This is a genomic window from Pedobacter sp. SYSU D00535, assembly GCF_017355855.1.
In the GTDB taxonomy this organism is placed as follows: Bacteria; Bacteroidota; Bacteroidia; order Sphingobacteriales; family Sphingobacteriaceae; genus Desertivirga.
This window is the reverse complement of the sequence record NZ_JAFEWD010000001.1, coordinates 173,015-230,685: the sequence shown is the minus strand read 5'-3', so window position 1 is coordinate 230,685 and position 57,671 is coordinate 173,015. Positions and strand designations below refer to the sequence as shown.

Annotated in this window: 41 protein-coding genes (2 of these 41 running past the window's edge); 14 read left to right on the top strand and 27 right to left on the bottom strand. The window is 46.5% G+C overall.

Annotated elements, in window-relative coordinates:
* The 15 genes from J4N23_RS00815 to J4N23_RS00745 form a co-directional block, all read right to left on the bottom strand.
* Positions 1-2,790 carry the 5' portion of a TonB-dependent receptor gene (locus J4N23_RS00815; protein ID WP_207425108.1) on the bottom strand. Its footprint begins 525 nt before the window's first position, so 2,790 of the gene's 3,315 nt are visible here — the first part of the coding sequence; its start codon is at positions 2,788-2,790; its stop codon lies beyond the left edge, outside the window.
* A gap of 143 nt (positions 2,791-2,933) precedes the next feature.
* Complete coding sequence (locus tag J4N23_RS00810; RefSeq protein WP_207425107.1) at positions 2,934-4,022, bottom strand: FecR family protein; 1,089 nt, start codon at positions 4,020-4,022, stop codon at positions 2,934-2,936.
* Between the two features lie 116 nt (positions 4,023-4,138).
* Positions 4,139-4,732, bottom strand: a complete 594-nt coding sequence (locus J4N23_RS00805) for a sigma-70 family RNA polymerase sigma factor (RefSeq protein ID WP_207425106.1) — start codon at positions 4,730-4,732, stop codon at positions 4,139-4,141.
* Between the two features lie 213 nt (positions 4,733-4,945).
* Positions 4,946-5,767, bottom strand: a complete 822-nt coding sequence (locus tag J4N23_RS00800; RefSeq protein WP_207425105.1) for a DUF1206 domain-containing protein — start codon at positions 5,765-5,767, stop codon at positions 4,946-4,948.
* Positions 5,768-5,956: 189 nt separating this feature from the next.
* Positions 5,957-6,457, bottom strand: a complete 501-nt coding sequence (locus tag J4N23_RS00795; RefSeq protein WP_207425104.1) for a hypothetical protein — start codon at positions 6,455-6,457, stop codon at positions 5,957-5,959.
* A gap of 142 nt (positions 6,458-6,599) precedes the next feature.
* The gene (locus J4N23_RS00790; protein ID WP_207425103.1) at positions 6,600-7,019 is read right to left on the bottom strand and encodes a hypothetical protein; all 420 of its coding nucleotides are present in this window, start codon (positions 7,017-7,019) and stop codon (positions 6,600-6,602) included.
* Positions 7,020-7,199: 180 nt separating this feature from the next.
* Positions 7,200-8,249: a family 43 glycosylhydrolase gene (locus J4N23_RS00785; protein ID WP_207425102.1), complete on the bottom strand. Its 1,050-nt coding sequence runs from the start codon at positions 8,247-8,249 to the stop codon at positions 7,200-7,202.
* Positions 8,250-8,350: 101 nt separating this feature from the next.
* A complete protein-coding gene (locus J4N23_RS00780) occupies positions 8,351-9,883 on the bottom strand; it encodes a RagB/SusD family nutrient uptake outer membrane protein (protein ID WP_207425101.1) in 1,533 nt (510 codons plus the stop codon).
* 20 nt (positions 9,884-9,903) lie between these two features.
* Complete coding sequence (locus J4N23_RS00775; RefSeq protein WP_207425100.1) at positions 9,904-13,107, bottom strand: TonB-dependent receptor; 3,204 nt, start codon at positions 13,105-13,107, stop codon at positions 9,904-9,906.
* Positions 13,108-13,747: 640 nt separating this feature from the next.
* Positions 13,748-15,097: a sorbosone dehydrogenase family protein gene (locus tag J4N23_RS00770; RefSeq protein ID WP_207425099.1), complete on the bottom strand. Its 1,350-nt coding sequence runs from the start codon at positions 15,095-15,097 to the stop codon at positions 13,748-13,750.
* A gap of 369 nt (positions 15,098-15,466) precedes the next feature.
* Positions 15,467-16,318, bottom strand: coding sequence for an endonuclease/exonuclease/phosphatase family protein (locus J4N23_RS00765; RefSeq protein ID WP_207425098.1), 852 nt, complete (start codon positions 16,316-16,318; stop codon positions 15,467-15,469).
* 80 nt (positions 16,319-16,398) lie between these two features.
* Complete coding sequence (locus J4N23_RS00760; protein ID WP_207425097.1) at positions 16,399-18,165, bottom strand: RagB/SusD family nutrient uptake outer membrane protein; 1,767 nt, start codon at positions 18,163-18,165, stop codon at positions 16,399-16,401.
* A 10-nt stretch (positions 18,166-18,175) separates the two neighbouring features.
* Complete coding sequence (locus tag J4N23_RS00755; protein WP_207425096.1) at positions 18,176-21,466, bottom strand: TonB-dependent receptor; 3,291 nt, start codon at positions 21,464-21,466, stop codon at positions 18,176-18,178.
* Between the two features lie 469 nt (positions 21,467-21,935).
* The gene (locus J4N23_RS00750) at positions 21,936-23,330 is read right to left on the bottom strand and encodes an FAD-binding oxidoreductase (protein ID WP_207425095.1); all 1,395 of its coding nucleotides are present in this window, start codon (positions 23,328-23,330) and stop codon (positions 21,936-21,938) included.
* Between the two features lie 153 nt (positions 23,331-23,483).
* Positions 23,484-23,909 carry a DUF1810 domain-containing protein gene (locus tag J4N23_RS00745; protein WP_207425094.1) on the bottom strand — a complete coding sequence of 142 codons (426 nt, stop codon included), beginning with the start codon at positions 23,907-23,909 and terminating at the stop codon, positions 23,484-23,486.
* A 268-nt stretch (positions 23,910-24,177) separates the two neighbouring features.
* Between J4N23_RS00745 and J4N23_RS21170 the strand changes: the two genes are divergently transcribed.
* Positions 24,178-25,680: a PAS domain-containing sensor histidine kinase gene (locus J4N23_RS21170; RefSeq protein WP_207425093.1), complete on the top strand. Its 1,503-nt coding sequence runs from the start codon at positions 24,178-24,180 to the stop codon at positions 25,678-25,680.
* A 263-nt stretch (positions 25,681-25,943) separates the two neighbouring features.
* Here J4N23_RS21170 and J4N23_RS00735 read toward each other — a convergent pair whose 3' ends face one another.
* The 3 genes from J4N23_RS00735 to J4N23_RS00725 form a co-directional block, all read right to left on the bottom strand.
* Positions 25,944-26,933 (bottom strand): EamA family transporter, encoded by a 990-nt coding sequence (locus tag J4N23_RS00735; RefSeq protein ID WP_207425092.1) that lies wholly within the window; start codon positions 26,931-26,933, stop codon positions 25,944-25,946.
* Positions 26,934-27,112: 179 nt separating this feature from the next.
* Positions 27,113-29,227: a M48 family metallopeptidase gene (locus tag J4N23_RS00730; RefSeq protein ID WP_207425091.1), complete on the bottom strand. Its 2,115-nt coding sequence runs from the start codon at positions 29,225-29,227 to the stop codon at positions 27,113-27,115.
* 403 nt (positions 29,228-29,630) lie between these two features.
* Positions 29,631-30,065, bottom strand: coding sequence for a MarR family winged helix-turn-helix transcriptional regulator (locus tag J4N23_RS00725; RefSeq protein ID WP_207425090.1), 435 nt, complete (start codon positions 30,063-30,065; stop codon positions 29,631-29,633).
* An 86-nt stretch (positions 30,066-30,151) separates the two neighbouring features.
* Here J4N23_RS00725 and J4N23_RS00720 point away from each other — a divergent pair, with 86 nt between their 5' ends.
* The 4 genes from J4N23_RS00720 (at position 30,152) to J4N23_RS00705 (ending at position 33,523) form a co-directional block, all read left to right on the top strand.
* Positions 30,152-30,625, top strand: a complete 474-nt coding sequence (locus J4N23_RS00720; RefSeq protein WP_207425089.1) for a cupin domain-containing protein — start codon at positions 30,152-30,154, stop codon at positions 30,623-30,625.
* 116 nt (positions 30,626-30,741) lie between these two features.
* The gene (locus J4N23_RS00715; RefSeq protein WP_207425088.1) at positions 30,742-31,521 is read left to right on the top strand and encodes a DUF5602 domain-containing protein; all 780 of its coding nucleotides are present in this window, start codon (positions 30,742-30,744) and stop codon (positions 31,519-31,521) included.
* A 31-nt stretch (positions 31,522-31,552) separates the two neighbouring features.
* On the top strand, positions 31,553-32,197 hold the full coding sequence (locus J4N23_RS00710; protein WP_255534769.1) for a hemerythrin domain-containing protein: 645 nt from the start codon (positions 31,553-31,555) through the stop codon (positions 32,195-32,197).
* A 303-nt stretch (positions 32,198-32,500) separates the two neighbouring features.
* Positions 32,501-33,523 carry an LLM class flavin-dependent oxidoreductase gene (locus tag J4N23_RS00705; RefSeq protein WP_207425086.1) on the top strand — a complete coding sequence of 341 codons (1,023 nt, stop codon included), beginning with the start codon at positions 32,501-32,503 and terminating at the stop codon, positions 33,521-33,523.
* Between the two features lie 322 nt (positions 33,524-33,845).
* On the opposite strand, the gene J4N23_RS00700 is transcribed toward J4N23_RS00705, so the two are convergent.
* Entirely contained in the window at positions 33,846-34,004 is a 159-nt protein-coding gene (locus J4N23_RS00700) for a hypothetical protein (protein WP_207425085.1), read from the bottom strand.
* A 200-nt stretch (positions 34,005-34,204) separates the two neighbouring features.
* On the opposite strand from J4N23_RS00700, the gene J4N23_RS00695 reads away from it, so the two are divergent.
* A complete protein-coding gene (locus J4N23_RS00695; RefSeq protein WP_207425084.1) occupies positions 34,205-34,582 on the top strand; it encodes a DoxX family protein in 378 nt (125 codons plus the stop codon).
* Positions 34,583-35,161: 579 nt separating this feature from the next.
* On the opposite strand, the gene J4N23_RS00690 is transcribed toward J4N23_RS00695, so the two are convergent.
* Positions 35,162-36,724 carry a hypothetical protein gene (locus J4N23_RS00690; protein ID WP_207425083.1) on the bottom strand — a complete coding sequence of 521 codons (1,563 nt, stop codon included), beginning with the start codon at positions 36,722-36,724 and terminating at the stop codon, positions 35,162-35,164.
* A gap of 288 nt (positions 36,725-37,012) precedes the next feature.
* Here J4N23_RS00690 and J4N23_RS00685 point away from each other — a divergent pair, with 288 nt between their 5' ends.
* Both J4N23_RS00685 and J4N23_RS00680 read left to right on the top strand, forming a co-directional pair.
* Positions 37,013-38,977 (top strand): ATP-binding protein, encoded by a 1,965-nt coding sequence (locus tag J4N23_RS00685; RefSeq protein WP_207425082.1) that lies wholly within the window; start codon positions 37,013-37,015, stop codon positions 38,975-38,977.
* Positions 38,978-39,233: 256 nt separating this feature from the next.
* The gene (locus J4N23_RS00680) at positions 39,234-40,499 is read left to right on the top strand and encodes an Hsp70 family protein (protein ID WP_207425081.1); all 1,266 of its coding nucleotides are present in this window, start codon (positions 39,234-39,236) and stop codon (positions 40,497-40,499) included.
* A gap of 74 nt (positions 40,500-40,573) precedes the next feature.
* Here the strand turns inward: J4N23_RS00680 and J4N23_RS00675 are convergent, their stop codons facing one another.
* Positions 40,574-40,735, bottom strand: a complete 162-nt coding sequence (locus tag J4N23_RS00675; RefSeq protein ID WP_207425080.1) for a hypothetical protein — start codon at positions 40,733-40,735, stop codon at positions 40,574-40,576.
* Positions 40,736-40,748: 13 nt separating this feature from the next.
* On the opposite strand from J4N23_RS00675, the gene J4N23_RS00670 reads away from it, so the two are divergent.
* Positions 40,749-41,090: a hypothetical protein gene (locus J4N23_RS00670; protein WP_207425079.1), complete on the top strand. Its 342-nt coding sequence runs from the start codon at positions 40,749-40,751 to the stop codon at positions 41,088-41,090.
* Positions 41,091-41,761: 671 nt separating this feature from the next.
* The gene (locus J4N23_RS00665; protein ID WP_207425078.1) at positions 41,762-42,931 is read left to right on the top strand and encodes a hypothetical protein; all 1,170 of its coding nucleotides are present in this window, start codon (positions 41,762-41,764) and stop codon (positions 42,929-42,931) included.
* Between the two features lie 285 nt (positions 42,932-43,216).
* On the opposite strand, the gene J4N23_RS00660 is transcribed toward J4N23_RS00665, so the two are convergent.
* Together J4N23_RS00660 and J4N23_RS00655 are read right to left on the bottom strand one after the other, a co-directional pair.
* Positions 43,217-43,963: a hypothetical protein gene (locus J4N23_RS00660; RefSeq protein ID WP_207425077.1), complete on the bottom strand. Its 747-nt coding sequence runs from the start codon at positions 43,961-43,963 to the stop codon at positions 43,217-43,219.
* Between the two features lie 51 nt (positions 43,964-44,014).
* Positions 44,015-48,841: a RecQ family ATP-dependent DNA helicase gene (locus J4N23_RS00655; RefSeq protein ID WP_207425076.1), complete on the bottom strand. Its 4,827-nt coding sequence runs from the start codon at positions 48,839-48,841 to the stop codon at positions 44,015-44,017.
* Between the two features lie 473 nt (positions 48,842-49,314).
* On the opposite strand from J4N23_RS00655, the gene J4N23_RS00650 reads away from it, so the two are divergent.
* Positions 49,315-49,461, top strand: coding sequence for a hypothetical protein (locus tag J4N23_RS00650; RefSeq protein ID WP_207425075.1), 147 nt, complete (start codon positions 49,315-49,317; stop codon positions 49,459-49,461).
* Positions 49,462-50,074: 613 nt separating this feature from the next.
* On the opposite strand, the gene J4N23_RS00645 is transcribed toward J4N23_RS00650, so the two are convergent.
* Both J4N23_RS00645 and J4N23_RS00640 read right to left on the bottom strand, forming a co-directional pair.
* Positions 50,075-50,431, bottom strand: a complete 357-nt coding sequence (locus tag J4N23_RS00645; RefSeq protein ID WP_207425074.1) for a hypothetical protein — start codon at positions 50,429-50,431, stop codon at positions 50,075-50,077.
* A gap of 387 nt (positions 50,432-50,818) precedes the next feature.
* Positions 50,819-51,805, bottom strand: a complete 987-nt coding sequence (locus tag J4N23_RS00640) for a transglutaminase domain-containing protein (RefSeq protein WP_207425073.1) — start codon at positions 51,803-51,805, stop codon at positions 50,819-50,821.
* A 424-nt stretch (positions 51,806-52,229) separates the two neighbouring features.
* Here J4N23_RS00640 and J4N23_RS00635 point away from each other — a divergent pair, with 424 nt between their 5' ends.
* The 3 genes from J4N23_RS00635 to J4N23_RS00625 all read left to right on the top strand — a co-directional run bounded on the left by J4N23_RS00635 (position 52,230) and on the right by J4N23_RS00625 (position 56,407).
* Positions 52,230-52,958, top strand: a complete 729-nt coding sequence (locus J4N23_RS00635; protein WP_207425072.1) for a response regulator transcription factor — start codon at positions 52,230-52,232, stop codon at positions 52,956-52,958.
* A gap of 134 nt (positions 52,959-53,092) precedes the next feature.
* A complete protein-coding gene (locus J4N23_RS00630; protein ID WP_207425071.1) occupies positions 53,093-54,583 on the top strand; it encodes a membrane dipeptidase in 1,491 nt (496 codons plus the stop codon).
* 18 nt (positions 54,584-54,601) lie between these two features.
* Positions 54,602-56,407, top strand: coding sequence for a patatin-like phospholipase family protein (locus J4N23_RS00625; RefSeq protein WP_207425070.1), 1,806 nt, complete (start codon positions 54,602-54,604; stop codon positions 56,405-56,407).
* 145 nt (positions 56,408-56,552) lie between these two features.
* Here J4N23_RS00625 and J4N23_RS00620 read toward each other — a convergent pair whose 3' ends face one another.
* Positions 56,553-57,182 (bottom strand): hypothetical protein, encoded by a 630-nt coding sequence (locus tag J4N23_RS00620; RefSeq protein ID WP_207425069.1) that lies wholly within the window; start codon positions 57,180-57,182, stop codon positions 56,553-56,555.
* A 105-nt stretch (positions 57,183-57,287) separates the two neighbouring features.
* A protein-coding gene (locus J4N23_RS00615) for a hypothetical protein (protein WP_207425068.1) crosses the window boundary here: on the bottom strand, positions 57,288-57,671 show its final stretch. The gene runs 651 nt beyond the window's last position; 384 of the gene's 1,035 nt are visible here — the last part of the coding sequence; its start codon lies off the right edge, out of view; its stop codon occupies positions 57,288-57,290.

Below are 57,671 nucleotides of genomic sequence, written 5' to 3'. Positions count from 1 at the left end.
ATCTTTATTGATGTCTGCCAACTTCACATCACCAGCCTTGGCGTTGGCATCCCAGTTGGTGTGCAATCCTTGATCGATTTCATCCTGTTGCCAAATACCCAGGTAAGTATAATCGTAGATTACGCCTACGGGCTGGCCTAGAAACCAGCTGTTCCCTATATCGTCCCGCCCGTCGCCATAAAGACTAACAATTTTATTTCTATTGGTAGCAAATACAGCGGTTGTCGACCAGGTAAAATCTTTCTTCGTGAAGTTTCGGCTATTTAAAGTCAAATCCACACCACTATTAGATAACTTACCAATATTCGAAATAACACGCTCATAACCAGTTATTCTTGCCAGCGCTTGATTCAGCAGCAAGTCATAGGTGTTTGTTTTATATACATCGACAGATCCGCTTATGCGGTTGTTCAGGAAGCCGAAATCTAAACCGGTATTGAAACTTCTGGCCTTTTCCCACTGGAGATTGGCATTACCCATAAGGGCTCGTGTTTCAAGAGCAGTTCTCGACTGACCTCCCATTGCCAAGCCATTCGTATTCAACAGGGCCAAGGATTCATAAATATTAATTGCTTCGTTACCTGCCAGACCATAAGACACCCGCAGCTTCAAATTGCTCACAGCATTTCCCAAAGGCTTCATAAATGATTCATTATGAATATTCCAGGCTACAGCTGCTGCCGGGAAGGTACCGTACTTGTTATTCCGCCCGAATACGGAAGAACCATCCCTGCGTACTGTAAGGGTTAGCAAATACCTGCTGTCAAAACCATAGTTTAGCCGACCCATCTGAGAAATCGTGTTATACTTATCTGCAAAAGAACGGGTTACCTGCGTAGCGGCACCGTTGATATTACCCCATTCCAAATCGTCATTTGGGAAGTTAGAACCTTCGGCCGTAACGCTCTGATAATACTTTTGTTTAGCAGCATATAAGCCCGTGAAGTCAAAGTGGTGTTTACCGATGTCTTTGTTATAGGTAAGGATGTTCTCCAGGGTGTACGTTTGAGATTCCGTGTTAATCAATCTGGCAAAACCGGTCATATTATAGACCGACTTTCCTTCGTACAAATTCTCACGTCCCGGAAAATAAGTATAACCTCCGTTGAACCGATACTTCAGCCCGTTGAGCGGCTTCACTAGCTCTCCGAGGTTTAACTCCCCATAGCCGTTCAAGGTCATATTGAAGGAGCGTCTTAGCGGATTAATGGTCGTAGGAAGCAAAGGATTGGCCCATAGCTGTTCTCCTCTCATCGGATGTTGTGTAAGCCTCCCATCAGCCTCATACATTCTCGCATAAGGACTCATGGCCATGGCATTTTGAAGATGAGCGCGACCGCCATCCCGATTATGGTAGGTCATAAAGGAAGAGGTACCGACGGTGATGTAACTGGTAGGCTTGATATCTGTATTTACGCGGAAGCCATATCGCTTATAATCATATCCCAGTATTACTCCCTTTTGGGACATGTAATCCCCCGACACATAGTATTTTGCGGTTTCGCTGCCGCCGCTGACGCTTAAATTATGATTTTGGTTCACGCCCTGTCGCATAACAGCGTCTATCCAGTCCGTAGTAACACCATTCTGATAGTTTTCAAATTCATATTCGTTTCTGACAGGACCTCCATTGTACAAAGGAAGCTGGTTAATGCGTGCATACTCTTTGTACCTGGCGAGCATTTCTTCACCCGACACACCCTCGAGGACATCCGTTGCATTTTCTACGCCTGCGTAAGTACTGTAGCGGATTACTGGTTTACCGGTTGTACCCCGTTTCGTCGTAATAAGAATCACTCCGTTCGATCCGTTCACCCCGTAGATAGCTACAGAGGATGGATCCTTCAGGATTTCGACAGATTCAATGTCATTAGGATTGATATCGTTGATAGATCCATCTGTTTTCGTCAGGGGAATCCCGTCTACTACAATGAATGGAGAAGATGAGGCAGTGATTGAATTTCTACCTCGCACCTGAACAGAGGGAGCATCACCCGGTATGGATGAAGCCTGATTGACGGTTACATTGGCAACGGCTCCCTGAATGGCCTGCATTACGTTGTTGACAGGCAATTTAGACAGGCGCTCCTTAGGTACTGAAGCTACCGATCCGGTGATGTCCGAACGTTTCTGAGTTCCATAGCCTACAACCACTACCTCATTTAACTTGGTGCCCAGCTCATCCAGTTTCATCACAATATTTAGCGTACCTTCTTTAGCTGCAACCGTCTGACTTTGAAAGCCTATATAACTAAAGGTTATTGAAGCTCCATCCGGCACGGATATCGAATAAACACCATTTATATCCGTAACGGTACCCGAATTGGTTCCCACTACCCTTACACTTACCCCCGGCAATGCTTCCCCTTTTTCGTCAGTTACCCTTCCCGTAACCCGCACGATGGACAGTGGAGCGGACGCTATTTCGGACTTGTCTTTTGATCTTCTTGTTATCAGTACTACATCTCCCGAGGCCTGGTAGCTTAGGTTCAGGGGGGGCAGTAGTTCTTTCAATACGGTCTCGAGGGACTTGTTCACGACCGATATCGAGACGCGCCGGTCTGAGTTAATAATTGCTGAACTGTATATAAACGAAATCTTGGATTGCTGCTCAAGTGAAGTTAGTACTTTACTAAACTTTTCGGACTTAACATCAATGGTCACGCTGGTTTTTAACGCCAGTTGTGCTTTACTATCTTTCGCTATAGCACTCGCCATCAGGGAGAGACTGATAGCTATCTGGAGAAAAGTAATTTGCATGATAAGTACATGTAAACGTTTTTTTTTCATAATTTAAGAGGTTGAATTATTAGTTAGTTCAATAAAGCCCATTCTAACGTTGCAAGCAGAAGATGGGCGAAGTTCTTTCCGGTAGTGTTCCAGCACTGCCGGTTTTTTTAGTTGTCTCTATCTCATATATTTTTTTTGGTTGGTTAATTACAGCCTTTTCCCTTGATTACTATATTTCCATTCTCAATACTGTAGCTGGCCTCCACCGCACGGCAGATTAAGTCAAGCTTTTCATACAATTGCTGCCTCGAGAGGGACGCCGTTAACGGACAGTTGCCTATTTTCTCTTCGTCGTATTTTATCTGGATATCGTAGGCCTTATTGATCGCAGTAATCACCTGAGAAAATGGTGTATCCACGAACTCCAGCTTCTCTTCAGCTACCTCGATGGAGAGGTCTGTCGGAATTTCAAGTCTCTTTTTAACCAGGCGGGTCTCCTGGCGATGAAATGTTACCTCCTGGTTGGGGGTGATCAGCACGCCGCCGCTTTCCAGGTTCTGCGACAGAAACTCCTTCTCTGAGCCTGTCTTTTTCGCAAAGACAGAAACTTTTCCGGTGTTCACTTTTACACTGAAGGCTTTATCGTTCTTATAGGCTTTCACGGAAAAGCTGGTACCTAGCACCTTGGTAATCAGTTCTTCGGTTCTTACAATGAAGGGTCGGCGAGCATCTTTTGTAACTTCAAAAAAGGCCTCTCCTTCCAGATATACCTCTCTTTTGGAAGAAGTGAAGCTGTCAGCGTACCTGATTTTACTTCCAGGCCTTAAAATGACCGTGCTATTATCGGGCAGACGAATGATACCCGGATTGGATACTTCCCTGTAGGGAGAAACCTTGGTTGCCACTTTCGGATGGACTGACTCGACATAGCCCCTATAGAGCATCGTCCCCACAGTTGCTATCACTAAAACGGCAGCTGCCATCTTCATCCAGCTCTTCTGATACCAGGGAAGCTGTCTGACGTTCGTTTCCTCAATACTTGCTTCATGTATTTTACGTTCAATTTGCTGAACTAGCTCCGTGATCTCTGTCTCACTCAGGGCAGTAACGGGCTTGACATGTAAGGAGGATACCAGCTCAATTGCCTGATGGTAGATGTCGGCTTTGTGCGGATACTTCAACGGCCATTGCGACCAAAAGTCATCTTGGCTGGAAGGGTCATTAGTAACCCAGTCTACAAAGGAATCATCTGATATAAAATCTATCAGTTCATAATCGGTATACTCTTTCACATTTAGGCTTTTAGGGGTTAGCTAAAAGTATTATTCAGAAAGTGCGAGAATCTACTGGTAGAAGAGAGAAAAAAAATAAAAAATATTATAAATAGCTGATTGCCAATAAATTTAATTTACATAATCAGTATAAAAAGGGCGGGTGTAACCAATTGTCCAACCCAGATATGTTTCAATTGCATGATTGCTTCGTGGAGCAGGTTATAGGAAGACTGCTTATTTAAGCCCATTACCTGGGAAATTCGTTCATGGTCCAGGCCCTCGTAAAAGCGGAGGTATAAAATTTCTTTTTGCCTTTTAGGAAGTTTATTCAAAGCATCGGCCATTCTTAATCTCATTTCTTCGGTCGTCTGACTTTCGATGAGCTTACTTTCCACGTTGAACTCAATCTCGAAACAATAGTCGTCGTCCAATGTCTCTGATGTTGTCCATTTAGCCTTTTCCCTGAAGATTCTTAATCGTAACGCCTTCAGGAGATAAGATTTGACGGAGCCGGTCGGATTAATAGCTTCTCTACGGTTCCACAGCTCAAAAAACACGTCCTGGATACAATCTTTTACGAAGTCTCTGTCAGGAACGAAGCGAATACCATAGCGGAATAATAGATTAGAATACTTCCTTATGAGCGCATTATAGGCTGTAGCATTTCCACCTCTGTAGCTACTCCACAGAGCCTGATCGTCATCACCTATTACTTTAGAGTTACGCACCTGAATATTCGTATTACAATTGGTTAATGGGGTACCTAAATATAGCAAAAATATTACAGACTAGCATCAATTATATCTTTTCTGTTTTTTGATTTTGCTCAATAAAGCTCGCACCAGACATCAATTCGCCTTAGTTCAGTGCCTGCAATCTGCACGAATGCAACGAAAGGAACCACAGGAATTACTTAGCCTTAGTAACACACTCTCCCACCCTCAGGTTCGTCCTGTATTCAGCCGCTCAAAAACTGCACGAATAAAGTTCATGACGCCATAGCAAACCAAGCCTGCGCCTAAAGCAGCAAGGAGGTATTTCCCGTAGGGACTGTCATAGACAAAGCGGAATACATTGGTTGTATCTCCGGCCTCGGCAGCATTTTGATGGATCCCTGCCTTGAAAAAGAAAAAGGCGATGATCAGCCATACGATTCCGCGGGCGATGTGCCCGATCTTGCCCGCCCTCAGTAATGATGCAGAGGCTTTCTCATCGAGCGCTCTTACGTCCAGCGATTTTTTATATTTTTCGGAATTGCCATACCATAGCTGGTGTAGCCCCAATCCTACAAAAAACAAGGCTATCAATAGTAACCACCACTGCCCCCCGGGTTGCTCCAGTACTTTTTGTGCAAGCGTTTGTCCAGAGGAACCTCCTCCCGAGCTTTTCCCTCCAGATCCAAGGACCGATGACGCAGCCAGTACTGCGAACAAAAGATAACTGAGTGCGCTGAATAAATAGGCTGCCCTGCTTCCTAGTCCCTTCATATCGTTTCCCTTCTGTTCCGTATCTAGGAAGGCCTGCAGGAGACGCCAGCCACTATAGCAGAGTAATCCGGCAGCAATCAAGCTCAGAATAACTTTCCCCAGCGGTTGGTCGAGAATAAGATTGAAAACCCCTGAACGGTCGCTGTCCTCCACCCGCTGTCCCTTAAGCCCAAACGCCGACATAAAGGCGAGCAGCCCGATCAGACAATAAACGAGCCCCTTGGTAAAAAAACCGGTGCGGGCAACCGACTGTAAAACATTCTTTCTTCCTGTCATGGGTAGTTGGTCATTCTTACTCAAGAACCCAAACCAAATAGGAATGTTTTTCAAGGGCAACCCGAGGTATTATGGCTCGTTTGCTTCGAAGTGGCTAGCCTTGCTCGCGTCCTGAGTAATAGACCTATTCTTGTTATTTTAGCTTCTGCTGATTGGTGCAGGCAAACCTGGGTGTTGTCGTCCTATCGCTCAGGCCAGGCTGTGCGTTCTACTAAAGATATGCCTGCGCAAAAACTCCTTTTCTTCTATTCGTTTAATTACAAAGCCGGAAAGAATCAATAATAGTCCGCTGAAGAGGTAAAGTAGCTGAAGGAAATTAAGCTCCCCCCGGTACAGGCTTTGTGCTAACATCGAAATCGTCAGAACGATTCCTTGAAAAATGATCAGCTTAGGCGAGTTGCGCGGCCACACGAGCATTGTTCCGAGGACAAAGAAGCTGAAAAGCCCATTAGTCGTAAATAAAAAGATACCCGGTAACAAGTAGTCTTGGAAAGGTGAGTTGCTCAACAAACTTAGTGGAAGCTGCAGCGTACTGCCGTCGGGATATAAAACCAACTCCCAGCCAATATACATCGCACAGATGCCGTTGACCAACAACAAAAAGGAGGCAAATAGTTTGAAAAGGTTTTTCATAGGTAGATAGTCAGGACGAGGTAGTGGTCGCTCCTTAATTCCTGATAAAAATACCATTAAAAACAAGGCCAGTTAACGCTGCCTGCCAATTGTAAAGCGAATTGTTAACTATAGGAAAAAACTTCCTGGAATAGGTGTCGGGAGGAAATGGTGATAGAAGAAAAACGATACCGGCTGGCGAGCAACCGGTATCGGATAGTTAGAATCTTTCCAACGTCAGGAGGTCAGTGCCGTTGCTGCGACTGTGTTCAAAGCGAACTCTCGAACTTGTTCTTTCGACCACTTTCCAGTCTTCATTCAACCCATTAAAGCCCGTAGTGGAACCAAAGTTGAAGATTACCTCGATCTCGTCATCATCCTCGTCGTTGACGATCCAGCTTCCGGTTACAGTGCTTGCGCCCGATTTGCTGGCTGTCACTACACCATTATCGCCGAAGCGAAACTCATAGTCGTTGAAAAAGGCTGCCTTGTCAACTCCCCCCTGAGCGAATAAAGCTACCCGCCATCTGCCTTGTTCCAGCAGGTTACTGGTAGCGGGGCCATCATCATCTTTTTTACAAGACGTTAAAGCGAATACTGATACAAATAATAAAATGAGAGTTTTTCGTAAATAGAGCATGATTCAAATAAATTACCAGCTTTATTAATCGCTCTAGAGGGATAATGTTTTTATTTTGTGTATTTCAGACTGAAAGAGAACACCTCGCGACAGTCGCCAAGTTCAAAATGGGAGGCAGGAGTTCAGGTCTTGGCAAACCCTACTACCTTCACACAACACCCCATCGCTTAGGTGGTGATGTTACTCTCCCGATGGTTTGGCAATTTTCAACCCCGTGGCAACCGGTTCTCCGAAATTGGGAGTTCCATCGGCATGGAAGCTGAACTTTTGTATCCGGATATTTCGTTGATTGCCGCAGCCCTCTCCTGTGTTTGAATTAGCGTGATAGATGAGCCAGTTCTCTCTCCCATCCGGCGACTTGAAGAATGAATTATGGCCAGGACCATAGGCATTGTTTTGTGGCTTTTTGACAAATACCGGCGCACTTTTCTTTATCCAGTCGGTTCGTTGCAAAGGATCACCTCCGGGCTTCAGGCTCAGCATCCCCATGACGTAGTCGTCTGTAGCACAGTAGCTGGCGGAGTAGGTCAAAAAATATGTGTTCTGCGGCCCTTTTAATACTTGCGGCCCTTCATTTACTCCAAACCCGTTCCTTTCCCAATCGAATTCTGGCTGGCTGATCATTATAGTCTCCCCTTTAAGCGACCAGGGATTGACCATTTCAGATATATAGATATTCTGTGTAAGATCGATAGCAGCTCGTGGGCGGCCGCTCCAAATAAAATACCGTCTCCCCTGGTACTCCATGACCGTTCCATCTATAGCCCAAAAATCGGCACTTGCATTATAGATGCGACCTTTGTCTATCCAGTTTCCCAAGGTCGGGTCAACGCTACTGTTTTCAAGTACCCAGGTACGTTGAGTGGTGTCCTGACCATCGCCCGCAGTATAATAGATATACCACTTATTGTCGAGGTGGTGTAATTCAGGTGCCCAGAGGTTGCGCGAATTAGGAGCGCCGTCCAGCGGACTAAATACTACTGTTGAGGGCGCAGAAGCCAGTTCTGAGATGGCGTCCGTCTTCCATATCCTCACAGAATTTCCGGTAGTCTGCAAATAGTAATAGGTGTCACCGTGTTGATATACCCAGGGATCTGCACCGTTCTGCAAGGGATTGGTAAACTGCTCGATCACCGGTGCAGGTGCTTCCCCTTCTGCACCACCTGATTTTCCGCAATGGATTTCTGTCACTGATACCACAAGAAAAAAGAAGAGACTCAAGGTATACATTGATCGGCGTTTTAAGTTATCAGCTATGATCATAAATAGTCCTTCCGTTTATTTAAACAGAAGAGCCGTCTCCCGGCATAATGTGCAGGAGACGGCTGCTCTTAGTAATTGGGATTTTGGGTCAGATTGGGATTGAGGTCAATATCTGTTTGTGGGATCGGATATAATTCATGTTTCCCAACCACAAAATTCGCAAATTCGGGATCGCGGGCAGCCAGAGCGGGACTAAGATCGCCCCAGCGTTGTAAGTCGGCCCAGCGCCAGCCCTCTCCTGCCAACTCCGTTATCCGTTCATGTTTCAGCTGTGCCAAAAACTGCTGCGCGTTAAGGCCCGGACGGGTAACACTCAGACGGCGCAAGCCTGCACGTGTACGCACTTCATCCACAAAGGCATAGGCTTCGGGAGTGCGATTCAGTCCGTTCAGACATTCAGCATACATCAGTAAAACATCTGCATACCTGATCAAGCGGTAGTTGTTTGGCGACCTGAAGCCTTCCTCATTCTTCCAATGATCATTCAATAGCTTCCGAAACCATACGCCATTTGCATTTGGACCATTGCCGTATCGACTTGCAAAGCTTTGTCCGTATACCATGGTTGCAGCCGGACCTGCAGGATTAGTAAAATCAAAAATAAATGAAGCTTCCAACCTGGGGTCCCTTCCGCCTGTTGCCGTCGTTTCCTGTAAGAATTCGTTTATTAACCACCGCCTGGCGGCGCCATCGTTAAAACCAACACCTGGAGGAGCAAAAAACTGCGAAATGGAGGTTCCTGTGTTGTTCACCCGGCTTTCATCGACGTCATCGTCTGTATTCTCGGTCAGGTTTATGTTGAACTGAACTTCAAATACCGACTCTTCATTGTTCTCTCTGGTTATCACAAAGTTATCTCTGTAATTGGGTGTCAGGCGGTAGAGAGTGCTGCCCGGGCCAGTTACAAGCCAGGCAAATGCATCAAGCGCAGGCTGATACAATTTCTGTTGCAGATAGGTCTTGCCCAGTAAAGCATAAGCGGCACCCCTCGTGGCCCTTCCCAGGTCGTTTCCGGCGTAGGTAGTTGGTAGATCAGGAATAGCTTCCGTGAGATCTTTGGCCACCTGCGCGTAGACTTCGGCTGTAGTCGCGTTTGGAGGGGTATCGTTGGTTGTAGAGGGTGCAAGAAGCAGCGGGGGCCTGCCATAGTATAAGGCGAGGTTGAAATAAAACAGGGCTCTTAGAAACTTCGCCTCTGCAATTACGCGGTTCTTCAAGCCTTCATCCATAGGTATAACCGGAACATTGGCAATTACCTGGTTAGCCCGGAAGACGCCTACAAACAGCGTTTCCCAGGTCAGGGCAGTTAAGGGATCGTCGTAATTCGTTTGATTAAAGCGCATCAAATTGTTCAGTCCTCCGTCTCCGCCTGAACCAAATCCTTCATCAGACTTGAGCGTTCCGTGGTAATACATCCAGCGTGAGTAGAGCGCTGGTGTGCGATAGAAAGTACCGTAGACCGCATTTACACCTCGTACCGCGTCGTCCGAAGTCTTCCAGAAACTCGCTATCGTAGGGGCGTTGGGGTTTATCTCGTCAAAATCTCTCTTACAGCCAAGCTGGGCAATAAGTATTAGAGATAGTATTATTAATCTTTTCATAACCGATTTCCATTAGGGAGTTAAAACCCCGCGTTTAAACCGAACGATATGATCCTCGAAGCCGGGTAGTTCCCTGTGTCTACACCTGGTTCCAACGTGGTTCTTGGAGGGTTATCAATCGAATTAGAGTTTGCATTCGCTCCAACAATATCGGGATCCAGACCAGTGTACTTGGTGAGCGTGAACAGGTTCTGCGCACTTACATAGATCCTGAGATTCCGGACACCGGCCCGGCTGACCAATCTCTCGGGAATGAGATAGCCGAGCTCCAGATTCCGCAGCCGTAAGAAAGAACCATCTTCTATCCATCTGTCAGAATCGTCGCGGGCATTTTCGTTCAGACCACGATTGGCGTTACCAGCAGCAAACTGATATCCCAGTCGAGGATCTTCTGCGTTGGGATTTTCAGGCGTCCAGGGATCAATGTCCCTGCGGTAATTCGAGTTTCCGAAGCTGTCCAGTTCCCTTCGTACATCGTTATAGATCTTCTGCCCAAAAGCACCGTAGAGTTGTAATCCCAGCGTGAAATTCTTGAAAGATGAATTGAACTGGAGTCCAGTGGTGAACTTCGGCCAGGGGGAACCGGCAAAAGCCCGGTCGGCGTCATTGATATCATCATTCGTTCCGCCATCCACCAGATTCCTGTACCGGATGTCGCCAGGTTGGGCATAAGCCTGTTGCGCCCGGTGAGCGGCAATTTCCTGCTGATTCTGAAAGATACCGTTGGTCCTTAATACAAAGAAGTCACCAATGGAGCGTCCTATCTGGGTGCGCGTGTTCCCTGACGTGATGTAGGTGCGGGGCTGCCCGGTTATGGGATCAACACCGAGGTTTCCGAAGCCAAGTACTTCATTTCTGATGATGCTAAAATTGGCTCCTAAATCCCACGTGAACCCGGCGGGACTAGTTCTGGGGCGAAAACCTGCTTCAAACTCAAGTCCCTGGTTACGTACAGAGGCGAAATTCACAATGGGGTCGCCCTGCAGGTTGCCCAGGTAACGTGGCAAGGGCTGCCCTACCAATACATCTCTTGAAATCGACCGGAATACATCGATAGCCAGCGTTAAACGGTTATCGAGTATGGTGGCATCCAGACCCAGGTTCGTCGTTTCTTTCTCCTCCCATTTCAGATCTTCGTAAGCAAGGCGTGCCTGTGTTGCTCCTGGAAAGGTTTGCTGGTCTGGACCAAACACTGCGCTGGGACCCTGGTTAAGGAAAGCAAAATACTGATATTCTGACAACGTGTTTACGCCCAGCATCCCCCATGATCCTCGGATTTTCAGATCCGAAATCCAGTCCACCTTAAAGAAATTCTCGTTGGAGAGGCGCCATGCGAGGGCGACAGATGGGAAAGTACCGATTCTGTTTTCAGGTGAAAATCTCGAATCCTTGTCGGTTCGGAACGTAAAGGTGGCAAGGTACCTGTCGGCGAAGTTATAGTTCAGTCGACCGAGGAATGAGGTCAGGTACGATCTAAACCGGGTACCAGAGGCGGTCCTGTCGCCAGGAACTCCGCTGGTGGTATTTAAGGTGGTGAAGTAATTGCCGCCGAACTGAGACAGTCTCGATCCGCTGCCAATGGTATTGTCGCGCTGATTGGTTTGCTCCGTGTAGCCGACCACCCCGTTCAGTGTGTGACGACTCCTCGTTAAGCTAAAGTTCAATGTGTGCTCAAAGAGGTAACTCAGGTACTGGGAGCGGGTATCGGTGAGCCGGCTCAAGTCGGGCGACTGGTTCTGATACCAGGAACCTTCTTTCCGCAGAGCCTGCGACTTATCAAAACTGGTTTCAAGTCCGGCGTTGAATTTATAGGTAAGACCTTCCAAAATATCATACTGTAAAAACGCGTTTCCCAAGAGCTTGGCGAAGTTGTTTTTGATCGAAGTAATGTCAGCGATTGCGACCTGATTCCTTGAAAACGTGTTTACAAACTCTGTAGAACCATATCCCCAACCTCCTGGATTCCCGGTACTTACGAACGCATCGCTTCTGACGGGCAGGATGGGGATGCTGCTCCAAACGTCATACCAGGGATTCCCTTCCGCAAAGCCTCCCTGGAAAGGAGTACGAAGAGTAGAGGTTGAAATTCCAATGTTCTCCCCGAATTTAAATTTGCCCCTGGTCGCTTCCGTGTTAATCCGGAAAGAACCGCGATCGAAATCCCTGCCTATTAAGGTTCCTTTATCTTTAAAGTACCCCCCTGACAGCAGGTACCTCGAGTTGGCTCCTCCGCCGGAAATAGTGGCATTATAATCCTGTACTGCGCCGGTCCGAAGGATTTCATCGGCCCAGTTAGTATTGACGGCGCCGTTATAAGCGGCAATACCCGGCTGTAAGGGCTCCCCGGAGGCATTAAATGCGCGGGTATTGGTAGCTACATACTCGGCAGCATTCATCATGTCATATCTTCTGGGAATCTCGGAAATACTGTTCCTGGTGCTGACGGTAATCTGCGGAGCCCCTTCCCTTCCTTTCTTGGTAGTGATGAGGACTACGCCATTTGCCGCCCTCGAGCCGTAAATTGCCGCAGCCGAAGCATCCTTCAGAATCTGAATGCTCTCTACATCATTGGGATTAATGGTTGTATTGGGATCAGAAAACATCCCGTCAATAACGTACAAGGGACTGGTATTCCCGAAGGTCCCGATCCCACGAATGTTCACTACTGCTTCCTGACCAGGCGAACCGCCCGTGCGAACGTTAACGCCAGCGGCCATTCCCTGCAGGTTCTCCGGAAGGGAGCGTGATACCAACCGCTCCGTCTGCCGGGTGTTCACCGTCCCGGTGGCGCCGGTTACATCCTGCCGCCTCACGGTCTGATAGCCTATAACAACTACTTCCTGGAGGTCAGTACTGGATTCTACCAGAACCACGTTGATAGAGGAGCGCCCGGCGACAGACACTTCCTGTGTGGTAAAGCCGATATAGGAAAAAATAAGGATCGCATTTTCATCAACCGTTAAAGAAAATCGCCCATTGGCGTCCGTGCTCGTTCCTGCAGAACCTCCTTTTACCCTGACTGAAACGCCAGGCAGAGTTTCTCCTGTTTCAGAGGTAACGGTACCACTTACGGTGATGTCAGCTTTTGAGGTTATAAGAATAGTTGGTGGGTTAGAGGCGAGCAAGCTGCCGCCTGAGGAGAGTGAAAGAGCGAGGACTAAAATGAATACGTTCCAGGGAACTTGGTGTACCGGAAATACTTGAAAAAGTCGTTTTGTTTCCATAGCCAGAATTTTTATTGGTAATTAGATGTTATAGCAGAAAAGGAATTAATAACAGGTATACTAATCAATCACCTCCTTTCTTTAACGTGTTGTTTTTCAAATAGAGAGAACTATAAAAAGGACAGATGGGTCAAACAATAATCAGGAATTAGGTTTATCTTGGTTATGTTGAGCTCTAATAATACTACCACCGAAACTGATTTCTGTTTTAAATGAGTGGTTTTTGTTTCCAGGTGAGAAAGCCCGAAAATAGCAATAACTGCTTCTCCTGTTAGACAGGCTGATAAGTTTACTTAAAGTGTGTAAAGTAGGCGGGGTAAGTGAGAAATTAGGGTAATACCTTAAGTGATTAAGAGCGGTTACAGTTCCTACTATTCATCTGAACCGTAAAAAGACTTCCTCCTTCGCTTTTTAGTTCAGGACGAGCAGAGGTGACACTGCTCATCGTTGCTGGGCTTCCTGTTTGGGTGAATGACCTCCAGCTTCGCCAGCTTCCCGGAATTGCCTCCCGGTTAAGATGCCGGGAGGATAAGTTTCATTAGCTTTGCTCTACTCAGTACGGCAGTTCCTTCAACAGGCGTCTACTTGCGCCCGTAAAAAAAAACGGGATCCGATAAGGTACTATCGACGGTGTGACCCCTTATTTTTTTTCTGCCGCTACTCTCCAGATAACATTTGAAGCATCGTCGGCGACGAGTAGGGAGCCATCCCGGAGAACGGCGACTCCAACCGGACGTCCGTAGACTTTACCGTCTTCCTGATTGGCGACAAATCCTGTGAGGAAATCCTCAGGTTTGCCAGCGGGCCTTCCGTTCCTAAAGGGAACAAATACAACTTTATAGCCAACCAGCTGCGAGTGGTTCCAGGAGCCGTGCTGTCCGATGAACGCTCCATTATGATATTTATTAGGGAATGCCTTCTGATCATAGAAAGCCAAACCCAATGAAGCGGTATGCGAGCCCAGCGCTACGTCCGGTACGATCGTTTTTTTGACCAGGTCGGGTCGTACTCCTTTCAGCCTTGGGTCTTCGTTTTGGCCAAAGTAGGCATATGGCCAGCCATAAAAGCCACCCTCCTTTACACTCGTCAGGTAATCCGGCACCAGCTCGTCTCCAAGTCCGTCCCGTTCGTTCACGGCAGTCCAAAGTGTATTGCTGCCGGGGTACCAATCCATCCCCACCGGGTTGCGGAGTCCGCTGGCAAACACTTTCTCCTGCGTACCGTCGCGGTTTATCTCCAGGATATTGGCCCGCCGGATCTCATGCTCCATTCCATGCTCTCCGTAATTGGAGGCTGAACCTACTGAAACATAGATCTTCGAGCCATCGGGACTTGCAATGAGATTCCTCGTCCAATGGTTATTGTAGCCATCTGCGGTCAGCTCCAGAATCTTTTTTCCCTTCGCTGTCATCCTGGTCTGCCCGGGAGTATAGGGATACTGAACCACACCGTTGGTATTGGCCACGTAAAAGGAGTTGTTGAGGATCAGCATCCCCAAAGGTTGCTTCAAACCAGTCAGAAAGATTGTTTTGAGCTCCGGCTTACCGTCCTGGTTCGCGTCTCTTAGCAGGGTGATACGATTAGCACTGCCCTCCTGTTGTTGCGATTTAGCCTTACCCGTCACCATATCTTTAGCCCTTTTCTTCAGGGTGTGTTCGGTTGCCGCTTCCGCGATAAAGATGTCGCCGTTGGGTGCCTGGTAAATCCAGCGGGGACTCTGGAAGCCGTCGGCATAACGAGTGACGCTAAATCCCTCGGGTGCTACAGGCGTCCTGCCCTCCGGCCAGCCGATGATTTCGGAGTATTTTGTTTTTGAGGCTGTGGTGTCAGGCTCCGGTAGGGTAATTTCACCTGTCGCCAGGGCTATAGTGGCTACAGTATCTGCACCGCTTTTTATTTGTTTTTTATCCGACCCGCCGCAACTTACCGTTAAGCTTACAGTAAGTAGACAGGCAGCAATGAGTCCTGATTGTGTTGTTAATACATTCATGGAAATGTGAACCTTCGTCTCAAAAGCATTGTTTTTGTTTTTGGGAAATTACTGAGGTTTCCGTGTGGCAAGATTTCCTTAGCGCTCGTCATGTTTTGCATAAGCTGGAGCTCTCCCAGCCGTATCTAACTCGCATTTTTACCTCTGAATCACACAGTCGTTGGTCTGCTAAAATATGTCTGCGATAAAACTCCTTTTCTTCCATGCGAAGAGCGAAAGTATTTTTATTCCGAGCATTTCGATCCGGACGAATCAGACCAGAAGGGGCGGTAGCTGAGCAGACTCGGTTAAACCTCAAAAAGCTCCCTGGAATTAAACAATTCCAGAGAGCTTTTTGGGTCTATCAACCATGTTGCAACAAAAGAAGCCTTAACGGACAAAGTCGAGTGTTGCTACTACCGGAAGGTGATCTGAGGGATAGCGTTGATCCTTTAAATCAGTAAGGACCGCGTATTTTGACACTTCGAAGTCCTTATTAACAAAAATGTAATCTATCCGGTGTTTCATTGGAGCGGAAAGCTGGAAGCCGTTGAATGTTCCTACAGGTCCGTACGGCGGCAGCTTAGTGACAGTGTAACTATCCTGAAGTGTAGCTGCCAGCGTCCTAATTTGTTCAGTTTCAGGCGTAGAATTAAAGTCGCCCATACAAATCACAGGACTGTTTTTCGCGATCTCTTTAATCTTCGAAACCATTAACTTTCCGGATTCCCTGCGTGCAACAACCCCCTGATGATCGAAATGTGCGTTGAAAACGTAGAAGTCTTTTTTAGAACTCTTATCTCTAAGCTTCACCCAGGAGCAAATTCTGTTGCAGCAGGTAGCGTCCCAACCTTTTCCAGGTTGCTCAGGATTTTCCCTAAGCCAGAAGTTTCCGGAATCAAGCAGTGCAAAACGATCCTTCCGATAAACGATCGCCGAGTGCTCACCTGCCTGCTTGCCGTCGTCCCGGCCTGCACCGAAATAGGCAAAGTAAGGGATTTCGGTAAGGGCAGTTACCTGGTGGTGAAAGCCTTCCTGCGTTCCTACAATATCAAAGCCGTGGTATTGAATAAGGAGTTTTACATTTTCCTTTCGAAGGGGCCATGCATTCATGCTGTCTTTCGGCGTATCCATGCGCAGGTTGTAGCTGGCCACTTTTATCCCGGCAGTATTTTTTGTTTGCGCAAAGAGGCTTGAAGCCAGCAGCAGCAAAGAAAAGATTAAGAAAATAGGTGGTTTCATTTCTGATATATAGTAAAGATTACAAAAATTTGAGCGTTCCATCTTGTCGTTTAGCATATTCTAATCTAATTACCTGCCTGTTACTCCCATCCGGTGTTTTGTCCAAGGGCGGGGTTCATCGTACGGTCGTTCTGAGGGATTGGGTATAAGTACTTCTTGTCTTCCCAATCACGTACCCCCGGGTTAAACACTACTTCTCCAGAGGTGCCGTTCGACAACTGCAGTCTTCCTGCTGCTGAGGAAGGACTCACATCTACAAATGCAATTCCAGGCGAGCTGGAGGTCGGTTTTGTTCCCTGGTAGAAATAAACATCTTTGATGCCATCTCCGTTAAGGTCATACTCCCCGAGGGCAGGCACATAGATGCCGTTCATAGGAGCCTCTTCGAACAGTTCTCCGAGCCGCCATCTTATCAGATCGCTTGGGCGCAGACCTTCAAATCCCAGCTCGATCGCCCGGTCGCGCAATACTTCCAGCAATACCGGATCGGTAAACTTGCCCCGGTAGAAGTTTACCATGTATGGATCCGCAACAGTTGGCATGTTGGTTAATGTCGGTCCGGTGATGCCTGCCCGTCTTCGCAGGGCTCCGATGGTGGAAGCCCAGTCAGCATTTGTCATCCGCCCGAGCTCTGCCAATGCTTCCGCTTTGTTCAACAGTACTTCGCCCCAGCGCATGATCACATGGGCGTTGTCATTCCTGCTCTCATCATCATATGGGAACCGTTCGTCATACGTCCACTTGATAGGCTGGTAACCTGTGAAAGTTTGACTAAAGTTGGGAGGAGCTATAACGGGAACTCCGTTTTCGGTACGGCGGTAGTCTTCAGCACGTATCGTCTGTTTCAGGCGGAGGTCGCGGTTCTTTACTTCGTCTACAAACTGTGTGGTAGCGTAAGCAGGATCGGCCGTGAAGGGGGTTCCATCGAGTTTAAGATAAGTATTTACAAAACGGCGCGTAAGGCTGGGGCGGTTGCCATAGGTGGGACTGATAAATCTGCGATTAGCAGAGCTGTAAACCTGCAGATTGGCGCTAAGCACCACTACCAGAATAGTCTCGTCCGCGTAGGGTGTTCTCGCAATAAAAAGCTCGCGGTAAGACCTGTCTGGCGAAGCAGCCTGGTGAAGGCTGAATCCGCTGATGTTATTTGCAGCTTGAACGACCTCATTATACCAGCGCGCTGCCGCGGATTGCTGATTGTAGGAGGTGTGGTATTTCCGGAAAGAGGCTTCGTAGAGGCAGATCCTTGTCTTGTAAGCCCTCGCCACATTTTTGGTGATCCGTGTGCAGCTGGGGTCAGCAGTAAGGGAGATATTTTCAATCGCAAAATCGAGATCAGCAAGCACCTTGTCCATCACTTCGAAGCGACTGTTCCGTGGCCCCATCAAGGTCGGACTATCAGAAACCTCGATGGTTCTGTCAATCCATGGTACGTCTCCGAACCGCTTTACTTTGTCAAAGTAGAACAAGGCACGGAAGAAACGTGCTAAGCCAAGGTAGTTGTTCTTATTAGCCACGCTACTTTTTTCCGCATTCTCAATAAAGTAGTTGATGTTGCGGAGGTCAGACCAGTTCCATCCGGAGCTGGTAATTGGACTAAGTGCATTTGGCGAGAGTAGGTTATCCACGCCGTTTCTGGCAACGATATCAGAAACGTCGTCGCCCTGAAATACCCCTACATCGGGGTTCGGCAAGATATTATAGAACGAGTTTACGTACAGGTCCATGCCACTTTCAGAGCCAAAGATGGCTTGGTTTGTCGCCGTATCTACCGGCACCTCGTTAAGTTCGCAGGAGGATAGCGATAAGATGCTTAGCGCCATCAATATGGAATAAAATATCTTCATTTCTCTCGGATTAAAAATTAACAGTCAGCCCAAATGATACCGCTTTGAGCATGGGATAATTATAGCCATCACCGCTGTTCCCGCCACTTAGGTCGCGGTCGGAGCCGTAAATACTGGTTACGTCGGTATCCTTCGTCCATTTATACATCGGCGACCAGGTCCAGAGGTTTTCCGCCGACAGGTACAGTCGGGCGTTGCTCGCACTGATCTTTGCTGCAAGGCGTTTAGGGAGCGTATATCCGAACTGCAGGTTGCGCAGTCGTACATAAGCTGCGTTTTGCAGGTAACGGTCATTCGGAACCTGGAGTGCCCGGCCTGTTCCCTGTGCCACATACCCTACCAGCCTTGGAAGATAGGCGTCAAAATTCCCAAGTTCCTCCCGGAACATATTATCCTCGTGCCAGCTTGGATAACTGTTGTAAGGGCGGTTGTACTGCCCCCAGAAGCGGGATTCAGCGGCAGGGTACCAGTCTTGTTTCATCACGCCCTGAAAGAAGGCCGATAAGAAGAAGCCGCCATAATCACCCGACAGGTTGAAGCCAAACATATACCGAGGTTCCGAATTACCGATGATAGTTTTGTCGCCGGAATTTCCGACCTTATTTTCGCCGTGGTAGATCACATTATCTCCGTCGAGATTTCGGAACTTCAGGTCGCCCACATAATTTTTTCTCGTATTGGTGTTGGGGATATTTGCCTGAGAGGGCGAATTAGCAATCTCCTCGGCGGAACGGAACAAACCTTCCACCTGATAGCCCCAAATTTCGCCAATGCGCTTTCCGGTGTAATGATCGGTCAGCAGCATGTCCTTATTGTTGTACTTGGTGATAATGGAGGTATAGTCAGACAGCATCACCTTTAGCCCATAGCCAAATGGCTTCTTGCCCAGCGAGAAATCATCGGCCCAATTAAGGGAAATTTCCCAACCGGTAGTTTCCAGATCCGCATAGTTTCCAAGGGGAACGGTCGTACCATATACCGCCGGCACGGTTGGACCAACAGTGAACATGTCTGTAGTCCAGCGGCGATACACGTCACCCACGAATTGGAGCCTGTTGTTTAGCGCAGAAAGGTCGAGTCCAATATTTCCGGTAGTAGCGGTTTCCCAGGTTAAACCAGCAGGAATTACGCCGGGCTGCCCGGTTTGTTGGGGACGAACGCCGTTGATAATACGTTCAGATTGGCTGATTCTAAAACTTTCGGTAAAGGCATAAGGCCTCACATTCCCGTTACCGAGGGAGCCGTAGGATGCCCGAAGCTTGATATCGTTCAGGACAGCCGGACTAACGTTCCAAAAGGGCTCTTCCGACAATCGCCAGCCTGCCGATACCGAGGGAAAGAAGGCCCATTGCTCGTCTGCAGGAAACTTGGAAGAACCGTCGTAACGGCCATTAAACTCCAGCAGGTAGCGCTCACGAAAGTTATAATTAACCCGGAAAAATCCGCCCGCAATGGCCCATTTCTGGTACCCTCCACCGGTCACAATGCTTTGACCAAGTGCCAGGTTTAAATCGTCCGCTTCCGAGTATACCACACCGTTTCGTTGTGCCTGAAGATTTCTCGAAAGCGATTGCTCATAGTTAAACCCGGCTAAAAATTTGAAGTTGTGGGCACTATTCAGAAAGGTACTGTAATCGGCGTAAACGTTCGTTGCTATGTATTCGTTCGTTCTTCTTGCCTCCATCAAATCATTGGTGTTCGTACCGGTAAAGCCGGTCACCCCCTGATAACGACTATAGGGCACTTGCACCCTATTTTGTTGCGCTCCCTCGTCATTATTCTGGAAGGTAAAATCGCCGCGAATGGTAAGATTCTTATCAAAAAAACGTGCAGTTGCCGAAGTTCTGTTTCGCAACAAGCGTCGCGAATTGTCGATGGCGTTTCTTCCGATATAATAATCGCCGACTGTATAGGCAGCCGAAAAAGAGAGAGAGCCGTCGGGGTTTTGCAACGGAGCCAGGGGGTGCCCCTCATCCGCCATATTCCTCCAGATGCCACTTCCTTCACCCACGTTCAGCGGCTGGTGGTACTTCATGGAAGAGTACTCCATATTGTTTTCCAGCTGGAGCCACTGCGTCAGGTCAATACTACCTTTGGCACGCAGGTTATACACGCCGAAGTTATCCGAGTTATAACGAAATAAGCCGTCCTGCCCTCTATACCGGCCGCTCACATAAAATGCACTCTTCTCTCCTCCTCCCGAGAAAGAAAGGTTGTGCTCCTGGGAAAGGAAACTATTCTTGTACAGCTCCTTGTACCAGTCGGTACTGTAGTAGTACTGATATTCCTTCGTAACTGGGTTGATCTCCACCCGCGGTAGTGTTGGGTCTTCCCACCTCCTTTTAATTTCTGCCAGGTAGGCAGGCGAAAAGGGCAAAGTTTTGTTTACCGCAGTGAGCGTATTGCCATTGTCGTTCCAGCGCGACCAGGCATCGCTAAAACCCTTTGCCCAGGGATAGGATTCTGTAATGTTGTCGGGAACGGTAGTTGGCGAATTCCATGAGAAATTCGTGGAATAATTCACCGCCGTCCTGCCCTTTAAAGGAGTTTTAGTAGTAATCAATATCACACCAAAGGCGGCACGTGCCCCATAAATGGAAGCCGAAGCAGCATCCTTCAGCACCGAAATACTTTCGATATCATTCGGATTAATCATCTGCGGATCCCCTTCCACTCCATCTATCAGTATCAGTGCATTCCCTCCCTGCCCTATCGAGGTGGTACCTCTGATATTAAATCCGGGAGATTGCGTAGGCTTCCCATCCAACATTCTGATATTCAGGTTAGGGACCAATCCTACCAGTCCCTGGGAGATATTTGAAATAGGCCTGTTTTGTAAAGCCTCCGCGCTTACCTGATCCACGGCTCCGGTTAAATTTGCTTTCCGCTGCTGCCCGTAGCCCACTACTACCACCTCATTCAGCGAGTTATTCTCTTCCACGAGAACGAAATTGACACTAAGACTTTCACCATCCTTAATGCTAAGCGTTTTACGTTCTGCCTTGAAGGAGATGAAGGAAGCCTCAAGAATATGTGTACCCGCAGGCACATTGAGCGTAAATCTCCCGTCACCATCTGCTGAAGCACCCAGCTGTTGACCGATGATCCGGACAGAAGCGCCAGAGAGAGGCTGGCCTTTTGCGTCTGTCACCCGCCCCCGAATCGTTCCGATTCGCTGATCAGCGGCAGGTATCGGGGTAAACGTAAGGGTGCTAGCCCCCGTCGTCAGACTGTTCAGAACAATAGCAATACCTACTATACTCGTCCTGGCAAACTGTTTAAATAGTACTAATTGATTCATATTGAGGTTTTAAATCCAATAATCGATTGCTGTTGCTGCTGTTATGGGCGGCGAACAAGCGCACGGACTTGTTCAAAGAATTGGCGGATGTTTCGACTTATCGTCTACTGCTTTCTTTGTTATTGCACCCCCGGAAAAGCATTGCAAGGATACCCAGCGTTTGAAAACCTCGGGTTAAAGGCAAGTTACCTTTGCTTTAAAAGTGGTAGTTTGATCAGGGAAATGGGAAACGAGAACTTAACATTGAAAAGTGTAAAGGAGGCTCCATTGGTACGGGGTCGATCGGCGAGAAAGGAAACAACCGGTGCTGAAAGCTCAATTTTAGGGAAGTTTTTAACTGTTTGATAGTTACAGTTGGAACGCGGGTTCAGCAAATGCTTACTTCTGTGTTAGCTGAATTGCTCAAAAAAGACGCTACGATCTTCCTTGCATGTTGGTATTTTCTCTATCCGTGTTAGCATCCTTCCTATTATCTATAGTAAGCATCCCAAAGTTTATTTCGGAATTTGTAATTAGGGTCTACCTGTTTTTTCAATTCAAAGAAGGTCTCCGCGTTGGGGTAAGCCTTTCTAAACTGTTCCTCGGAGGCATGAATCTGGTAGGGCAGATAGTAAGCACCTTCAGAGGCGATTGCGGCATCAACTAGTTGTCGCGTCCAAACCGTTACTTTCTCTTTAGCTTCAGGTCGTGTACCTTGCTTATAATAAATCACAAAAGCGAATACATCTGTCCTTGCCCAGGCAAGCAGAGAGCCGGGATCTTGCTTAGCATGCCGGATGGAAATGTTGATCACATTAACACGGTTTTTCTTCAGGATATCGACCATCACAGGATAAAAGGCATCAAAGTTTTCAACCGGAACGAAATACTCCTGCAGCACATAAGTTGACCGTTTCCGTGAGCGTGGCTCCAGCTCAAACACATCATAACTTGCTTCATAGTTGCGCCATTCTACCGGTTGACCCTTATAAAGTATAGGGTCTATGAGGTGCTGACGCAGCCATTTGCCACCAGGGTACCCGGAAATAACTTTGAACACTACCCGGTTAAACCGGTACCGCTGATGTTGAGATTTTAGCCGGTGCGGTATTGTAAGAGGCTTATCCGTTTGCCTATAGGAGATTTCGCGTAGCTTCTTGTACCTGCGGGGGTAAATGTCCGCATTATGGAAAATGATGGTGCTATCGGGCTTTAACTGACTGAGAAAGTGTTCTTTGTACTGGCTAAGCGGAAGGACATGGTCGGTCCTTTCCACCTTAACATTTTCAGTCAGGTAGAGTGTAGCTTCGGTGATGACGCCCAGGGCCCCATATCCTCCAATGGCCCCATAGAACAGCTCGGGGTGCTGTGCCGGGCTTGCCGTAATCAACGTGCCATCTGCAACTACCAGTTTGATTTCCTTCACCGATAAAATAAGCGGCCCCTGCCCCAGGTAACGCCCGTGTACGTTTACGCTCAGGGAGCCACCGACAGTAAAGTTGGCGTAGGTCTGCATAATTTTTACAGACAAGTTATGAGGGTCGATATGTTCCTGAATCTTTCTCCAGGTAATACCCGCCTGTACGGTGATCTCTCTTTTTTCCGGCGAGAAGCTTTTGATTGCATCGAAGTTCCTCATGTCAATTTGCAAAGCCTGCTCCGTGGCCGTTTGTCCGCCCATGCTGTACCTACCGCCGCCGATCGAGATGGGGCGCCTGTACCCTTTTACAGCCTCTGCTATCTCTTTAGTTGTAGTTGGACAAATTACCGACTGCACCCGTATCGGATTTAACTGAGTGATATCGTTTATAATCTGAGACTGACCATAGACTTGATCTGAAAGTATCAGTAATAACAGGATCTTTAAAAGTGGGCGTATCGACATACTTACATCAATATGCTGCAAATCTTTTATTCTGCAGTATCAATAAGATGCTAACGGCAACAGATAGTTACAGCTTGCCCTTAGAGAGAAGACCTGGTAAAAGCAGCCAGGATCTGAGCGACAAAAACTGCTCTCCATTCTGCTGAACGCGATCTATGCGAATCCGAGGAGACGCAGCGTCTTTTCGTCTTTTTTTCCGTCAAAGTAATGATCTAACACTTGCTGGAAGAGTGGACTGCTATTCGTGACCGCATTGAACAGCGTCATAGAGGATCTTAACTTCAGATCGTCAGGAGTACCGAATATCTCCTGGGCCGACTTGCCTTCAACTTCCAGCAATGCCTGACATAACGCCTCTAGTCGTTGGGCTAAAACGTGGTCCTTCAGGAAGCAAGTAGCTTCCTCTAAGTCAGCTATCGCGTAAAACTTTGCCGTTTCACTATATCCTAAGCCTGCTAATTGCGGGAACATGTACCACATCCAGTGCGTCTCCTTTTTGCCATTGCGTATCTCTTGCAGCGCTTTTAGGTACACAGGTTCCTGTGCCTGATGAAAGCGCTTCAAATCATAATTCAACATAACACGATTACCTACTCCTTACAAACAACAGCTTAGGAACTTGTTTTGTCAAACCTGGAACATACTGATCTGAATCTCCGGGGGAGAACCAGACGGCCACCATATCTGGAGGCAAAGCTACTGCTCTCGAGCACTGGTTTCAGTAAGTAGTTGTTCCTCTTTATGTCCTTTGCTTCAATGGAAAAAAATCGAGGGAGAATGGGATCAAACCTCGCTGAAAGTTCAACTTTATTAAGACTTTTGCTGTATAAATATCTACATTCGGAACGTGGGTTCAGCAAATTCTTACTTCAAAGACCTCTTCAATAACACAAGCGATCTGATACATTTTGTGGATGCCGATGGTATAGTCGAAATGGTTAACCCTGCCTGGCTCAGCAAACTTGGTTATACCAGCGAGGAGGTAAAAGGCAGGTCTATCTATGATTTCATCTCCGACGAAGATAAACCCCTATACCTATACTATCGCAATGCTTGCATCGCTCAGAAAAACCAGGAGAACATCGGTGTAACATTCATTTCCAGTAATGGCAATAGTATTGTTTTGGAGGGGCACCTAAGGCCATTCTTCAGTGAGGGTAAACTACTTCACACCAGGGGTGTTTTTCGTGACATCACCCTCAAACGTGAGCAAGAAAAAATTCAGAAAGATCAACTCTACAAAACGACGCAGTTTTTGCAAAACGCCCCGGATGCTGTAGTAATTATCGACGAGCATCAGCGCGTCTCTGAATGGAACTTAAAAGCCACTGAAATTTTTGGTTATACCCGGGAAGAGGTTCTGAACCAGCCGCTCGCCCAATTTATTATCCCGTTGGAATTCCGCGAAGCGCATCATCGCGGTATGCAGCACTTTCTTAAAACGGGACAGGGCCCTGTCTTGAACAAGACGATCGAGGTGCCCGCAATTAATAAGGCCCAGCAGGAATTTCCAATAAGCTTGAGTATTTCGAATGTCAAAGTAAATAACGCCTGGCACTTTATTGCCTTTATGAGTGACATTTCCGAAAAGAAGCGGCGTGAGCAGGCCTTAGTACAAAAGGAACTTGAGCTTGAAAGGAGTAAGCAGGAGGACCAGCGAAATAAAGACTTTCTCAGCATAGCAAGTCATGAATTAAAAACGCCCCTAACCAATCTGAAGGCCTACCTGCAGCTTGCTTTAAAAGGATTTGAAAGCGGCCAAAGGGAACAGGCAAAAAAATTCCTGACAAAAGCAGATAACTTCTCCGACAAGCTGACCAAGCTCATATTTGATCTGTTGGACGTATCCAAAATTCAAGCGGGAAAGCTCATGATTCAGAAGCAGCCTACAGAAATCTCACAAATGCTTCAGGACATCGTGCGCTCCAGCCAGTTATTGTACCCTTCCCACACGATCTTTTTAGAGACTCAACCTAATATCGTTGCCAATATCGATACAGGAAGAATCGAACAGGTAGTTGTAAACCTTATAAGCAACGCAGTAAAGTACTCTCCCAAGGCCAACAGGGTAGAGATTTCCTGTGAGGAAAGGGATAGTAATTGCTATCTGCGCGTCAAAGATTTTGGTATTGGCATCAAGCAAACCAATTACGACAAGGTATTTGATAAGTTCTACAGAATTGAGGAACTTTCTAAGAATGACACTCAGGGCCTGGGAATTGGATTATATGTATCTTCCGAGATAATTAATCAACATGGCGGAAAAATCTGGGTAGAAAGCAATGAGGGAGCCGGCACCACCTTTGTTGTACTGCTACCTCTTGGTACAACTAGTTCAGGTGGATCCTAATTATCGGACCTGCGACCAAGCCTGCTCGGATTCCTCGAACAGGCAATCTTGTGTCCATTAGCGTCGCACGTCCTCCCCTGTTAGCAAAGCAAAAAGGTTAGCTTGAAGGGATAATTTGTGTCTACCTGAGGGATGGCTCAGCCGATGTTAAGAAATAAGATGCGATAACTTAAAAACACCAATCGCTCATCAAATACTAATTGTAGCGTCCTTGGTGCATTGCCACCAGTTGGTCCGACTGGTCGATTCCAATCGCCAGTCCCCTAGCCCTTGCCTACGTCACTGCAAATTGGCCTGTTGAGGTTTGTATCTTCCTCGTCCGCCGGATTTTCCTGCCCAACCGCCTCTGTTAAATTCGTCTTAATCGGTAATAGTCTCCGGACTTGCCGCTCAAGCAGACCAAAAACAAGTCCTCCCATAATAAATAAAGAGGCAAAGAGCTTCCATGAGGGTAAGTCTTCACCCAAAACTACAGCTGAACTGAAAAAACCGACAACCGGAATCAGGAGCGTAAAAGGAACTACCGCTGAGGCAGCGTATGACTTTAACAGAAGTCCCCACGCACCATAACCAATATGAGTGGAAATATAAACGATATATGAAACGGCAGCAATTGTTTCCCAGGAGGTATGCTGCAACGAGTCTTTAATTACAGCGGGCCCTTCCACAACCAAAGAGAGAAGCACCATAAAAGGAAATGCAATCAGGTTTCCCCAGACCACCAGCGACAGTGGCGATTGAGCATTCACTTTTTTGGTAAACATATTCCCGGCAGCCCAGGCGAACGCAGCTAGCAGCGTAAGTACTAGTCCGATAAAAGTAGCGTCGGCGTCAATATGCGTAGCAACAATGCCAATACCAATGAAGGATATCAATGAACCAGCAACTTTCAGAACGCTCGGTTTCTCCTTAAAGAACAAAAAAGCCAGTCCCATTGAAAAGAACACGGAAATCTGGAGAAGAAGCGAAGCAAGTCCGGGAGACAAACCGAGGTGAATGCCGGTAAAGAGAAATCCGAATTGCATGGCGAAGTTGAACACTCCGTAACCTAAAATAAACTTTAAGGGGGCATGCGGTTTAGGCAGGAAAAACACCCAGGGCAAGGCTGAAAGTCCGAAGCGTACAGCAGACAACAGGAAGGGAGGAAAAGTTTTTAATCCCACATAAACAGCAATGAAATTAGTTCCCCAAATCAGAACAATGAGAAGCACCAGAAACAGGTGTTTTAAGCTTAAATTGACGGCAGTGCCCATATCGGGGGCGAAAATAAGTATAAATAAAGCTTCAAGGCTTACCTATGGGATTAAAAAAAGGTTTGCCATATGCACAAAGGGATACTAATTGTGCTAAAATTGCATTCATGAATAAAGAGTAATTGCCTGTGGGATTAGGAGGTGCAACTGCCATGCAGGTCGCCTTTTATCCCGCAGCCCTAATAATCGACCTGGACTCCCGCCCCCTTCGGCTTAAGTAATCTTAGCTGACACTCCAATGCAAGCTTTTTAACTTCAAAGGAATAGCGTGTGCTAAGGTTCAGAAAGGCCCTGCTCGCGTCATTAAGCAGATCCAACTCATCATTGCGATACCCGTTATCTGCGAAATACAAATGCTGACTATCACAAAACCGCCGGGCCAGTTCCAGATCCTCTTTCAAGGAGGCTAGCCGGAGGATCTTTTCGTCAGCGAGTATTTCCTCGAGTCGATTCTTAAGTAGCTTTTCCTTCTCGAGTATTCTAGCCACCAATTCTTGGATGGCTGCAAATGGCAATTGAGTATAAGCTTTGCTCACTTCCTGAAACAACTCCTGGAAGAACTTAATATCCTGTTCTGTAGCTTCTGTCTGAGCAAACATATCCAGGAAAGCCGCTTCCAGTTCATGCTCCGTTCCAAGGAAAACAGCACTTCTCCGGGCCACGTAGAAAATCTCCTGGTCATGCTTCTTCAATTCTTCGCCAGTCTGTTTCAACTCTTTTTCCATGTACATTTTAACCATCCCGGCATCATGCACGGGGTAGCGTTGCCCGTCAAAATCAAAACTCTTATAGTCTGAACCTTCCATCACGATCGATTCGAGTGCAGCCATGTCATTCTCCAACGAGGATAGTAATTTCGGAATCTGAAGATATTCCTCAGAAAATAGTACTTCGAAAGGGAGATCTTCGGGGAGGTAGTCAGTAAGAGAGAGATCAAAACGGTCGATATACCTGCTGTCATAGTACCCTTTGTATACAGGTTGAAAGCTGTTTACACGCAAAAACTCCTGATACCTCTCTTCAAAGTCCTCGTCAGACAAAAGCAGAGGTTCGCCTGAAAAACTGACACCCTCATAAAGAGACGATGTTACGCGTTTTTGAAGCTCTTCAGCTTCGGAAAATAAGTCCCAGGCAGGCATACTTACATTTTCTGATGCAATGCCGTACCGCAGCAAAGCTGCCTCCCGCTCCTCGACCGTGGGATGCGAGGCCCATTGATCTTTAACCGTGATTCTGCTTCGGCCCATCTGATTAATCGTACTACCATCAATCATCGGAAATCCGTTTTTTATTTCCACTGCCTGATGAGTGGCCAGTAATTGCATCAGCTTTAGGTGGTGGGTGTAAAGATTGTCGGCCTTTAAATTTTCTTTAATTAAATCATTGTAATAGCTCAGCAGATGATCATAGCTTACAGTTGCCAGATCGAAGCGGTACAGCGATGAGATAAGGGGAGCCGAGCCGGAGACACGAGCTGCCACTGCATCTGCATGAAATTCCATTTGCCGGGAAAGACCCATATAGCCCTTGTTCAACACTCCGTAGAACCGGGCCATCAGCCAGCGTATTCCTCTGATAATTGCAAAGTTGAGATGGGCAAAAATGGCGAAGTAGCTGCTATAGCCGGCCCATCGCTCGATCAGGGCATTGTAGTTCGGATTATCATTTACAATTTTATAGATGATCTGATTGAAATGATATACGTAGCTACCAAAACGCATACTCCCCTGTGAGAAGTGCCCAAATTCATGCGCTACTACTGCCTTGAGTTCGCTGATGGTCGAGGAGTTCACCAGGCCCAGGCCGATATACAAATCTTTTCGCGTGGGCAAGAACAAGCTCAAGAAAGTGGAATGATAGCTCACAAATGCGTTGATGTCATTCACCAGGTATATTTTCCTGGGAAAGGGAGCTTTCGTCTCAAGACAAACCTGCTTGATAAATTCAAAAAATACCGGCTCCGATTCTTTTGTTACTTCCCCTACAGTAGGGATTGGCTCTCCCTTTTTTACTACTAAGGCCTTCAGCATAAAATAGATTAGCATCAGTCCCATAATGATGGCGCCGAGGGCAAGCATTGCCGTCGCGAAATGACCCACATGAAGAAAGAGTGTAACTGCAAGGAAGCCGATTAAGAAGGCAATGCCCACCGTTGTTGCCAGCAATACCAAATACCATAAAAGGAATACGATACAGAGGAAAAAAACCTTTACTACTTCTTTTTTAAATGCCGGACTGGGATGTGTTAATTCCTCATCGATACCGGCCGGCCTGGGCGGAAAGAGATGTTGCATGAATTGTGATAAGTTTAAGGTTCTAATATAAAAATTTCCTTTGTTCTGACTATTAAGGCTAATCGATTGCTGGCAAATTTATTTGGGTAGGGCTGCTCTCCTATAATAAGCCTAAATCCCCCCAAGTTTGGGAATAACAAGGGTAGCGATAGTGCAAGACGCGACAGTTTACTTGCTTTGTCGTTCCGACCTCAGAAGAGAGCTTTCAGATTAAAGATGCATAGGTTCCTCCTTAAGTGAATCTGTACGATATCCGCCTCCCCCCTACTGCCCGCAAGAGAGGTACTTACCTACTCGCGCAGGTGTTGAATGATGGCCGGCTTCTGATGCTATCCTCCCTGTTTTTCCTAAGCTGGCATATCTAGCAGGATTGACGGAATCCCAAAAGCCTTAAATCACTCGTCTACACGCTCCCCTCCGGCTCATCACACAGTATTTCCAAACATCGCCTGAAGTCTGCATACTTTTTCTTTCCCAGCTTAACTTCCCACTTTTTTTCAAATTGCGAATTGATTGACTGTCCAAGAGCCTTTACCTGCTTTCCCTTCTCTGTCAGGACAAATAGAACGGCCCGCTTATCCGAGCTGTCTGGCTTTCGCATCAAATAACCTTTCTCTTCCAGTTCGTACACAATAGCACTCATCGACTGCTTGGTAATTTTTCCTTCGCTGGCTAATTCCGTGATCCGGGAACCAGCTTCTCGTATATATTGAAATACGGTACCATGCGAGGGCCTGATCTCTTCATATCCCTCCTCGGCCAATTTATTATGCAGATTTTCAATAAGTTCATCCAGCAACTCCCGAAAGTAGGCCCCGGAGTTTTTTTGATTGTTCATTTTTTTTATTAAAAAAGATTTGCAACAAATAGTCAGTTTGCCTTACCTTTGTAGTAAGTTAAACTTACCAAAAATAAGAAAATAGTATGAAACTTACAGGATTTTTAAATCAACCGAAGCCTGGAAACTCAAGAGCAATTCCAGGAGCACTTTTTCACTTCCTTGTTAAAGGCGAAGAAACCGGAAACGCTCACGCACTTTTAAAGATTGACGTGCAGCCAGGTGCCGAACCTCCTGAACACATCCATTCTCATGAAGACGAGGCGTATTACCTTCTTGAGGGCAAAATCACCTTTAAGATCGGCGAACAGTTTTTCGAGGCAGCTGCCGGAGATTATGTTTATCTGCCGAAAGAGGTAAGTCACACCTTCCAGGTGAAAACAGATGTAGCTAAAGTGCTGATGTGGATCAGTCCAGCGGGCTTGGACCAATGGTTCTGGGATAATAGCGCTCCGGCAGAAGACATGAAACCCCTACCTGCCATGCAAGGCCCGCCTCCTGCAGAAGTTGTCTATCATAACATCAACACGCTGAAAGACTACGGCGTCGAAATGGTATAATTGATTAACCTGAATTAGCGGTTTGACGATATCGGCTTATTGCTAACTATTCTGAATGAAGCTGTGCCTTAGTGCCACCTGCTTTATTAGCTCATTACTAAATATTTATAAAAAAAATGAAAACAAGAACATTGTTTAAGGGAACTCTTTTTGCCTTTATTTTCCTCGGTTCCACGCTTGGAAGCTGTAAGAAAGACGAGACAAGTGACCCTTCAGGAACCTATTTTGGAGAGGAAGTAGCCGTTGGTAATGGAAAAGCAAAAGCCTTCATCACCATTGATGTGACGGGTAAACCTACGGCCGTAGGTGTGCAGCTTACAGAGCAGGCGCTGGAGAATCTGCCGGATGGAAGTCATCTTCATGCGGCCCATGCCGAAGCTCCTTCCTATTCGCTCAAACTGCCCTCCCAAAAGCATTTGACTCCGTTTGATCATATCACACTCGATTGGAACCCGCATGGACATCCCCCTGAGAACGTCTTTGACAAGCCCCACTTTGACATTCACTTTTATATGATGTCAGAGCAGGAGCGCTTTGCGATAGGGCCGGACGATCCTAAGATTGAGTTGCTGCCGGAAGCACAATTTATGCCAGCAAACTATGTCCCAATACCAGGTGGCGTCCCGCAAATGGGGAAGCATTGGGTCGATCCTTCGTCTATGGGTGGTACCTTTACTCAAACCTTTTTATATGGTACATACGACAGGCGAGTGACTTTTTACGAGCCTATGGTCACCTTAGCATACCTTCAATCCCGACCGGATTCCGTAGGTCAAATTGCTCAACCAGCAACTTTCTCGAAAACGGGAGTTCATTATCCCTCCCGTTATCGGGTAAAGTATGAGGCGGGTAAAAAGGTGTACCTGATCGTACTTGAAGATTTCCACCTGAAGTGAATTACGTAATTTCTGTACAACGACGAGCCCGATGCAACAGCGCTATAATACCTTTTATTACATCCATAAAGGCCTTAGAGGAATGCTATTCGATACAGGAATGGAACTTCAAAAAACTGACTTCCGCTCCACATCTCAGCGGGCGGATGTCTCCTCGAAACTGACTGAAGTTCTGGAGCTTATTTCCAGGCATTCCTTCCACGAGGATCGCTATATTTTTCCGCCGATTGCAGCATACCATAGCAAATTGATGGAGGAGCTGGAAAAGGATCACTTATATGGCGAAGCTTTGAACGAGCAGCTGCTTAAATTACTTGAGGATCTGAAAGCAGCAGACCATCCACACAAGTGGCAAACGCTCGGACTGCAGATCTGCCGGGCATTTAACAGGTACCTCGCCTTTCATCTGCAGCACATGGAAAAAGAAGAGGAAAAAGTCAATCAGCTACTCTGGGAGAAATTTTCAGATCAGGAAATTGCAGATATGAAAGGGGCCATTGTTGGCCCCGATCTTTCGAGCCATCTGCTTGTCGAAGTAGACTGGATTTTGAAATCGATCAGTGAATCGGAAGCAGACTCCTGGCTCCAGGGAATAAGGGGGCGGGTATCTGAAACAATATTTAATGCTTTTGTTGCTCTGGCGAACAAAAACGGCTTTAGGGTTGACGATCACTGAAGTAAAGAGCACCTGATCTGAGATTTTTCAAGGAACTTTTTGAAGCGCGAAACGCACTGGTCCCATTCAAGGATGGGATCAGTGCGTTTCGGTCGTAGGAAAGCCTTTCATATAGTGTGATGGCAGTTCTGCCCCAGTCAGGTCCCTATAGATCCCTCTTTCGTTCGAATGACGAAGACAGTGGTGGCGGTCTTACTGCACGCCCGCATTGTCAGTAAACCTTCAGCTTCAGCGACTGCCATCCCAATATCAAATTTCATCCACCGCCACTACAAGTCGCCCCATCTTTTAAATTTGTATCTGATGAAAAAAATTGGATTTCTATCGTTCGGACACTGGTCCGATCATCCCTCCTATAAAACCCGTACAGCGGCAGATACCCTGTTGCAGTCGATTGATCTTGCAGTTGCTGCAGAAGAAATCGGTTTAGATGGCGCCTATTTCCGTGTACACCATTTCGCACGTCAGCTGGCATCGCCCTTTCCTTTGCTGGCCGCCATTGGCGCTAAGACAAGTAAAATTGAAATCGGCACCGGCGTGATCGACATGCGGTATGAAAACCCACTGTATATGGTGGAAGATGCCAGTGCTGCCGACCTGATCTCGGGAGGACGTTTACAGCTAGGCATCAGCAGAGGTTCGCCCGAACAGGTGATCGACGGATGGAGCTATTTTGGCTACCAACCCGCGCCGGGTGAAACAGATGCAGATATGGGGCGCAAGAAAGCGCTGGAGTTCCTGGATAAATTAGAAGGTGAGGGATTTGCTGAGCCGAACCCCTACCCCATGTTTCCGAATCCACCAGGATTGCTGCGTTTGGAGCCACATTCCGAAGATCTGCGGGAGCGGATCTGGTGGGGAGCTGCCTCGAATGCAACAGCTATCTGGGCAGCGGAAAACGGAATGCACCTCCAAAGCTCTACGCTAAAATTCGATGAGGGCGGCAAACCCTTCCACGTGCAGCAGGCCGAACAAATCCGGGCGTTTAAAGAAGCCTGGAAAAAAGCTGGACATCAACGGGAAGCCAGGGTTTCGGTAAGTCGCTCTATTTTCGCACTGGTAACGGATGACGATAGGTATTACTTTGGCGGACAAGGCAAAGCGGCCGACTCTTTCGGCTATATAGAACCAGGTCAGCGGGCCGTCTTTGGGAAAAGCTATGCAGCAGAACCGGATAAGCTGATCGAGGAGCTGGCTAAAGATGAAGCGATACAGGAAGCAGATACCGTCTTGTTAACCATTCCAAACACCCTCGGTGTCGATTATAACGTGCATGTATTGTCTTCGATCCTGGAGCATGTTGCTCCCGGCTTGGGTTGGCGGTAGAATGATAAATATTCGAGCGCTGAAAATTGTCTGTTTCGTGAGGACACGAACCAGGGCGGCAAACAGGACAGATTAAGTCGGATTAAAAATCCTATGATACGGCTTCGGAATTACAAATTCCGAAGAGCGCTAATTTTGCCATTTTTCGTGAGGACACGAACCAGGGCGGCGGTATTCAGCCTGTTATTATGCAACACTTTTCGCCTCGGTTCGTGTCTCCACGAACCGATAGTTTGAATTTTGCCAGTTTCGTGAGGACACGAACCGCGGCGGCGGATTTTTAAGAACAGTGCAAGATAGTGCTCTATCCCTGGTGTCTTGATCAATTTACATTTCGTTTTGAGGCAAGTAAGCCTATTAGTATCCCAATTGCCGTACCGGCGCCAATTCCAACTGCAATGTTATTAATTGCAACCCCTATCGCAGCACCCACCCCAATACCTATAGCCATCCACCTACCTATTTTATGATCGTTCTTCATTATAAATCTTTTATATAAGAGAACTATTTATCTCTAATGTTACCGGAAATGTCGTTTTCCAGTTTGTGAATCCGTCACAAAGCCCAATGGCCCATGTCGCCATCCCCCCTTAACTTGTCGCAATTACAACCCATAAACACAATTGAAGACGAATACATTTGTTCATCGGATAAAACTACCGCTTAACACAATTGATCAACATGAAAAAGACCAAAATTATTTACTGGATTTTTACGGTACTGCTAATTGCCATGATGCTCATGTCGGCAGTAACCAGCTTTATGCCTAACCCTCAGGGAGAAGCGATGATGAAGGCTATAGGTTACCCGTATAACGTACTGCAGCTGCTGGCAGTGGCCAAGATACTGGGCAGTATCGCGCTGCTGGTACCGGGCTTCCCCAGGGTAAAAGAATGGGCCTACGCCGGATTCGCATTTGACCTGATAGGCGCCATCTACGCGTTCCTAATGATTGGAACTCCAATTGCAAACCTGGCATTTATGCTCGTGGGCCTGGTGCTTGTGTTCGGATCCTACATCTATTATCACAAGCTGCAGAAAGAAAAGCAGGCGTACTAGTACATCCTGCTGATGCTTTCGGCAACGGAGGGTTGCCATACCCGTATTGATTTTCTGATTGTGCTTGTGTTTCTGGTATCGCAATCCCCGGCAATTCAATCATGATGTGCCACGCTTGAGGGGGACAAGCTGCTAACAGTGGAGGCTCGAAGGTAGTGTTAAGTGGGTGTCGGGTTTACACAATTTGCAAATTCCGAAGAGCTAGATAGAACAGGTCAGCGGGCCGTCTTTAGGAAAAGCTATGCAGCAGAACCGGATAAGCTGATCGAGGAGCTGGCTAAGGATGAAGCGATACAGGAAGCAGATTTCGTCTTGTTGATCGTTCCCAAACACCCTCGGTGTCGCTTACAATGTGCATGTATTGTCTTCTACTCTGGAGCATGTTGCTCCCGGCTTGGGTTGGCGGTAGGATAATAAAAAATTCCAGAGCTGGAAATTGTCTGTTTCGTGAGGACACGAACCAGGGCGGCGGCAAACAGGACAAATTAAATGGGATTAAAAATCCTATTATACGGCTTCGGAATTACAAATTCCGAAGAGCCCTATTTCGCGAGGACACGAACCAGTCGGCGGAGAATTTTAATGAGTTGTTCGAGAAAGAAAATCAGCTAAATCAACTTCTATCAAACGGGATCGTTCAAGAAAATAAATCCGCTGCTGCAAAAAGAGCGATCCTCTGCCAAGATCAAGTTCCCCAACTTTTTTACCCTGCCCGTCTAGTACGAAGGTCTTTCTATCCTTCGCTATAAAGCTTAGTCCGTTCTCCCTTAAATAGCGGATGTACAGATCCTTTCCATCTATCTCTGAACTCCCGCCTAAGTCGCCGTCTACAGCAATCAGTTTACCATTTTTTGTGAAGAGGATAGTTTTATCAGGTGCTGTTTCGACTAAACTTTTAAATTCATCGCCTTGGGGAACAAACACCTGGTTCCCAATAAAATATTCGAGCTCTCCAAGATCCTTCGTGTCAAACGCAAGCTTTTTGAGGATCAGCCCGGTTTTCATCGAATACCGCGAAACATGATCATTAAACAGCAAGATTACGTGATCATTTAACTGTTTATACGACTTGATATACTTCTTCTGCCCTTCACCAACCGGAGTAACAAATAGTTCCGTCCCGTTCTCAGTGCTGTAAGATGCAATGAAGGGAGCACCTATACTTACCCTGCGATTTCCGATAATTCCGTACCCGAGGTTGATTATACCTATACTGCTGCCCTGTTTAAAGATTACTGACTTACTACCGCTCCCCTCCGGCAAAGTCGTTCTCCACTGCAATTTCCCGTCCTTGCTGATCTTCGTTATCGTTTGCTTTGAAGCAAAATAGATATCCTCCTTTTCTATGAGAACATTCGAAACAAGATCTCTAATAACATTGTGTCCTGTAGCCACCGAATAAGTACCAGTGAGGAGGCCGGCAGCCACACCCAGAACTGTTCCTGCAGCTGAAGCTGTATGATCAAACTCCCCGGTTATTGTACTGTAATCCCAACCCTTTCCTGTTTTCAGGTTAATACTGTGCAATCCTGCTGCTACTACCAATATTGAGGAATCGTTAAGATACAGCACGTCATTCCAGCCGTATTCTCGACCGATCGTTCTCTCCCACTTAACCATACCACTGCTCAGGTCGATACCCTGAACGGTATTTAGTTCCTTCGGTTTCGTACTTAGTTTATATCCAAGGCCTATATTCTGCTTCGTGTCGACAAAAATCAAACTGCTTTTTATCTCCCACAAGGGGGCGCCGCTTTCATTGTCAAGACAATAGCTTTTGCCTGCGGAGCTATAAATCGTTATGCCCCCATATTGAGCCAGACTTTGTGTTTGGAATGACAGCTTTTTAGACCACTTTAGCTGCTTGCCGATGGGGTCATAAAGCATCCCCATCCCTCTGTTATCCAACCATTTTTCATTTCGAATCCCCCTTAAGGTTAACAACAAGGTTTGCCGTAAACTATCCACCGTGATGTCATCGATACGTTCGGGGAAATTATACTCAGTCGCCTTTATGGCTTTTTGAGTAATAAAATTAACACCCACGTCCTTTGAGGTACTGGATATTATGACGTCCGACTGAGCTGAGGCAGTAAAAGCGCTAAGAAGAAATACTATAAAAATATTGCGTGTAATACACATGGAGGTAATGGACCGGTTGTTTTTTGCGATAAGTTTTAGAGCGTTAAAATACAAATTTAAGCAAACCAGCCAAAATGGAGTATGCTGCCCATTCCCACACTCCCGCAACGTCTTCGCTTGTGCTCTTGAAGCGCCGGATAGCCACTAATCTTGAAGCCAAGGAGGAACATCTCCAACAGCAAATACGCCGTCATAAGCCCTTCAGGCAGGACCGCTGCTTCCATCAATTGTTTTCCATGAAAAAAATTTATAATAGGCTGTAAATAGGATAACTTTGAAATTGAAAATATGATCGAAGTAAATTCTGAAGAAAAGGCCTTTGTAGACTGTCTTCCGATCGGTGCCTGTGTGCTCACAGGACCTGATCATATTGTCGTCGCAGCAAATGCGCAGATGCTTGCCCTTTTGGGGGCGCAAGCAATCATCAGTAAAACGCCTATAAGTGATCTGGTATGCAGCGAGAGCCGGAGCGCTCTTACGCAGCAGTTGAATCAACTCTATCAATTGTCGGATATCGAAAGCCGGCTCGAAACTCAACTTAGCATTAAGGATTCTGAAAGCGGCTACCGATACCTGAATGTCTGTTTCAAGCCGCGCTTCAATAGCCAGGGAGAGATTTACGGAGTCCTGACAACTGCAACTGATGTCACGGAGTATGTCCTGGGGCAGGAAAAGTTGCGCAAGGCTGAAAACAAACAGGCTTTTCTTTTAAAACTCAGTGATAGATTGCGGAAGCTCTCCAATCCGGGAGAAATTCAAAAGGAAGCTGCTAGAATTTTGGGAGAACATCTAAAGGCTTCAAGAGTTGGATATGGCGATGTGGACCAAAAGGAGCAGCGTTGGTTTAAAACTGAACATAACTGGACTGATGGAACTGTACCACCACATCTTGGCGTACACGATCTTAGTGGCTTCGGTGCTGATGTTCTGGAGGCACTTCGAACAGGAGTTAACCTGGTCATTGATGATATGCTAACCGATCCGCGAACAGCTTCGCCAGAAATGCAGGCAGCATTCACCGCCTTACAGTTCCGTTCGGTGCTAACTGTATCACTTTTGAAAGAAAGCCGCTTCGTTGCTGCCATGTATGTTCACGACCGGAACCCAAGGAACTGGACTGAGGACGAGATTTATCTAACACGAGAGGCGGCAGAACGCACCTGGGACGCTGTCCAGCGATCTATTGCAGAAGAAACCCTCCGACTCTCGGAGAATAAATTTAGGACCCTGTTTGATAACATCGACCAGGGATTTTGTATTCTCGAGGTGCTTTACGATGAGCAAAACCAGCCTGCAGACCTTCTGTATCTTTTAATCAATCATGTTTTTGAGCGCCAGACGGGCATGACAGCCGCGACCGGCAAAACATTCAGAAGTCTGGTTAACAGCGGAGAACAGTTTTGGATAGATCAATATAGTAAGGTGGCCGAAACCGGGAAACCTTTACGCTTCGAGAGGTATTCCAAATCTCTCGATAGATGGTTCAGCGTTTATGCCTCCAGAATGGAAGGTGGGGCACCAAACCAGGTTGCGGTTATTTTCGATGATATTACGGAAAGAAAACTGCAGGACCAACGGAAAAACGACTTTATCAGCATGGTAAGCCATGAGCTTAAAACTCCTTTAACTTCAGTGAAGGCGCTGCTGCAATTGAGCGATCGCAAGTTGGCACAATTCGGCGATACAGTTACTGAAAATCTCATTAGTAAGTCACTTCTTCAGGTGACAAAAATGGAAAAACTCATTCAGGGATTTTTGGACGTGTCCCGCCTTGAGAACGGAAAAGTTCATCTGAACGAGACGCAATTTGAGTTGTCGGGATTAATTAAGGAGCACCTGGATGATTTTAGTCTGTTGTCTAACAGTCATAAACTTATTTTTAGTCCATGCCCGCCATTGCTAATTAAAGCGGATAGAGATAAACTCGGTCAGGTGATTCATAATTTCTTGAGCAATGCGATAAAATATTCACCTAAGGAGAGCCAGGTTGAGGTAACCTGCAAAGAAGCAGGCAAGTGGGTAGAAGTGCGAGTGAACGACCAGGGGATCGGCATCAAGCCGGAGTATATAGACAAGCTATTCGACCGTTTCTTTCGGGTGAACGACAGCAGTATCAGGCACATTTCAGGTTTTGGGATTGGCCTCTATCTCTGCTCAGAGATCGTCAAATATCATAAGGGCGAGATAGGTGTCGACAGCGTTGAAGGCGAAGGAAGTTCCTTTTGGTTCAGACTACCGCATACCCAACGCTAACTTATAGCCGAGAACGCAACTAGATGGCTTGCAGAACATTTTGAACAGCACGGATGTCTTATCTCTTTCCTGAGGAGACGAACCGAAGCGGTGGTAGGAAGTTGTCCAAGACTGTCCTCCGCTGAGGATCCTGTCCCTAAGGTAGTTTTCGGGACATTATTACCTTCGTCTAAACTTGCTACCCCTCATAATTCGGAAAAACCTACCTTTGCGATCCATTTTTAATTCGTTTGCGGCACGAGCCTCTTTTTTAACTATGAGCAACTTTCTTTACGGATTGGATTTCGGCACCACCAACTCGGTACTGTGCATCTATGATGAGGACAAAGAGGCGATTATTGAGACCATCAGAGTTCCTTCGCTTATCTATTTTCCTGCACATTCGTTTTCCGGAAGCGATGATCCAGTGATTGGAGAAAAGGCCATTTCAGCCTACCTGGAAGAGGAAATGCAGGGCCGGTTTATCAAATCGGTCAAGCAGATTTTGTCGAGGCCGAGTTTTACTGAAACCCGGATAAATGGCAGGCGCTATAATGCCTCCGACCTGGTGGCTCTGATTCTGAAGGACTTGAAACGTAAGGCAGATGCCATTACCGGAGTAGACTGCCGGAAAGCAGTGGTAGGTCGCCCCGTGTTTTTTGATGATGATAATGCAGCGAAAGACAGCCTGGCGCAGACGAGGCTTAGTAAAGCGGTAGCAATGGCTGGCTTCAGCGATGTACGTTTCCAGTTTGAGCCTATCGGTGCTGCATTTGCATACGAAAGAACCATAAAGAAGCGGGAGAAAGTGTTGGTTGCCGACTTAGGTGGAGGGACAACAGACTTTACCTTTCTAGAGCTCGACCCGAAGAAAGCAGGGTCAACCGATCGTCGCAACGATATGATTGCCAGCGGCGGTATCTATATCGGAGGGGACAGCTTTGATTCTTCCTTCATGTGGACTAAAGGAACCCCTTATTTTGGCAAGGACACCCTATACGAAGCAACACCGGGAAAGCTGCTCAAGGTGCCGATGTCCTTGTTCGAAAACATCTGCACCTGGGATAAGATGAACTTTTTTAACAGTCTGAAAATCAGGAGAAGTATGGAGGAATATTACCATTACTCCAAAAACGACAGGAAGTTCAGGAACCTGCTTACCCTTGTAGACCATAACCTGGGCTACGCCGTATTCAAGTCCATTGAGAAAACCAAAATCGGCCTTTCGGAGGCGGACACTTTTCCCTTTCAGTACTCCAATATGGGTATCGAAATCGATGAAAAGATCACACTTGATGATTACAACAAAGTAGTACAAAAAGATATAGCGAAAATATCCAGCTACCTTGATCAGTTCCTCAAAACGTACAATATCGCAACAGCGGAAATAGATAGTCTGTTCCTTACCGGCGGAAGCTCGATGGTGAAGGCAGTTCAAACACTTTTCCAAACTAAATTTCCGGATTGTACAATACACACCGGAGATAATTTCATCAGTGTGGCCGAAGGTCTGGCTTACAGCGGTTACTTATTTAAGGAGTAGCAATCCTAAAATGCTCGTCCTGGGCACAACTAGGCCTCCCACAATCAAGGCTGATACTTGCGGCAGATTAAGGTTCACCAAGGCACCTCAGATCCGGTAGCACCGCCGTGGTTCCCTTCTCCTTGAGGAGAAGGGTTAGGGATGAGGTGATTAGCGATCGCCTCGGTTCCTGTCTCTAAAATAGCTGCTAACCCAAGAGAACGCTGGTTAAAAAGCAGAGATACTTCGATTTGCAAAGGAGGATCATCAATGCTGTCCTCCGCTGGCGAGCCTGTTCCGAATGTAAGTTTCGGGAAGGAGCCGACAGGCGGAGGTGGTTTTTATGTTCATGTTGTTTATGATTTGGTGTCTATTAATTTACTAGGTTCAATTGCTATTCAAACCAGCGGCTGGTTTATTTTATGCTCAGTCAGCAAAGGGATTGCAAATCCCTTTTTATCTAAAGTTTGGGATGCTTTGCAGAATATTTCGAACAGCAAGGTTCAACCACCTCCGGCTGCGCCACCTCCGCCAGCGGAGGACAGCTCTGCTGCAGCTGCTGCTGTCATTAAGTATTGTCCGTCCATTGAAGATGTCTACCGAAAGTTATAGGACCGCTATTGCTTATTGCAAGGGCCATTCTCGCTGGCGTTACAAATCCCTATTCATCCTTTAGTTCGAGATGCCTTGCAGAACATCTCGAACAGCAGCATCGCCCAGTGCCACTGGAGGATTAATCCACCGATTTACTTCGCCCCGGTTCATACCTCCGGGATAGCTGTTAACCTAAGAAAGCTTTGGTTGAAAAGCAGAGATACTTCTGTTTGCAAAGGAGGATCATTAGCGCTGTCCTCCGCTGGCGGAGGTGCCGATAGGCGGAGGTGGATAATACCGCTGCGCCGGCTTCACGAGTTTGAAAACTTTTCCATTTACCAATCTTTAGTCTTTTACCCACAAATCCATTGCGACAGACTACGGACAACCCAGGACATTTCAGAAGGTTAATTAATGCACTCCAGCTCCGGCAGGACCATTACAGTAGAAATTAAGCACCTGCGTATGAAGTACTGACCTAATATACCCTATCTGCTTTTATAATGAGATAATAAGATCAGGAAGGTTTTTCTGTAATTCTTAAAATTTTTATTCACCTTTCCCGTTCATTAATCATACAAAGGCAGTGTTCTGATGCTTAGCCGTTTCGAAAACGCTCCCCTTTGGTTTTATTCTTCTTTTCTGTTTCGTCAGCGCTTGCTGGCTTCAATTTTGTTTAATTTATTTACATGAAAAGCGTGATTTTATCCCTTTTTGCCTGTCTACTGATGACGAGTATCGTACAGGCACAGCCAAACGGGCACCGGCTGGATATACAACTGAATAAGAACGTATTACAACCTGGTGATTCGTTAATTGTAAAGGTTGACTACAAAGATAGTAGCGGACGGGTAATAAACCAGTCGCTGGCAACTTTGGAACTCATTATCGAAAACGAACAAGGACTACGTACGCAGCTCCGCTGGCCCATGATCAACGGACAGGCCTCTGGTGCCTTGTATCTACCTGATTCGCTGGCAAGAGGCAAATACACGCTACTGGCAGGTTTGCAACAACGCTTCTTCGAAGTGAGAGGCGAAATACAGGACGCAAAGAAAATTGGCAGTATACAAGCTATGCTACTTACAAAAACAGGGGATTGGGACGAACAGGAAGTTCGCGTATCACAGAACGGCACGTTTTCCATCAATAACTGGCTATTTGAAGACAATGCACTGATGGCCTTTTCGGATCCGGGAAACACTAAGCGGCCGCTCAACATCCGTATCAGTACGCTACTCGATTCCACCTATAAACCCTTAGCGGTGGCGGGCAAAGTATTTTATCTCGGCACGCCTTCATCAGCTATGCGGCTAAGTCTGGACCAGCCCGTCAAAGCTCCGGAAGCTAGTTTTGCAGGCCCAGGTATTGAACTGCAGGCAGTGGTAGTAACGGCTACCGCCAAAAGTCCGGCCCAACAGTTTAATGAAGAATATGTTAGCGGATTATTTCAGTCGGGCAACGAACGGCTGATCAGTATTATGGAAGATCCTCATGCGGTAGCCTTTCCAGATATTTTCAGCTATCTGCAGGGAAGGGTTGCAGGTTTACAAATAACACCTGGAGGTTTCAATGGGGGGACAGCCCGTTGGCGGGGTTCACCCGTAACCTTTTTCATCAATGAGATAAGGGTGTCCGCTCAGGAGATCGCTAATATACCCATCCCAGATATAGCAATCGTAAAAGCATATCCCCCACCCTTCTTTGGCGCTCCTGGGGGTGGTGGTGGCGGCGGCCTGGCAATTTATACCCGGCGGGGCGGCGAAGTAAATTACCTTCCTGCTAACAGGCAGGTGTTTAAGGTAAGGGGTTACACGCCATCTGCTACAACTTTGGACATGAATAAGCTGAATATGTAGAAAATACCAGGTGAGCAAGGGGAAGAATCACACTATTTTAGGGAATCAAATTTTGGACAGACTCGGAAAAAAGCAGGGGTGCAATTGCTAATTCAAACCAGCAGCTGATTTATTCAATGCTCGGTTAGCAAAGGGATTACAAATCCCTTTTTATCGTAAGTTCGAGATGCCTTGCAGAACATCTCGAACAGCAAGGATCAAATTTTGGACATCTAACTAAGCTATGTGCCTCGCCCTGGTTCCTGTTGCCGTGAAGCACCTCGGTATGAAGTACTGGAATCACTCCTAATCATTTCCATCGATGCCCAAGACCTCCCTAACACTCCTAGTCAATCCATATATGCAACCAGCGCAAGTTAAAACCGGCGGATTAAGCTTAGTCAAATGATCTAACGCTCTTTGCTGCTCCTGCCCCAGCTCAAGTCCTTGGTTCTTCAGCTGTATTAAGCCAGTGGCAGCATAAGCTTGCAACTCCGTATTAGTAGAACGCAACCAGCTAAGGAGCTTCTTTTGGTTACTCGAAGCTACATACTTCTTCATCAAGCGAGCTTCTTTAGCGTAATCCGATCCGTCAAGACCACAACCAAAAGTGTAGGTAAGCTGATTGGTTATCTCTTTTTCGAATCGCTTAATAGTCAGGCTACTCTTATAGACTTTATGGTGCTGGTGCAAAAACTCGAAGATACTCTTTGTGTCTTTTACCAAAAAGTCCTTTTCTGATACATGGCCCCTCCAATGCATGCCCTCTAACTTTGCCAATCTGAGCGTATCATTTTCCGAAACCAGGTACAATCTGAAGTTCTGCAAACGGTTGCCAGGTCTCAGGGAAAATTCATAGTAGGTATAATGGTATCCGAATCCCATCGATCTGCTAATTCTTTCTTCAGTTACGTCTCTTTGTAACTTACGAACGGTCGCCTGAACCTCCTGAATGGTGCGGCACGTCTTTAGTTCATCGAAGGCCCTGCTATAGTATTGGGCCAGGCAACTGTTGCTTAGTACAAGAAGGAATAAAAACAGACTTAATTTCATATAGAAAATTTTTTCTACCAGAGGCTAAAATGCCATCGAGCCTCTGCCGATTCAAACACTACCCCGTACCTTCTCAAAGTGAAGCTCTGGCAGAATAACCTTAACCTCCTGGGTGCTTCCTTCTTTAATCCAATATACAATAAAATTCACCCTAGCCCTTTTAGGCACATAGTTCTTCTCTTTCATCATCTCAATCTGATCCAGGAACTTCTGGGAAAATTTCAGAACGCACTGCCCCTTTGAATTCAAACATTCGCCGCCGTTTAGCATCAGCGACTCTCCACTAGTCAGCTGCGAGATGAGTTGCTGCTTGCTAATGAAATAGTCGAGCCAGATATCTTTATAGCTAAGTTGCATCGTTATTTCGGCGGGTGGCAAATAGGTCCCGCTGTCACTGACTCTTTCCAAGTTTTCTGCTGAAAGGGTATCCAGATAGTTGCCATTGAGGTGGATGCTGAGGTTCTGTTTTGCCCGGGTCATACCCACGTATAACTGGCGCTTCGCTGCGTCCGTCACGATGTCAAAATTCTCTAGCAGCATAAAGACATGGTCGAATTCTTTGCCCTTCGCTTTGTGGATGGTCGAAACAAAAATAGTCTCACCGTGCTCGTTGAAAAAGTCTTCCAGCTTCGACTCCTGGATAAAAACCTCCAGGTCGGTTTTGTACTTTTTCTTCGGATTGGTGGCTTCAAAATCCTTAATGATGTTCTTGCAGATTTCGAGGTTGGAGCTGTTGTAAAATCGGTTCATTACCTGCCGTTTGGCATGTTCCCAGTCTTCGTCCTGGATGATATAAGTATCTTCACTCAGGTTCAACCATTGCAGGAAGAACCTGATCTCCAAAAGGTTGTACAGGTTGAAACTATCGTTCGTCTGGATCAGCTTTGCCGGGATGTTGTTCTTTAGAAGCAGTCCCGTGATCTGCAAGGCTTCTTCGTTGGTTTTCGTAAGCACACAGGTAGTGCCTTTCAGCTCTGCTTCTATCAGGTCGCGGACTAATGGCGTAATCAGGTTTCCAGCCTGATACTTCACCAGCTTTATTTTTCCGCTGTCCGTTTGTTTAGCGATCACCGGCGTCTCCTTTAAGCGGTGCTGGATTCTGCTAACAAACTGGTTGGTAAATCCGACAAGATTGCTTTTGCTTCTGTAGTTTTCAACTAACTCGTGCTTCACCGCCTGCTTACTCCGGATGAATAGTTCCAGAAATTGGGAACTCGCACCTCTGAATTCGTAGATATTCTGATCATCGTCCCCTACGGCAATTACCCTCATCTCCTCATTTTGCTCCATCAGGGCCTTCACCAGATGAAACTCATCCTCATCCATGTCCTGCGCTTCATCAATCACTAGAACCGTTTTTGTAATGCGGCTAGCTTCCACCTCCCTGTTCCGTATCTTTTCCACCGTCTTTTTCAGAATTACATCGGATTTTTCCAGGTTGCCGATCTTGCCCAGCAAGTCAAAGCAGTAGGAATGAAAAGTTTTAATCTCTATGAAATTTGCCGCGTTGCCAATCAGCTGCAGTAAGCGCTTCTTAAATTCGGTTACTGCCGCCCGCGAGAAGGTAAGCATCAATAACTGTTCATGCTTCACATCTTCCATCAAAAGCAATGAAGCAAGCTTGTGCACCAGCACCCTTGTTTTGCCGCTCCCCGGTCCTGCCGCTACCAAAACGTACCTGGATTCGTTGTCGTTCACAATTTTCAACTGGGTTGGCGACAACTCCCCGAACAGCTGCCTGAACTTAGCCGGAGTAATGTTACGGCGGATTTCATTTTGGCGACTGCCTTTAAAATACTTATTGAGAAAGGACTGGTAGTTCAGCTGGAAGTAATCCTCCACAAATTGCAGGGCGTCTTTATAGTCGCTGATCATCTTCTTGGCATACTCCCCCACAATATGGATCTGCTGAACCTTACTTTCGTAAAATTGATTCAGCTTTTTATAGTCCTCCACTTTGTAGCGTACCTTGTTGTCCTGTTCCAGGCGCTCAATGGTCAGACCATTATAAACCACCAGAAAACCGCCTTCGATTTTAATGGATTCAATTTTCGATAAATAGAAAAGCGCATCCTCCACATCATCCAGCGATACCTCTACCCCAAAGAGCGTCAGTTCACGCTCATAGGCTGCTTTTAATTCATGCACCGAAAACTCAACCAAAACCTCTTCCTTGTCTTTATCCTCCTCCGAAAAACTAAGGCGACTTTTCTCATAAAGGTAAGCCACCAGGAATTTCGCCAGCTCCTGGCGTTTTCTTAGCTTTTCCTTTAATGTCTCTACCGGATATAGGGAAAGTACCGCGATATGGTTCTTCTGGTGTTCAAGGTTCCGTCGCTTAATCCAGTTCTTGATCGCCCAGAAGGTGAGAATCGTTTTTATCCTGTTCGTGCTTACCTCGTCTAAACCCTTTGCCTCTGCTTCTTCATTCAGTTCTTTGACATGAAGGATCTTTTCCTGTTCCTGAAGATAGGGCAGCAGAAATTTTTCAATTTTACTGAACGCTTCCAGGATGCTCAGCGACCTGTTTTTATTCTCACCTTTCCTGATGAAAGCAGTAAGGTCTTTTGCATCCGCTAAAATCTTCTCCTCCCGAAGGAGAGTCACAATCCGGATCACTTCGGCCTTTACAATTCCCAAGTGATCGCTGATGTAGTCAACCCGCGATTCGGCAGACTCCTCGTTTGCCTGCTTCTTGCTTTTGCTGGAAAAGAGCTTTTTGATAATCCGGACTGCTTTCTCCTTTTGCTTCAGGTCAAAACGGTCTGAAGCGTTGATCTTATCAATCGCCTCCTGGGCATTCTTCGACAAGATGCTGTTGGCAAACACGCGAGGCATATTCTGGCCTCGCTTGAGATAGCCAGCATCTTCCAGGGCAGCAATTGCGGTGGTTACTCTTGTTTCTATTTCTGCCACGCTATCATCCCAACCCGCCTTTCGCGCAATCTCCAAGGCAGAATTAGATACTCGGGAGCGCAGCTTTGTGATATCTTTGATCGCTTTCCAGACCTGCTGGATCTCTTTAATGGAGAGCTTCGTTTGATTTAAGAGAATAAAATGCTTGCTGAGATCCTCCTCATTGAACAAAACGAAGCAATCGGCCACCATATTCTCATCCCGACCGGCCCTACCCGCTTCCTGCACATAGTTCTCCAGCGAGTCAGAGATCTCATAGTGAATCACCATGCCCACATCCTTCTTGTCGACGCCCATTCCAAAGGCCGAGGTAGCGACAATGATAGGCACTTCGCCAGCGATAAAAGCATTCTGGTTAGCTGTCTTTTCCTTCGCCTCCATCTTTCCGTGGTAAGGCCTGGCGTTGAACCCGTCGGTGCTTAATTTGTCGGCAAGCGTATACGCTCTTCGCGTTCGGGAGACATAAATGATAGTGGGACAGTTTTTTTCCTCAATAAGATCTCTGATCGCCTGATATTTTTCTTCCTCGTTATCCTTTTCGAATACATTGTACTGAAGGTTTGTCCTGGATGTTTTCGAGGTGAACAATTCCAGTTCAAGTGATAGTTTTTCCCAGAAATAGTTCCGGATATCCTCGATGACCTGTTGCTTGGCCGTTGCCGTAAAGCAGGATACCGGAATGCCGTCTTCCAGGTTCTTCTTTTCCTGAAGAGATCGTATAAAATCCCCGATATAAAGGTAGTCCACCCTGAAATCCTGTCCCCAGGATGAAAAGCAGTGTGCCTCATCTATTACAAAACGTACAATCTTTCTTCCAAGAAGCAAACGTTCGATCGTTCGGGAACGAAGTGATTCAGGCGAGATATAAAGGATGGAGGCGGAACCATCTTCCACCCGTTCAAAAGATTTGGCCCGTTCAATCGGATCGAGCAAGCCGTTGATGGTTACCGCTTCTGTGATTCCAGCCTTCTCGAGATTATCCACCTGGTCTTTCATCAACGACTGAAGTGGGGATATGACCACCGTTAGTCCCCTGGCACTTTCAGCACCCATCAATGCCGGAACCTGAAAGGTGATGGATTTCCCTCCGCCTGTAGGGAAAACTGCCAGGATAGATTTATTGTCGACCGCCGCCTTTACCGCCTTTTCCTGCAGCGGTTCCCCTCCATAGCTTCTATAAGCATCATAGCCAAAAAACCGCTTGAGCCCTTTGTGTACGTCCAGGGCTTGGTCGCAGTATAAACAGCCACTGAGGCAGGGCTTATTCCGCAGCTGGAACATGATCCGCTCCACCTCCGGGTAATTCTTCAGCACCCATGGCGGGGTGATGGAGTAAATCTTCTTATTGGCGATAAAAGAGTTGAGCAGGGACAAACAGTAGGACAACTCTATTGGATGTTCCCTGATGGTCTTCTTCAGGTCAACCTGTTCGCAGATTTCATACTTGAACTTCAGACGGATCCATTGCTCCGTGTCACCGGGAGGACAGGTATATCCGAGGAAGGTGAAGAACGAGCGGAACTCTTTTTGGTCGTTCAGCAAGGCGTAATAGATCTGCTGAAGACTTTCGTCCGTTTTACGAAAGGCCTCTACTTCATCGTAGAACAGATCCCTCGCTTTGATCGCATCGTTCAGGGGATTGTTGGCCTCCTCCGATTGGAGTTTATCGTCCTTCAGAAGCGCATGATAAGGTTTCGCAGGAAACAGAAGCGGCGAGAGAAATAAGGTATCGATGATATGGAATGCAGAAATTCCAGCTTCATTGAGCGCCTGCCCGATATATTTGATATCATGGTTAAACAGGTTGTGTCCGCAAATAAACCGTGTTCCATTAAGAAATTGAGTGAAGGCCGCTACTGAGGGTTTATGAAACGAACTCCCGTCGGCTTTCACACTGCCAATATCCAGAATCTTCGAGGTTCTCGGTTCAATTTCAGTATCAATGAATGCAATTGAATTCATGTATCGGTATGCGATAAATATTCAGGTTAGCCTGAACTAGCCATCGGTTTTCTTTAACAGGGCGTATCAGGACTTACAATTTCTAAACGTGCACCTAATTTCGCGTATTTTTTCTATATTTTGCATGGTTTGCATTATGCCGCTTGCAGATAAGCAGGTTTATGATCGGCTATTTTATGTATTTTTCAGATCAATGTTCATTCAATCTGGCCGGAAAGGAATTACAAATCCCTTTTTATCTAAAGTTCGAGATGCCTTGCAGAACATCTCGAACAGCAAAGGGGACGATTTAGGGGCAAGCCTGCGAAATGCGTTTCCACCCTCCTAAACACAAAGCAGTTTAATACTCTTGCTTAATCCTTACATCTCGAGGTAGCGATTGGCACTTAAGTTGTTTTGTTACAGAATTCCAATTTAAACCCGAGTAGGTAAAACAATCTTTATCTATATGGATTTTCCAAAGCAGCCAGACCATGAGTACCAAAGCATCAGAGCAACAAAAGAAGCAGCGTCAAAAAGAATTTAAGGAAAAAAAAGAACATCAGGAACGTGTTAAAGCTGAGGCAAAAAAAGCTAAAAGCAAACCTGGCAATGAAGGTGAAGCAGGGACTAGTCAATAAGGTTCTTTTAGCCGTGTGAGGAACACGGGGGTGGAGATAGTCATTACATTCAGAATTTGACGTCGCCTAGGATGCACGTGGATCAGATTTTTAACTTGGCGTTCTAAGATAGTGGAATTCAGTTTTATGATTTAACAATACCTACCTGCAGAATCAGCTAAACCGCAGGTAGGTTTTGTTGTTGAGGGCTTATGCCGTAATGTTTAATGATTCAATAAGACCATTATGCAATTTCAGGTGAAATTGGAGCACAGCAGGACTTCCAGGGAAATTTCCCGATACCTCTGCCCTTAATATATTTTCAGCCGCCAAGGCCTCATAGCTGAGAGGTTTTAATATCGTTTGATATTCCTGGTTCGCATTCTCAATCCAAGCCCGGATTTCCGATCTTCCATTATAAGTTTTGCCCTCATCATGAACGATAGTGAATACCGAGCGCCTAATCAATAAATTGATCGGATTGCTCTCCTCTTCTGTAATTGCTATTAAACCAGATAGATGCTTCCCTCGGGTTGAAGTTAGAAAGAATAAAACGAGGCTTCACCAGACGTACAAATAACATGGAACTCCTTATCTTAATAGCCTTGCAGAACATTTCAAACAGCAGCATAACTTAAAAATAGTACATCATTGTCAGTCCGAGGTACAACAGGGACAACCCGATCATTAGGATTTTGAATACAAAATGCAGTAGGCGTGCCGCTCTACGTTTTCCAAAGCGCTGCTCAACTTTTGGAACCATAACTTTTTCAGGTTTCGGCTGGCTACTTTGCGGTTCCTGTCTGCCTGTTAAACTATGATAGTTAAGAAAGTAGTTTGTGGCGAGCAGCGTTTCCATATCTGCAGCATCGGACATTCCGGGTGACACATGCTCACAAAAATGCTCCAACAGGTCTCTTGGGTTTACCTCGTGTAGCGCGCAGGTCAGCAGAAAACGAGCGTTTAGGTCTAGTTCGATACGCTTCTCCATCTTGTTTAAAGGTTAAGGACTATCAAAAATTGACTAACAAATAAAGGCAATGAAACCAGGGTACCGAAGCCAGGAAATGGATATCCGACTCGTAGCTATGGGTATTTTACCGTATCGGCTTTTGATATTCAAAATGAACTTCTTGCTGGTCTCTTAATCCGGGTTTTGCCTCCCCTACCCCCTCCAGAGGGGGATAGTGACCTAATGCGTCAGTGCAAGATTGGGATTGTGGCGGTGTCTGGTGACAAAAGCAGTTCTTTCTTATCATCTCGACTTGAGGAGAGATCGCTCGGTATAGGGTACACAGATTCCTCCTTCGTCAAATTGACAAAAGTAGCGAAGGTGTAAGACCTGTGCGTTTCAAATAAACAGCAGCGTGCAAGACGCTTACTTAGCAGCAATGCGCCTTTCTACATGACTTAGAGCACGCTTACACTCCTCAAGAGGTATAAAGTCGGTTTTCTTACTGCGGGGCAAATGCGTTATAGCCAAATTAAGGTATTGTCTCGCTTTTCTTAATTCTGCAGGAGAAGCAGTCTGCCGGCTAATGATAGCAATAGCCTGATTGTAGGCGGCTATTATCAGGGTATTGGGATTATTCGGATTATAGCGGTATGCGTCCTTAGCGAGCTTAATTTCCCTGTCTTTTTCGTTGGTGGCAAGCAGAACCTTCAAAGAATCAGTATAATTCATGGAGGAAAAAGCCGGCAGGGTCGTATCAAAGCCGGTGGTCATGGTCGTAAAGGCCTCCATCTTTATTGGGGCATTACTGAACTGGAACACAGGAGCAAGCGGTAAATGCGTTGGAAGGAAGGTTTGTGGATCAGCCAGGAAATAGGCTGGCTTTGCCACTTTAACAAACTTCAGCTCCTTTCCTACCTGCAGCTGACTAATGGACCACAGTAAATCGCAGGTATACCATTGTGAATCCAGAAAAACGGCATTCCAAATATGGTTCCCTTCTTCGTAAGTCTGGCCCTGAGTAAAATTCACCGGCCGTACATACCCTTCAATTTTAAGTGAGGGTATTTGCGTCAGAGAACAGTATGCAGCAAAGATATTGCTCAGTTCTTCGCACAGCCCTTTTTTCATTACTAAGCTCTGCGATACACTCAAGGGTGCGGAAGCATTAAAAAACCTGGCGGAGTCGACACTCATGTATTTATAGGTCCAGAAGTACAATAACTGCAAGCTTTCCTTCTTGTTCGAGGCAAGCGGTTTCAGCTTTGTTACCAGTCCTTCTACGGACTTAATATTTGAAAGGTCAAGGGCATCAAATCTCTCGTAAAGAGAAGGGTTTAGGCTGGATAACTGCGCTGCTGCACGTGTGGATGATATTAAAAGCAGCGCCGATAAAACTAGTGCAAATCTCATTCGTCGTATTTCTGGTAAAAATAATAAAAGCAGCGATAGTTGTTCCTCTTTAGATATCTCGACTTTAGGAGAGATCTCCTGACTCAGGCGGTTTAGATACCTCCTCCATCGAAAATGACAAAAGCAGCGGTACCAAGCCTACAGATTACGGAAAGCCCAGGAGCTTAATTAGGGACTGCACCCGGTAGCACCGTCGTGGTTCCCTTCTCCTTGAGGAGAAGGGTTAGGGATGAGGTGATCGTCTTCAAGACTTGCCGAAAGATTTACCCGGTACTGCCTTTTACACATTACCTTCCTGAACTACTGAGGCAGCGCTTGTAAAGGCATGATCCAGGTAACAACTTGCTCATTCTCAATATTTTTTTATGAACAGGTAAATAAATTATAAAAAAGCTTTAATTTTAGTTGAGCCTATCTCCCGCCTATGAAACGCCAGACCTCTACCCCAAGTCCCAGCCCGGTAAACCTGCCTGCTTCCATTTATGCCGTCGGTCAGCAACTGAACCGTAAGGATCTGCTGATTGAAGAAATCGGGGACTACATACCCGGCAGTGTGATGATCCAGGACCTGAACACTATGACCAATAATTATATGAATAAACAGGGTTGTGAGATCCTGCGACATAGCAAGGAAGAACTGCTGGAGCTTGGCCCGCGGTACTTTGAAAAGTTCTTCCCCGCTGAGGAAATCGCTTTCCTTGCTCCTATCCTGACTAAGTTCATTGCAGACAGAGACTATAACAAAGTCTATAGCTTCTTCCAGCGGGTGCGACCGAATGAATCCGCAGAGTACAGATGGTATCTCACTACCTCACGGCTTTGTCCTGCGAAGGATCCTAACAGCCTGCCTACCCTGATGCACATCGCGGTAGAAGTAAATGGCCTCAACGTGGCAGGGCGCGCAATGAATGGCATTTGCAGTGACCATAGCTATGTGCTACAACATTACCGTAAATTCAACCTGCTTAGTAAAAGGGAAAAAGAAATCATCAGTTATATTGCGATGGGCATGAGCAGTTACGAGATCAGCGACCGTTTGTTTATCTCCATCCATACAGTGAACAACCACCGGAAAAATATCTTAAATAAGCTGGGCATGGTATCCCTTGCGCAATTGGTGAGGTTTGCTGTGGCATTCGGACTGCTGGAATGACGAAGATCACTTGAACCCGCCCCTGGATGGTTATCGCTTCTTAAAAATAGCTATGACTAGCTATTGCCCTTAAGGCGCCAATTCTGGACTTTTATTTCTGTGAACCAACAGAGATAAGCCTTAACGACCGCGCTATGCTAAACCTCGACTTTTCCATCGACCTTCACTGCCATCCTACCTATAAACCCATGGGGCACTCCTATAAGCGGGAGAAACTCAAGCAGAGTAAGGATCCGGCGGAACGCAGCAGTATGTGGTTTTATAATCCTCCTTCAGTAGGCGACAAGGTACTCAACCAACTTCTCAGTGTGACCAAGTTCTCACAAGCAAATCTCACCGCTTGTTACTACGGCAGCGTTTGGGTGATATCAGCTTCGCTAGGTTCCATTGAAAAATGGTTCTTCCGGAATAAACTGGAGGAAGGTAACTTTTCTGTCGTGCTTGACAATTTCGCTGCCGGACTAAGCATTGAGGGAATCCGAGCCATTGAAGAGACGGAAGACTATTTTCAAGACTTGCTGAATGAGATGAGCTTCATCCGGCAAATGAACAACGTGACCGTGGAGATAGATGGGAATCCCTGTCGTTACCGGGTGGTAAGCAACTTTGGTGAGTTGCAGGCACTGATGAAGGAGAATCTTTTTGCTATAGAAGATGCCGGGAATAATGGAGGCAAAACGGAACAGCCTATTACCATTGCTATCCTCCCCTCTATAGAGGGCCTGCACGTGCTCAACACCGGTCTGAAAATAGAATGCGAACCCGAGCTGGTGCTTAAGAATCTGAAAGCTTTGAAGCAATCGGAAATGCGGCCCTGGTTTGTCACCTTCTCTCATCACTTTTACAATGAACTCTGCGGTCAGGCGCGGAGCCTCTCGGGCATGGTAGCTGGTATCTGCAATCAGGAGGAAGGGCTGGGTCAGTCGTTTACAGCGCTGGGCAAACAAGTACTGAATATCCTGCTGAGCGAGGATGATGGAAAGCCCATATTTATCGATATCAAACACCTGAGTCCCCCTGCCCGCCAAGATTATTTCCGCATCCGGGCACAACTAGACCCCGAAAATAAGAAGATCCCAATCATTATCAGTCATGGTGCCTGCACTGGTCTGCCGAATTATCAGCAGTCCAATTCCAGTTTTCCTGAGCTTGGAAATGACTTCTGCCAGGACGAGATTAATTTCTATGACGATGAAATTGTTGAGCTGGTCAAGTCGGATGGCATCTTTGGCCTGCAGCTTGACGAGCGACGGGTAGCAAGTAAAGAGGCGATCCGGAAAACCAAGCGCTCCATCTTCCGAAATAAAATTATGCATTACCGGAGCGAACTGCTCTGGAAGCAGATCCAGTATGTGGCAGAGCTTCTGGATGCTAACGGACTACCTGCCTGGAAGCACCTGGCTATTGGCTCCGACTATGATGGTATTGTGGATCCGATCAACAGCTTCTGGACCGTCGAACAGTACGATTACCTGAAGTCGCATCTCGAACGCCATGCCTTTAATTACCTGCAGCATCATGGAGACAGACTGAAGCAAACAGAAAACAGGAATATCACGGCCCACCAGATCGTGACCAATATTTTCCAGACGAATGCCTGGCAGTTTTTTGAGCGCTGGTACTAAATAACTCTACATCTACCTATGAATAACGACAAGATTTTCCACCTGGGGCTTTGCATGGCAGGCTCCATTTCCGCCGGAGCATACACGGCTGGCGTACTCGACTATCTGCATGAAGCACTCGACAATTGGGAGCAGGCCCGACAGGATCTGAGCCAAAAGGATTCTCTGCCCGACCATCAGGTGGTGATCGATGTGCTGGGCGGGGCCTCAGGAGGAGGCATCACGGCCGCCCTGGGTTTTGTTGGATTTCAAAATGCAGTGCCCCATGCACAGCTTCAGGAAGACAGAAAAACGTACACGGTAAATAGCGAGGAAAATATCTACTGGAAGGTCTGGGTAGAGTTGACCCAGGACGATATCCTGAGCGAGTTGTTGAGCGAACAGGATGTGAAAGAAGGCTATATCCCTTCCCTGCTGAATGCCGGCTTTGTTGATGAGGTAGCGGAAAAGTTTAGACAATATATCGAAACTTCGTCCAGCAAAAATCCACTGCCCGGCTACCTCAATCCCCGAAGAGAGCTGTTTCTCACCCTTTTTAATGTTACGGGGATTAAGTACAAGATCACCAGCCTGTCGAATGCTTCCCGCGATCAGTACATCTCGGAACACCGCGACCTGGGACACTTTCGCTGGGCCCATACTTACGAAGGCGACGGCAGGATTGAAGTTTCGGGTTCCAACCGTAAGCATCTCAAAGTTCTGCTGGACTGTGCAAAGGCTACCGGCGCCTTCCCTATTGGCCTCAGTGCCCGGCTGGTAGAGCGACAGGCCAAATACATTTGGGATAACCCCTACTTTCAGAAGAACGGGAAGTTCGATCGAAGTACTATCATTCTGGGGAAAGACATCACAAAGGACGACGATGTGTATCGTACCTGCAACGGGGACGGCGGGACGGCCAACAACGAACCCGTAGAGTTTACACGGGATCTGCTTCTGAACATGCGCACGAAGCAGTACGGAGACATTCAGCCCTTTGTGAACCTGGACAAGGCGAACGAGACGGAGAAAAGCATCGAAAAGAGAAAGCTAAAAAACACCTCTACTATTCTGATTGACCCCTTCCCTTCTCATGATTTTGACTTGAAGGCACCTACTGAAGACTTCGCGCACCTGTTTAAGTATGTTCCCAAATTTCTCTTTTCATTAAGCTCACAGCTGATCTTTGATGCCAAAGATGCTTTCGATGCCTATAACATCAAGAACTACGGACTCCATGTGATTGCTCCCTCCCGGGATAACGCAGAAAGGCCCGAGTACGCCATTGCCTGCGGCTCGCTCAATGGATTCGGAGGCTTCTGTAATAAGGAATTCCGAATACACGACTTTTTCCTGGGAAGACACAATTGCCAGAGTTTCCTGAGGAAGTACTTTGTAGTAGACCTGCACGAACCCAATCCCGAAAATGCCCAGTGTGTGGAGTCAGTACTGAAAGCTTATCATGATCATCCTGAAGCAGTAAAGCGCTTCTCGTATATAGATGAAGCAGGAAGAACCCAGGTACCGATCATTCCGGATGTCACACTTAAAGGAAAAATCAAGACGGAGGAAAAGAGCAATCCCGATGGAAGTAAAACGTTCAGGTACATAGATCCTGATCCGTTGCCTACATACCAACTGGATATGTTGAAAGCCAACTATTTCAGCACTTACCGCGAGCAGCTGAAAACCCGGATCCGCAAGATCATTAATAGTGTAATGGATGGTAACGGCATTGTTGATTTCAGCATTAATGCAGCCGCCAAGATTTTTGATGATAAGATTGCGGACAAGGTGTTGGATCTGGTGATAGAGGATTTCCGGAAGCGGGGGCTGATGAGGTGAGCAGCGTGCAGCCAATTACATTAGTATGTTGTGAGACATTATTCGTACGCAAAACGATATTCTTGTTATTACTCGCGGATATCGTCAAAGTAACTGTTTCGCGACGTTATAGGTTAGGGTCAAACATTGCAGAAGAAAGAATAATCTAAACATTACCGATCTTATCGATCTCAGCACCCCAACGGTCAGCGATGCTCCTGTCTTCCGAATGATACTTTTTTTCAAGAAATTGAACTAATCTATACTCTGTTTTAGCAAGTATTACCGAGTCTTTTTTTAATGCGTCAATTTGAGAAGAAATCGCAGTAATTATTCTACTAAAAGTATTTTCGTCATCTAGATTTTGAAAAGCTGCCTCTGACAGGAGGCGTTGAAGCGAAGCGTGTCCTGTCCGAAGTATCTCTACTTTTGAAGCATAATCCGAATATAGAAAGGATTGTTTGCGCTCGAGCTCTGCAAGTCTTTTTGCATAATCAGTCAATGTTTTAGGAATGTCTAAACCGAAAAAAACGACCTTTTTCTTCTGAAAATAGTTAAAGGTTTCATTCAAGTTGCTAATATACTCTCTACATTCATCTACTTTTTCCCCGAGAATACTCCACAAGTAATTGGTTTTATTTTTTACTTCCTGTCGTCTCGTATAATCATCTTTTATCCAGATCGTTATCAATGACAAAAGAAACGGTATGAACAATTCAATGCCCCGTATCAAATCGAAGGTCTTGGAACCAGAGGCCTGGATCTGCGTCACGAAAGCTGTCAGAGGAATTTCCATGTAAATTTACGCTTTGTATGATTGTAGTTAAAAAGAGGTCGGCTTGAGAAAACCAGCCTCATACTTTTGAAACACCGCCTTATGACTACCTGAAAACAGTGGGCTTTAAAATTCAATCGCTATCCCTTCAACCGACACGGCAGCGCTCTTTCCACAAGCTTCTATGTTAAGTGTCGTCGCCTTTGGGGGCCAGCAGAGTGAAACCGCTGCATCTAGCTTGCAGGTTTCAAAATTTTCAGGATCTGTTTCACTTGGAGCGCCTTTAGTCAACGCGAAATATCCTGTAATTTTCTTATCATCCGCTTCAACATTGCCGCGCTCTATCAGCACAGACATCTCTAGCTTCCTTTCGCTGGTAAAATCAATCGAAATGGGGATTTTCCCCTTAAAGTCCCCAGATAAACTGATTGAATAACCACCATTATCGTCAGGAACGACACATAAAGACGGGTTTTCAAGTATAGAAGGCATGTCCTGGACAAGCTGATA

Bases quoted from the DNA above. Each gene is read 5' to 3' on its own strand.
- J4N23_RS00665 (WP_207425078.1), top strand. From the start codon at position 41,762: ATGAAAAGCGTGATTTTATCCCTTTTTGCCTGTCTACTGATGACGAGT.
- J4N23_RS00710 (WP_255534769.1), top strand. From the start codon at position 31,553: ATGCAACAGCGCTATAATACCTTTTATTACATCCATAAAGGCCTTAGA.
- J4N23_RS00760 (WP_207425097.1), bottom strand. From the start codon at position 18,165: ATGAAGATATTTTATTCCATATTGATGGCGCTAAGCATCTTATCGCTA.
- J4N23_RS00625 (WP_207425070.1), top strand. From the start codon at position 54,602: ATGAATAACGACAAGATTTTCCACCTGGGGCTTTGCATGGCAGGCTCC.
- J4N23_RS00645 (WP_207425074.1), bottom strand. From the start codon at position 50,431: ATGGAGAAGCGTATCGAACTAGACCTAAACGCTCGTTTTCTGCTGACC.
- J4N23_RS00795 (WP_207425104.1), bottom strand. From the start codon at position 6,457: ATGGTATTTTTATCAGGAATTAAGGAGCGACCACTACCTCGTCCTGAC.
- J4N23_RS00730 (WP_207425091.1), bottom strand. From the start codon at position 29,227: ATGCAACATCTCTTTCCGCCCAGGCCGGCCGGTATCGATGAGGAATTA.
- J4N23_RS00770 (WP_207425099.1), bottom strand. From the start codon at position 15,097: ATGAATGTATTAACAACACAATCAGGACTCATTGCTGCCTGTCTACTT.
- J4N23_RS00700 (WP_207425085.1), bottom strand. From the start codon at position 34,004: ATGAAGAACGATCATAAAATAGGTAGGTGGATGGCTATAGGTATTGGG.
- J4N23_RS00745 (WP_207425094.1), bottom strand. From the start codon at position 23,909: ATGTTGAATTATGATTTGAAGCGCTTTCATCAGGCACAGGAACCTGTG.
- J4N23_RS00775 (WP_207425100.1), bottom strand. From the start codon at position 13,107: ATGGAAACAAAACGACTTTTTCAAGTATTTCCGGTACACCAAGTTCCC.
- J4N23_RS00670 (WP_207425079.1), top strand. From the start codon at position 40,749: ATGCTGTCCTCCGCTGGCGAGCCTGTTCCGAATGTAAGTTTCGGGAAG.
- J4N23_RS00660 (WP_207425077.1), bottom strand. From the start codon at position 43,963: ATGAAATTAAGTCTGTTTTTATTCCTTCTTGTACTAAGCAACAGTTGC.
- J4N23_RS00695 (WP_207425084.1), top strand. From the start codon at position 34,205: ATGAAAAAGACCAAAATTATTTACTGGATTTTTACGGTACTGCTAATT.
- J4N23_RS00635 (WP_207425072.1), top strand. From the start codon at position 52,230: ATGAAACGCCAGACCTCTACCCCAAGTCCCAGCCCGGTAAACCTGCCT.
- J4N23_RS00640 (WP_207425073.1), bottom strand. From the start codon at position 51,805: ATGAGATTTGCACTAGTTTTATCGGCGCTGCTTTTAATATCATCCACA.
- J4N23_RS00790 (WP_207425103.1), bottom strand. From the start codon at position 7,019: ATGCTCTATTTACGAAAAACTCTCATTTTATTATTTGTATCAGTATTC.
- J4N23_RS00725 (WP_207425090.1), bottom strand. From the start codon at position 30,065: ATGAACAATCAAAAAAACTCCGGGGCCTACTTTCGGGAGTTGCTGGAT.
- J4N23_RS00765 (WP_207425098.1), bottom strand. From the start codon at position 16,318: ATGAAACCACCTATTTTCTTAATCTTTTCTTTGCTGCTGCTGGCTTCA.
- J4N23_RS00755 (WP_207425096.1), bottom strand. From the start codon at position 21,466: ATGAATCAATTAGTACTATTTAAACAGTTTGCCAGGACGAGTATAGTA.
- J4N23_RS00735 (WP_207425092.1), bottom strand. From the start codon at position 26,933: ATGGGCACTGCCGTCAATTTAAGCTTAAAACACCTGTTTCTGGTGCTT.
- J4N23_RS00800 (WP_207425105.1), bottom strand. From the start codon at position 5,767: ATGACAGGAAGAAAGAATGTTTTACAGTCGGTTGCCCGCACCGGTTTT.
- J4N23_RS00780 (WP_207425101.1), bottom strand. From the start codon at position 9,883: ATGAAAAGATTAATAATACTATCTCTAATACTTATTGCCCAGCTTGGC.
- J4N23_RS00720 (WP_207425089.1), top strand. From the start codon at position 30,152: ATGAAACTTACAGGATTTTTAAATCAACCGAAGCCTGGAAACTCAAGA.
- J4N23_RS00650 (WP_207425075.1), top strand. From the start codon at position 49,315: ATGAGTACCAAAGCATCAGAGCAACAAAAGAAGCAGCGTCAAAAAGAA.
- J4N23_RS00685 (WP_207425082.1), top strand. From the start codon at position 37,013: ATGATCGAAGTAAATTCTGAAGAAAAGGCCTTTGTAGACTGTCTTCCG.
- J4N23_RS00750 (WP_207425095.1), bottom strand. From the start codon at position 23,330: ATGTCGATACGCCCACTTTTAAAGATCCTGTTATTACTGATACTTTCA.
- J4N23_RS00690 (WP_207425083.1), bottom strand. From the start codon at position 36,724: ATGTGTATTACACGCAATATTTTTATAGTATTTCTTCTTAGCGCTTTT.
- J4N23_RS00785 (WP_207425102.1), bottom strand. From the start codon at position 8,249: ATGTATACCTTGAGTCTCTTCTTTTTTCTTGTGGTATCAGTGACAGAA.
- J4N23_RS00680 (WP_207425081.1), top strand. From the start codon at position 39,234: ATGAGCAACTTTCTTTACGGATTGGATTTCGGCACCACCAACTCGGTA.
- J4N23_RS00620 (WP_207425069.1), bottom strand. From the start codon at position 57,182: ATGGAAATTCCTCTGACAGCTTTCGTGACGCAGATCCAGGCCTCTGGT.
- J4N23_RS00630 (WP_207425071.1), top strand. From the start codon at position 53,093: ATGCTAAACCTCGACTTTTCCATCGACCTTCACTGCCATCCTACCTAT.
- J4N23_RS00715 (WP_207425088.1), top strand. From the start codon at position 30,742: ATGAAAACAAGAACATTGTTTAAGGGAACTCTTTTTGCCTTTATTTTC.
- J4N23_RS00705 (WP_207425086.1), top strand. From the start codon at position 32,501: ATGAAAAAAATTGGATTTCTATCGTTCGGACACTGGTCCGATCATCCC.
- J4N23_RS00655 (WP_207425076.1), bottom strand. From the start codon at position 48,841: ATGAATTCAATTGCATTCATTGATACTGAAATTGAACCGAGAACCTCG.